The organism is Algoriphagus sp. UBA3586 (genome assembly GCF_002376385.1).
Taxonomy (GTDB): domain Bacteria; phylum Bacteroidota; class Bacteroidia; order Cytophagales; family Cyclobacteriaceae; genus Algoriphagus; species Algoriphagus ornithinivorans.
Map to the genome: position 1 here is coordinate 57,362 of NZ_DFMT01000012.1, position 57,671 is coordinate 115,032.

51 protein-coding genes (2 of these 51 running past the window's edge) are annotated in these 57,671 nt (G+C 38.9%); 21 read left to right on the plus strand and 30 right to left on the minus strand.

Annotated elements, in window-relative coordinates; genetic code table 11:
* A protein-coding gene (gene egtB, locus B2906_RS02750) for an ergothioneine biosynthesis protein EgtB (RefSeq protein ID WP_219958762.1) crosses the window boundary here: on the plus strand, positions 1 to 208 show its end. Its footprint begins 938 nt before the window's first position; only the last 208 of its 1,146 coding nucleotides appear in the window; the start codon falls outside the window, past its left edge; its stop codon occupies positions 206 to 208.
* 5 nt (positions 209 to 213) lie between these two features.
* Positions 214 to 1,182, plus strand: a complete 969-nt coding sequence (gene egtD, locus B2906_RS02755; RefSeq protein WP_219958763.1) for an L-histidine N(alpha)-methyltransferase — start codon at positions 214 to 216, stop codon at positions 1,180 to 1,182.
* 163 nt (positions 1,183 to 1,345) lie between these two features.
* Here egtD and B2906_RS02760 read toward each other — a convergent pair whose 3' ends face one another.
* On the minus strand, positions 1,346 to 3,076 hold the full coding sequence (locus tag B2906_RS02760) for a phospho-sugar mutase (RefSeq protein WP_286935490.1): 1,731 nt from the start codon (positions 3,074 to 3,076) through the stop codon (positions 1,346 to 1,348).
* Between the two features lie 180 nt (positions 3,077 to 3,256).
* On the opposite strand from B2906_RS02760, the gene B2906_RS02765 reads away from it, so the two are divergent.
* On the plus strand, positions 3,257 to 4,054 hold the full coding sequence (locus tag B2906_RS02765) for a hypothetical protein (RefSeq protein WP_219958765.1): 798 nt from the start codon (positions 3,257 to 3,259) through the stop codon (positions 4,052 to 4,054).
* 11 nt (positions 4,055 to 4,065) lie between these two features.
* The gene (locus B2906_RS02770; protein WP_286935492.1) at positions 4,066 to 5,889 is read left to right on the plus strand and encodes a glycoside hydrolase family 2 protein; all 1,824 of its coding nucleotides are present in this window, start codon (positions 4,066 to 4,068) and stop codon (positions 5,887 to 5,889) included.
* Positions 5,890 to 5,918: 29 nt separating this feature from the next.
* On the opposite strand, the gene hppD is transcribed toward B2906_RS02770, so the two are convergent.
* From hppD to B2906_RS02790, 4 genes are all read right to left on the minus strand, one after another.
* The gene (hppD, locus tag B2906_RS02775; RefSeq protein ID WP_286935493.1) at positions 5,919 to 7,013 is read right to left on the minus strand and encodes a 4-hydroxyphenylpyruvate dioxygenase; all 1,095 of its coding nucleotides are present in this window, start codon (positions 7,011 to 7,013) and stop codon (positions 5,919 to 5,921) included.
* A 78-nt stretch (positions 7,014 to 7,091) separates the two neighbouring features.
* Positions 7,092 to 8,093 carry a 1-acyl-sn-glycerol-3-phosphate acyltransferase gene (locus B2906_RS02780; RefSeq protein ID WP_286935494.1) on the minus strand — a complete coding sequence of 334 codons (1,002 nt, stop codon included), beginning with the start codon at positions 8,091 to 8,093 and terminating at the stop codon, positions 7,092 to 7,094.
* Positions 8,090 to 8,992, minus strand: coding sequence for a bile acid:sodium symporter family protein (locus B2906_RS02785; RefSeq protein WP_219958769.1), 903 nt, complete (start codon positions 8,990 to 8,992; stop codon positions 8,090 to 8,092). Before B2906_RS02785 ends, B2906_RS02780 begins: the two co-directional genes overlap by 4 nt.
* A gap of 69 nt (positions 8,993 to 9,061) precedes the next feature.
* Entirely contained in the window at positions 9,062 to 9,490 is a 429-nt protein-coding gene (locus B2906_RS02790) for a response regulator (protein WP_219958770.1), read from the minus strand.
* 61 nt (positions 9,491 to 9,551) lie between these two features.
* Between B2906_RS02790 and B2906_RS02795 the strand changes: the two genes are divergently transcribed.
* On the plus strand, positions 9,552 to 10,016 hold the full coding sequence (locus B2906_RS02795; RefSeq protein WP_219958771.1) for a hypothetical protein: 465 nt from the start codon (positions 9,552 to 9,554) through the stop codon (positions 10,014 to 10,016).
* Positions 10,017 to 10,202: 186 nt separating this feature from the next.
* A complete protein-coding gene (locus B2906_RS02800; RefSeq protein ID WP_219958772.1) occupies positions 10,203 to 11,456 on the plus strand; it encodes a dicarboxylate/amino acid:cation symporter in 1,254 nt (417 codons plus the stop codon).
* Between the two features lie 87 nt (positions 11,457 to 11,543).
* Here the strand turns inward: B2906_RS02800 and B2906_RS02805 are convergent, their stop codons facing one another.
* Together B2906_RS02805 and B2906_RS02810 are read right to left on the minus strand one after the other, a co-directional pair.
* Positions 11,544 to 11,744 carry a dodecin family protein gene (locus B2906_RS02805; protein ID WP_091653902.1) on the minus strand — a complete coding sequence of 67 codons (201 nt, stop codon included), beginning with the start codon at positions 11,742 to 11,744 and terminating at the stop codon, positions 11,544 to 11,546.
* A gap of 192 nt (positions 11,745 to 11,936) precedes the next feature.
* On the minus strand, positions 11,937 to 15,179 hold the full coding sequence (locus B2906_RS02810) for a DUF5689 domain-containing protein (RefSeq protein WP_219958773.1): 3,243 nt from the start codon (positions 15,177 to 15,179) through the stop codon (positions 11,937 to 11,939).
* Between the two features lie 289 nt (positions 15,180 to 15,468).
* On the opposite strand from B2906_RS02810, the gene B2906_RS02815 reads away from it, so the two are divergent.
* The gene (locus B2906_RS02815) at positions 15,469 to 15,891 is read left to right on the plus strand and encodes a hypothetical protein (protein ID WP_219958774.1); all 423 of its coding nucleotides are present in this window, start codon (positions 15,469 to 15,471) and stop codon (positions 15,889 to 15,891) included.
* Here the strand turns inward: B2906_RS02815 and B2906_RS02820 are convergent.
* Both B2906_RS02820 and B2906_RS02825 read right to left on the minus strand, forming a co-directional pair.
* A complete protein-coding gene (locus B2906_RS02820; RefSeq protein ID WP_219958775.1) occupies positions 15,888 to 16,763 on the minus strand; it encodes an aldose 1-epimerase family protein in 876 nt (291 codons plus the stop codon). The two genes, B2906_RS02815 and B2906_RS02820, sit on opposite strands and share 4 nt — an antisense overlap.
* 396 nt (positions 16,764 to 17,159) lie before the next feature.
* Positions 17,160 to 18,464, minus strand: coding sequence for an APC family permease (locus B2906_RS02825; RefSeq protein ID WP_286935495.1), 1,305 nt, complete (start codon positions 18,462 to 18,464; stop codon positions 17,160 to 17,162).
* A gap of 61 nt (positions 18,465 to 18,525) precedes the next feature.
* Here B2906_RS02825 and B2906_RS02830 point away from each other — a divergent pair, with 61 nt between their 5' ends.
* Entirely contained in the window at positions 18,526 to 19,608 is a 1,083-nt protein-coding gene (locus tag B2906_RS02830; RefSeq protein ID WP_286935496.1) for an aromatic ring-hydroxylating oxygenase subunit alpha, read from the plus strand.
* Between the two features lie 158 nt (positions 19,609 to 19,766).
* Here B2906_RS02830 and B2906_RS02835 read toward each other — a convergent pair whose 3' ends face one another.
* The 5 genes from B2906_RS02835 to B2906_RS02855 form a co-directional block, all read right to left on the minus strand.
* Positions 19,767 to 20,066: an EthD family reductase gene (locus B2906_RS02835; RefSeq protein WP_286935497.1), complete on the minus strand. Its 300-nt coding sequence runs from the start codon at positions 20,064 to 20,066 to the stop codon at positions 19,767 to 19,769.
* Positions 20,067 to 20,250: 184 nt separating this feature from the next.
* A complete protein-coding gene (locus B2906_RS02840) occupies positions 20,251 to 21,576 on the minus strand; it encodes an aminotransferase class I/II-fold pyridoxal phosphate-dependent enzyme (protein ID WP_286935499.1) in 1,326 nt (441 codons plus the stop codon).
* Entirely contained in the window at positions 21,576 to 22,823 is a 1,248-nt protein-coding gene (locus B2906_RS02845; RefSeq protein ID WP_286935500.1) for a cation:proton antiporter, read from the minus strand. The genes B2906_RS02840 and B2906_RS02845 overlap by 1 nt, the downstream gene beginning before the upstream one ends.
* A gap of 927 nt (positions 22,824 to 23,750) precedes the next feature.
* On the minus strand, positions 23,751 to 23,885 hold the full coding sequence (locus tag B2906_RS02850; RefSeq protein WP_286935501.1) for a hypothetical protein: 135 nt from the start codon (positions 23,883 to 23,885) through the stop codon (positions 23,751 to 23,753).
* A gap of 12 nt (positions 23,886 to 23,897) precedes the next feature.
* A complete protein-coding gene (locus B2906_RS02855) occupies positions 23,898 to 24,464 on the minus strand; it encodes a GIN domain-containing protein (RefSeq protein WP_286935503.1) in 567 nt (188 codons plus the stop codon).
* Between the two features lie 396 nt (positions 24,465 to 24,860).
* Between B2906_RS02855 and B2906_RS02860 the strand changes: the two genes are divergently transcribed.
* Positions 24,861 to 25,475 carry a DUF1684 domain-containing protein gene (locus tag B2906_RS02860; RefSeq protein ID WP_286935504.1) on the plus strand — a complete coding sequence of 205 codons (615 nt, stop codon included), beginning with the start codon at positions 24,861 to 24,863 and terminating at the stop codon, positions 25,473 to 25,475.
* 177 nt (positions 25,476 to 25,652) lie between these two features.
* Complete coding sequence (locus B2906_RS02865) at positions 25,653 to 27,098, plus strand: aminopeptidase P family protein (RefSeq protein ID WP_286935505.1); 1,446 nt, start codon at positions 25,653 to 25,655, stop codon at positions 27,096 to 27,098.
* A gap of 9 nt (positions 27,099 to 27,107) precedes the next feature.
* On the opposite strand, the gene B2906_RS02870 is transcribed toward B2906_RS02865, so the two are convergent.
* Positions 27,108 to 27,299: a hypothetical protein gene (locus tag B2906_RS02870; RefSeq protein ID WP_286935506.1), complete on the minus strand. Its 192-nt coding sequence runs from the start codon at positions 27,297 to 27,299 to the stop codon at positions 27,108 to 27,110.
* Positions 27,300 to 27,344: 45 nt separating this feature from the next.
* Positions 27,345 to 27,575, minus strand: coding sequence for a hypothetical protein (locus tag B2906_RS02875; protein WP_286935507.1), 231 nt, complete (start codon positions 27,573 to 27,575; stop codon positions 27,345 to 27,347).
* A 219-nt stretch (positions 27,576 to 27,794) separates the two neighbouring features.
* Between B2906_RS02875 and B2906_RS02880 the strand changes: the two genes are divergently transcribed.
* Positions 27,795 to 28,250: a GNAT family N-acetyltransferase gene (locus B2906_RS02880; protein ID WP_286935508.1), complete on the plus strand. Its 456-nt coding sequence runs from the start codon at positions 27,795 to 27,797 to the stop codon at positions 28,248 to 28,250.
* 88 nt (positions 28,251 to 28,338) lie between these two features.
* Here the strand turns inward: B2906_RS02880 and B2906_RS02885 are convergent, their stop codons facing one another.
* The 3 genes from B2906_RS02885 to B2906_RS02895 all read right to left on the minus strand — a co-directional run bounded on the left by B2906_RS02885 (position 28,339) and on the right by B2906_RS02895 (position 33,125).
* On the minus strand, positions 28,339 to 30,183 hold the full coding sequence (locus B2906_RS02885; RefSeq protein ID WP_286935510.1) for a PLP-dependent transferase: 1,845 nt from the start codon (positions 30,181 to 30,183) through the stop codon (positions 28,339 to 28,341).
* Between the two features lie 454 nt (positions 30,184 to 30,637).
* Positions 30,638 to 31,276 carry a response regulator gene (locus tag B2906_RS02890; RefSeq protein ID WP_286935511.1) on the minus strand — a complete coding sequence of 213 codons (639 nt, stop codon included), beginning with the start codon at positions 31,274 to 31,276 and terminating at the stop codon, positions 30,638 to 30,640.
* Positions 31,269 to 33,125: a sensor histidine kinase gene (locus B2906_RS02895; RefSeq protein ID WP_286935513.1), complete on the minus strand. Its 1,857-nt coding sequence runs from the start codon at positions 33,123 to 33,125 to the stop codon at positions 31,269 to 31,271. Before B2906_RS02895 ends, B2906_RS02890 begins: the two co-directional genes overlap by 8 nt.
* A 280-nt stretch (positions 33,126 to 33,405) precedes the next feature.
* Between B2906_RS02895 and B2906_RS02900 the strand changes: the two genes are divergently transcribed.
* Complete coding sequence (locus tag B2906_RS02900) at positions 33,406 to 34,245, plus strand: hypothetical protein (protein WP_286935514.1); 840 nt, start codon at positions 33,406 to 33,408, stop codon at positions 34,243 to 34,245.
* A 507-nt stretch (positions 34,246 to 34,752) separates the two neighbouring features.
* The gene (locus B2906_RS02905) at positions 34,753 to 35,031 is read left to right on the plus strand and encodes a hypothetical protein (RefSeq protein ID WP_286935515.1); all 279 of its coding nucleotides are present in this window, start codon (positions 34,753 to 34,755) and stop codon (positions 35,029 to 35,031) included.
* A gap of 44 nt (positions 35,032 to 35,075) precedes the next feature.
* Here B2906_RS02905 and B2906_RS02910 read toward each other — a convergent pair whose 3' ends face one another.
* Both B2906_RS02910 and B2906_RS02915 read right to left on the minus strand, forming a co-directional pair.
* Positions 35,076 to 35,555: a hypothetical protein gene (locus tag B2906_RS02910; protein WP_286935516.1), complete on the minus strand. Its 480-nt coding sequence runs from the start codon at positions 35,553 to 35,555 to the stop codon at positions 35,076 to 35,078.
* A 255-nt stretch (positions 35,556 to 35,810) separates the two neighbouring features.
* Positions 35,811 to 35,945 carry a hypothetical protein gene (locus B2906_RS02915; protein ID WP_286935517.1) on the minus strand — a complete coding sequence of 45 codons (135 nt, stop codon included), beginning with the start codon at positions 35,943 to 35,945 and terminating at the stop codon, positions 35,811 to 35,813.
* Between the two features lie 95 nt (positions 35,946 to 36,040).
* Between B2906_RS02915 and B2906_RS02920 the strand changes: the two genes are divergently transcribed.
* Positions 36,041 to 36,964 (plus strand): HNH endonuclease, encoded by a 924-nt coding sequence (locus B2906_RS02920; protein WP_286935519.1) that lies wholly within the window; start codon positions 36,041 to 36,043, stop codon positions 36,962 to 36,964.
* A 40-nt stretch (positions 36,965 to 37,004) separates the two neighbouring features.
* Here the strand turns inward: B2906_RS02920 and B2906_RS02925 are convergent, their stop codons facing one another.
* Both B2906_RS02925 and smc read right to left on the minus strand, forming a co-directional pair.
* Complete coding sequence (locus B2906_RS02925; protein WP_286935520.1) at positions 37,005 to 38,987, minus strand: DUF2075 domain-containing protein; 1,983 nt, start codon at positions 38,985 to 38,987, stop codon at positions 37,005 to 37,007.
* 40 nt (positions 38,988 to 39,027) lie between these two features.
* Positions 39,028 to 42,567, minus strand: coding sequence for a chromosome segregation protein SMC (gene smc / locus B2906_RS02930; protein ID WP_219958815.1), 3,540 nt, complete (start codon positions 42,565 to 42,567; stop codon positions 39,028 to 39,030).
* 865 nt (positions 42,568 to 43,432) lie between these two features.
* On the opposite strand from smc, the gene B2906_RS02935 reads away from it, so the two are divergent.
* From B2906_RS02935 to B2906_RS02950, 4 genes are all read left to right on the plus strand, one after another.
* Positions 43,433 to 43,939 (plus strand): hypothetical protein, encoded by a 507-nt coding sequence (locus tag B2906_RS02935; protein ID WP_219958816.1) that lies wholly within the window; start codon positions 43,433 to 43,435, stop codon positions 43,937 to 43,939.
* 73 nt (positions 43,940 to 44,012) lie between these two features.
* Positions 44,013 to 44,516 (plus strand): ubiquinol-cytochrome c reductase iron-sulfur subunit, encoded by a 504-nt coding sequence (locus B2906_RS02940; RefSeq protein WP_091653856.1) that lies wholly within the window; start codon positions 44,013 to 44,015, stop codon positions 44,514 to 44,516.
* Entirely contained in the window at positions 44,516 to 45,058 is a 543-nt protein-coding gene (locus B2906_RS02945) for a YceI family protein (RefSeq protein WP_286935522.1), read from the plus strand. The genes B2906_RS02940 and B2906_RS02945 overlap by 1 nt, the downstream gene beginning before the upstream one ends.
* Positions 45,055 to 45,927, plus strand: a complete 873-nt coding sequence (locus tag B2906_RS02950) for a DUF5777 family beta-barrel protein (protein ID WP_286935523.1) — start codon at positions 45,055 to 45,057, stop codon at positions 45,925 to 45,927. Before B2906_RS02945 ends, B2906_RS02950 begins: the two co-directional genes overlap by 4 nt.
* On the opposite strand, the gene B2906_RS02955 is transcribed toward B2906_RS02950, so the two are convergent.
* The gene (locus tag B2906_RS02955) at positions 45,924 to 47,495 is read right to left on the minus strand and encodes a hypothetical protein (RefSeq protein WP_219958818.1); all 1,572 of its coding nucleotides are present in this window, start codon (positions 47,493 to 47,495) and stop codon (positions 45,924 to 45,926) included. The genes B2906_RS02950 and B2906_RS02955 overlap by 4 nt on opposite strands.
* A gap of 817 nt (positions 47,496 to 48,312) precedes the next feature.
* On the opposite strand from B2906_RS02955, the gene B2906_RS02960 reads away from it, so the two are divergent.
* Complete coding sequence (locus B2906_RS02960; RefSeq protein WP_219958819.1) at positions 48,313 to 49,224, plus strand: helix-turn-helix transcriptional regulator; 912 nt, start codon at positions 48,313 to 48,315, stop codon at positions 49,222 to 49,224.
* A 34-nt stretch (positions 49,225 to 49,258) separates the two neighbouring features.
* Here the strand turns inward: B2906_RS02960 and B2906_RS02965 are convergent, their stop codons facing one another.
* From B2906_RS02965 to B2906_RS02985, 6 genes are all read right to left on the minus strand, one after another.
* A complete protein-coding gene (locus tag B2906_RS02965) occupies positions 49,259 to 50,755 on the minus strand; it encodes a M28 family peptidase (protein ID WP_339816278.1) in 1,497 nt (498 codons plus the stop codon).
* A gap of 39 nt (positions 50,756 to 50,794) precedes the next feature.
* Positions 50,795 to 51,355, minus strand: a complete 561-nt coding sequence (locus B2906_RS18925) for a hypothetical protein (RefSeq protein WP_339816276.1) — start codon at positions 51,353 to 51,355, stop codon at positions 50,795 to 50,797.
* 1 nt (position 51,356) lies between these two features.
* The gene (locus B2906_RS02970) at positions 51,357 to 52,526 is read right to left on the minus strand and encodes a C40 family peptidase (protein ID WP_219958820.1); all 1,170 of its coding nucleotides are present in this window, start codon (positions 52,524 to 52,526) and stop codon (positions 51,357 to 51,359) included.
* 81 nt (positions 52,527 to 52,607) lie between these two features.
* Entirely contained in the window at positions 52,608 to 53,909 is a 1,302-nt protein-coding gene (locus tag B2906_RS02975; protein WP_219958821.1) for an amidohydrolase family protein, read from the minus strand.
* A gap of 21 nt (positions 53,910 to 53,930) precedes the next feature.
* Entirely contained in the window at positions 53,931 to 55,316 is a 1,386-nt protein-coding gene (locus tag B2906_RS02980) for an amidohydrolase family protein (protein ID WP_219958822.1), read from the minus strand.
* A 3-nt stretch (positions 55,317 to 55,319) separates the two neighbouring features.
* Positions 55,320 to 57,017, minus strand: a complete 1,698-nt coding sequence (locus B2906_RS02985) for an amidohydrolase family protein (protein ID WP_255590602.1) — start codon at positions 57,015 to 57,017, stop codon at positions 55,320 to 55,322.
* 228 nt (positions 57,018 to 57,245) lie between these two features.
* Here B2906_RS02985 and B2906_RS02990 point away from each other — a divergent pair, with 228 nt between their 5' ends.
* Both B2906_RS02990 and B2906_RS02995 read left to right on the plus strand, forming a co-directional pair.
* Positions 57,246 to 57,605: a response regulator transcription factor gene (locus B2906_RS02990; RefSeq protein ID WP_091653836.1), complete on the plus strand. Its 360-nt coding sequence runs from the start codon at positions 57,246 to 57,248 to the stop codon at positions 57,603 to 57,605.
* Between the two features lie 4 nt (positions 57,606 to 57,609).
* Positions 57,610 to 57,671, plus strand: the beginning of a protein-coding gene (locus B2906_RS02995; protein ID WP_219958823.1) for a hypothetical protein. Its footprint extends 1,507 nt past the window's final position; 62 of the gene's 1,569 nt are visible here — the first part of the coding sequence; its start codon is at positions 57,610 to 57,612; its stop codon lies beyond the right edge, outside the window.

Here is a 57,671-nt window from a genome sequence, read left to right on the forward strand (position 1 = left end):
CAACTCTGCCTACTTGCCTTATCCGGGATTTATCATAGCGCCAGGGGCATTAGGAGAGTATAATGGTAAATTTATGGTTAATCAAATGGTTTTAAAAGGTGCATCCGTGGCTACACCTGAAGGGCATTCAAGACCGACATATAGAAACTTTTTTCATCCTAAATACAGATGGCAGTTTATGGGCATTCGCCTAGCCAAATCACTTTAAAGCTTATGAATGAAATTAAAAATGCATCTGAAACTTTTCTTCAGGATGTAATCAATGGGTTAACACAAAATCCAAAATCTCTGTCCTCCAAATACTTTTATGATGCAGCAGGAGATAAGCTCTTTCAAAAAATCATGGGGCTTTCGGAATACTATTTGACCAGGAAAGAATTTGAAATCTTTGAAAATCAGCATGCTGCCATATTTGGAAAGATCTTGAGATACTCCCAGGATTTCAACTTGGTAGAACTAGGGGCCGGAGATGGAATGAAAACCAAAATCCTGCTTAGATATCTACGATCTAAGCCGGAAATCAACTTTACGTATTTCCCTGTTGATATTTCCGGTTCAGTTTTACAGGAATTAAAGGATAATTTGGAAAGAGAATTACCCGAAATAGATGTTCATCCCATTCAAAATACCTACAGAAATGCTATGAAGGAAAGAGTTTGGGAAAATGGAAAGCCTACGCTAATCTTTTTTTTGGGGTCTAATATTGGCAATTTCTCTTTGAATGAATCCAAAGATGTCCTTCTTCATGTAGCACAAGGTACCCAAACGCATGATTGGCTATTATTGGGAGTGGATCTAAAGAAAGATCCATCCATCATTTTGCAGGCTTACAATGATAAACAGGGCGTTACTAGAGATTTTAACCTCAATTTATTAAAAAGAATCAATAGAGAGTTGGATGCCAATTTTGATTTGGAGCAATTTACACATTGGCCGATGTATGATCCACTTACAGGGGAATGCAGAAGTTATTTGATTTCCCAAAAAGAACAATTGGTAACTATTGGTGCTGCCAATAAACTCATTCGATTTGAGGCTTTTGAACCTATTTTCACTGAAATAAGCAGAAAATTCAGTGAGTCCGAAATCAGTCAATTGGCTTCAGAATGTGGATTTAAAGTCGTGGACTTTTTTACTGATTCTGAAAATTACTTCACGGATGTCCTGTGGCAAAGGATATAAAAAAGAGGTTGTCTAAAAAGTGCAATTTGTCACATTGAGCGAAGTCGAAATGTAGGCCACAACGATAGGAATGGCCTTCGACTCCCTGCCTGCGACAGGCAGGCGCTCAGGCTGACATTAGAACTATTTATGAGACAGTCTCTTTTTTATAATCAATGGCTTATTAAGAAAAATAGCGCTTTAATCCTTCCAGTTTATCTTCTAACTGAGACTCTACCTTTCGGTAATCTGATGTACTTGCCAAAGGGGAATGAACAGAGAAGTAATATTTGATTTTGGGCTCCGTCCCTGAAGGCCTAGCTGATATCTTACTTCCGTCTTCTAAGTAAAACTGCATTACATTGGAGGAATCCATATCCAACTTTTCTGTCTTACCAGATTTGACATGTTTGATTATGCCTTCCTTTACATCAATGATTTTTTCTACGGACACTCCATTCATTTCTTTCGGAGGGTTGAGTCTGAAATCCATCATCAAAGCCTGGATTTGTTCTGCTCCATCTTTTCCCTTTTTGGTTACAGAAATCAAAGCTTCTTTATAGAATTCGAATTGCTGGTAAACTTCTGCAAGCACATCAAAAACTGATTTTCCTTGAGTTTTGTAATAGGCAATCGCTTCAGCAACCATCGCGCAGGCACTTACTCCATCTTTATCTCTCACGAAGTCTCCTACCAAATAGCCATAGGACTCTTCCCCACCACCAACGAAGGTTTCTTTTCCTTCCAACTCACGGATAATAGCTGCAATATTTTTAAAACCTGTTAAAACATTAAAGCATTTCACACCGAAGCCCTCTGCTAAGCGATTGATTAGCTCTGTGGTTACAATGGTATTCACCATAAATTGATTTCCATCCAGCTTTCCAGCATCTTTCCATTTGCTGAGGAGATAGTAGGTAAGTAGAGTACCGGTTTGATTACCATTGAGCAATTCAAACTCGCCTTTTTCATTAGGTACTACAGCCGCATATCTATCTCCGTCTGGATCACATGCCAAAATCAGATCAGCATTGACCTTCTTTCCTAACTCCACAGACAATGTCAAAGCTTCAGCTTCCTCAGGGTTAGGATAGATTACAGTTGGGAAAGTCCCATCTGGCTCAGCTTGCTCTTTGACTATATTTACATTCGAGAACCCAAAGGTTTTTAGGGCTGCTGGCACCATTTTTCCTGAAGCCCCATGAATAGGAGAAAACACGATAGATAAATCCTTCTGAGCTTGAATCGCCTTTGGAGATAAACTCAATCCTTTGACTTTATCCAGATAAATTTGATCAAAACCCTCTTCTATGTATTCAAATAGATCATCATTCTTATCCCAGTTTACCAAATCAAAAGAGGTGATTTTCTGAACTTCCTTGATGATATTTTTATCATGGGGTGCTACGACTTGTGCTCCATCTTCCCAATATGCCTTATAGCCATTGTACTCCTTTGGATTATGGGAAGCTGTAATCATCACGCCACTTTTGCATGAAAAATGCCTCACAGCGAAAGAAAGCATTGGGGTCGGTCGCATTTCCCGGAAGTAATACACCTTGATGCCGTTGGCTGTTAAAACATCGGCAGTGGTTTTAGCGAAAAGAGTATTATTGATCCTGCTGTCATGGGTGATCGCAACAGCTATATCTTCATTGGGAAAGCATTTTATTAAATAATTGGCCAAGCCTTGGGTAGCCATCCCAACGGTGTAGACATTCATTCGGTTGGTTCCAACTCCCATTAACCCCCGAAGTCCCCCTGTACCAAACTCTAGGTCTTGGTAAAAGGAATCAATAAGTTCAGTTGGATTCTCTGTCTGAAGCTTTTTAATAGCATCTTTTGATTTCTGGTCTATGTTACCATCGAGCCATGCCTGTGCCCGCACTAAGATTGAAGGGTCTATAGAAGTCATTTTTTTTAAAAATTATAGCTTGATTCTAAGATATGGAAAATGTGAAAAAATGCCATTTAATTTTTGAAATTGATCGAAACATAGCCTGTCTATAAGAATGAAAAACGCCTCCTAATTTTTAAATGGATAGATAAAGTTTAATTTAGAGTCTGAAATAGCTTCACCCAAATGAATTACTTAATGGCAAAAGCCTCAAAACTTTATTTCGTTTTATTTTTAATCATGTTTGCTTCTTTTACTGCAAAGGATTTAAAAGAAGAGGAAACTATTGTTGTTAGGGAATCTACAGTGGATCTTCAGATTCGTGTAGGAGAAAAAATATTTGTCTTCGGAAAAGCGAATGGGAATTTGGAAAAAGTCAAGGTGGGTATGAATGTGCTCACATTTGTTCAAGTTCCAAAAATCGAAGGAGTCAGTAGTACCTATCAGAATTTTACCTGGAAGAGAAATTCCAACGGTAGTATACAAATCCAATCTAATTATAAACCAGGACCTGTTACTTTAACTTGGACTATATTTTCCAATGGTCAATTGAAAATGGAAGCCAATGGATATATAGACCAAACTCAAGATCTTATCGGGCTTAGTTTTGATTACCAAGTTTCTCAATTGAAAGAGGTAAGTTGGCTAAATTCGAAAAATTTGAGCGGAAGCTTTTTTCTAGAAAATGAGGCTAATGATGCTGCTATGGACGGTAAAAATATTTTGGAACTTCCTGAATTCCATAAAGTTAAATTGAATTTCGAATATGTTGGGGTGGAGATAAAATCGGAAAACCCAAGTATTGAACTCAATATGGGGCCGGTTTCTAAAGATGATCTAATGGGTTGGCAATCTGATATTAGCTTTCTGTCGATAGGTAAAAGAGAGCTGGCAAAAGAAAATATTTTGAGTGCTCCAGGTAAAGATTCTGAAAATTTAAAAACAAATACAGACAGAAAAATTGGACCTATGATACTATGGTTTGATTTTCACTAAACAATCCACCTATGCGTTCTAGTCTTTTTTTGATTTTATTGTTTTGTTATACATATGCCTTTGGGCAGGCTAATTTTTTAAAGACTCCCTGGACGGATCAAGTGAGTTCCGAGGCACCTCTACAGGATTATCCAAGGCCTCAATTAGTCCGTTCAGAATGGCAAAATCTTAATGGACCTTGGGATTATAGCATTCTTCCAAAAGGAAGTCTGCCGGAGATTGGGTTTGCTGGAAAAATCACAGTGCCTTTTCCTGTAGAATCTTACTTGTCTGGAGTGCAGGAGCCCGTTGGCCCAGATAATGAAATTTGGTATCAAAAAGATTTCGAATTGGCTCTTAAACCCAATAAGAAAAGGATACTGCTTCATTTTGGAGCTGTTGACTGGGAGTCAGAAGTTTGGGTAAATGGCAAATCTCTTGGGATACATAGAGGAGGATTTGACTCATTTTCCTATGATATTACAGATCATTTGGAGCCAGGAAAAAAACAGCAAATCAGAGTTAGAGTGTGGGATCCAAGTGATTCCGGTCCACAGCCAAGAGGAAAGCAAGTTAAAAACCCAAGAGGAATTTGGTATACACCGGTCACTGGAATTTGGCAAACCGTATGGTTAGAGTCCGTTCCAAGATCTTATATCTCCGAGACTTTCTCTGTTTCTAATTTGGAGCAAAAAACACAAGTTTTTCATACCAGTGTAAAGGAATCTAAACCCGGGCAGAAGGTTGAAATTCAATTGACCAATCAAGGCGTGCTAATTGCCTCTGGGTCCAATTCTGTTGGCGAACCTATCCAACTGAAATTGGAAAATCCAATTCCATGGTCTCCTGAGCAACCACACTTGTATGACGTTAAAATCAAATTACTTGAGGGGAGCAAGGTCATTGATGAAGTCAGTTCATATGCCGCTTTTAGAGAGGTCAAAATGGCTAAAGCTCAAGACGGGCATCAGCGAATTTTCTTAAATGGAGAAGCCTTATTTCACTATGGACCTTTAGACCAAGGCTGGTGGCCGGATGGATTGTATACCGCGCCAACCGATGAGGCTTTAGCTTTCGATATAGAGAAAACCAAAGAAATGGGCTTCAACATGATTAGGAAACATGTGAAGGTGGAGCCTGCCAGATGGTATTACCATGCCGACAAATTAGGAATGCTAGTTTGGCAGGATATGCCATCTGGAGACATGGGAAATAAATGGGAAATAAGGCCTGGAGTGATTCGGGAAGGTACTTCCAAAGAAAGAAATGAGGAGTCTGAATCAATTTTTAAAACTGAGTGGGCTGAAATCATTCAAGAGTTTAAATTCTTCCCTTCTATTGTGGTTTGGGTTCCTTTTAATGAAGCATGGGGCCAGTTTAAAACCGCTGAAATCGTAGATTTAACTAGAAAATTGGATCCAACCCGCTTGATAAATTCTGCCAGTGGGGGAAATTTTGAATGGGAGAATCCTAAGGAGGCCGACTTGCTGGGAGATATTCTGGACTTACACAATTACCCAGATCCTGTTATGCCAGATCCAGCCTTATTCGGTGAGAAAAATATATTGGTTCTGGGGGAATTTGGAGGTTTGGGATTGCCGCTTGATGGTCATACTTGGCAAAATCGGGATAATTGGGGCTATCAGAGCTTTTCTGATCAAGCAGAGCTTTTTGCCCGGTACAGTCTTTTGATGGAGGATCTTAAAAAATTAATTCCAAAAGGATTAGCTGCGGCCATTTATACCCAAACAACAGACGTTGAAGTAGAAGTAAATGGGTTAATGACTTATGATAGACAGGTATTCAAATTTGACCTGAATGCTCTAAAGAAATTACACAGTGAACTGTATCGATAAAAAAAGCCAGCTAAAATGCTGGCTTTTTTTTAAAGATTTCCTCTAAGTTCTTGCTCTCGTTCTATTGCTTCAAACAAAGCTTTGAAATTACCTTTCCCGAAAGAAGTTGCTCCTTTTCTTTGGATAATTTCAATGAAAAGAGTTGGTCTGTCTTGAAGTGGTTTGGTAAAGATTTGAAGTAAATATCCTTCATCGTCTCCGTCTACCAAAATATTGAGTTTTTTCAAGGGTTTGATATCTTCATCAATAGCTCCAACTCTATCTAATAAGTCATCGTAGTAGGTTGCCGGAACCTCCAAGAATTCAACTCCTCTTTTTCTCAATTCACCTACTGTGTGAATAATATCATCGGTAGCAATAGCCATATGCTGTACTCCCGGTCCATTGTAGAAATCCAGATACTCTTCGATTTGGGACTTCTTCTTTCCTTCGGCAGGTTCGTTGATTGGAAACTTGATATAGCCATTTCCATTAGAAACTACTTTCGACATCAAAGCTGAATACTCTGTAGAAATGTCTTTATCATCAAATGTAACCAAGAGCTTAAAGCCCATCACATTTTCATAGAATTCTACCCAATGGTTCATTTCTCCCAGCTCCACATTTCCCACGCAGTGGTCAATATGAAGTAGGCCTATGGATTCTGACTGATAGGTGCTTTTCCTCGGGATAAAGCCTGGCATGAAGATGCCTTTATAATTTTTTCGCTCTACGAAAGTGTGAACAGTATCCCCATAAGTTTTTATTGAGGCTACTTTAACTTCCCCATGTTCGTCTGTAAAAGTTCTCGGCTCATCAGCTGAAACAGCACCTCTGGAGGTAGTTTCGTACCATGCTTTCTCTGCATCATCCACCCATAAGGCCAATACTTTAACTCCATCACCATGCTTTTTGATGTGCTCGGCAATGTAATGGTCAGATTTGAGAGGAGAAGTCAAAACCAATCTGATTTTTCCCTGCTTCAATACATAGGAAGCTCTATCTCTGTAGCCTGTTTCCGGACCGGAATAAGCTATTAATTCGAAGCCAAAAGCATATTGATAAAATAAAGCAGCTTGCTTGGCATTGCCTACATATAATTCGACATAATCAGTCCCATTAATGGGCAAGAAGTCTTCACTCATGATAAGTTATGTTTGGGTTTTACAAAGAGTTGCTCAAAGTTAATGATTCCTCCAAATACTATTTGGTATCATTTCAACTTATTCTTGCGGGTTCTTGTTCCATAGGAGACTTATCCAGGCCATGATCAGAAAGGAAAGGGCCCAGCTTCCCAAAGGGCTCTCCAGTGCAAGAATAAGAAGCAAAAGGTAATAAATAGGGGCTAAGAAGAAACCTATCAAAAACTTAAAGGTGGATTCAAAAACCCGATCTTCAATTTTAGGACTGATAGAAAGCCAAATCCAATAGAGAGGAAAATGGAAAACTTTCATCAGTTTATTTTTGATAGGAGAGGGGCTGTCTACGGACTCGATAACTTTCCCCTTATCCAAAAACTCATTCACGGCATTTTTGGAAGTGACATCTACTCCTGCGTCAAGGATCTTTTGTAAATTTTCATCATACCCTTCGTCAGGTATTTCTACCACCATGGATTGGAGAGTTTCTTGCACTTTCTTAGTCAGTAAGCCTGATTTGGAAGGAGGCATATCCACAGGAATTGGCTTTCCAAAATCGATTCTTACTAAACTTCCTGATTTTTTATGGGCACTAAACTCCAATGCAACAGGCAAAATCAATGGCTCTAATTGAGGGTATTTTTCCTTGAGCCCAAAAGCCATCCGGGTAAAGCCCTTACTCAAAGTCCTGACATTTCGCACAATGCTATGGCTACCTTCAGCAAAGATTACCACAGTTCCATTTTTTTTCAACACTTCAAAAGTGGCTTCAAAAGTTTGTTGATTTTGCTGAATAGTAGAAAAGCCATCTCTGACTCTATATACAGGCAGCATTCTGATATAGTGAAGGATTTTGGATACCATGGGGTTTTTAAACACGGCAGCCCTAGTCAAAAACCAAGGTTTCAAATTGGTATGAGTAGCTAATAAAAGTGGATCTATGAGTGCATTTTGGTGATTAGCAACTAGGATCACTGGTCTGTTTTTAGGGATGTGCTCCTTACCTGAAACTCTAATCTTATTGAAGTATAGGCGTAGGGCGATTTTTACCAATAACCTTAAAATCGCATTAAAAAGATTTTTCATTTTCTAGATTTCCATAAACTGGCAACAAGCATTCCTGAAATCAAATGCCAAATTCCCCATAAGGCCGTGATGATAGCCATTCCTCCAAGGCCTTCAAAGTACGTAAAAATTAAAACTAGCCCCAAGCCGGAATTTTGAATTCCTGTTTCGATGGTTAGTGTTTTGACATCGGGCAAAGGAAGTTTTCCCAATTTTGCTGTAAGGAATCCTGTAGTCAAGGCAAGCAAATTATGAGCAAAAACCCAAAGGAAGATGATTGAAATATATTGAAGGAATATTTCAAAATTACCCGCAAAAGCCAAAACTATAAAAGCTCCAAATATCACAATACTTAAAGGCTTGAGAATTTTTTCTGCTTTTCTAGCAAACTCAGGGAAGTAGCTTCGGGTTAGAATCCCTAATACCAGTGGGAGACCTAGAATCAATGAAATGGTGATGAAAACATCAGTGACATCCAAGCTAATTGCTTTTAAAAGAGTAGAGGTTGGTTCGTAAAAACCTGCCCATAGCGAAAAATTCAGAGGGGTGATCAGAATTGAGGCTAGTGTTGAAAAACCAGTCAAACTAACAGATAATGCTGTATTTCCCTTTGCCAAACTGCTTAGAAAATTAGACACATTTCCACCGGGACAGGCTGCAACTAGAAACATACCCAAGGCCACACTTGGAGGAGGTTGAATGGCTAGTATAAGAAGCCATGTCATGAAAGGAAGTAGAAGAAATTGAGAAAGAAGTCCTAGGAAAAATGGCTTGGGATTCTTCATTAGATATTTGAAGTCCTCAAACCTTAAATCCAAGGCTACTCCATACATAATCAAGGCTAAAGCAAGATTTAAGGCGAGTAAATCCTTGGGAGAAAAATTTAAACGGATGGCGTCAAGAATCTCGGGTGAATTCATTAGCCCTAAAATTCATCCAATCTCGAGAAAAAGCAAACAATTATTTTGAAAGGGACTTATGCTTGGTGATTATTCTTCCTTTACAAATTCATGTTTTTTCAAAAAATCCATAAAGAGGCTTACTGACATGGGTTTTTGAATGTAATCTTTTACGACAGGGTAAGAAAAGGCTTTTTCCTTGTCAGAACGGTCTATGGAGCTGGTGATAATGGATATGTAAAACTGATTTTTGATACTCTCCGGTAGTGCTGAAAATTCATCCAAAAAATCCCACCCGTCCATGACAGGCATATTTATATCCAGTAATATCAAAGTAGGTTTTTCGCTTTGGTCGATTTCATTTTGAGAAACCCGCTTCTGAATTTCTTGCATAGCGGTCTGGCCGTTTTCAAATTGAGTGATTTCTCTGTCAAACTTGAGATTAGCTAAGATCCTCTTTCCGAGCATTCTAACGATCGCATCATCGTCTACAAATATGATTTCGTTTAATTGAAACATCCTAACATTTGAATAATACTTCGAATGTATTGCATTATTTTCATTAAATGTATTCAAAAACGTGAGAAAATCTTTCTTTTTTGATGACTTACAAAAAAATCTGTATCAACTGATGCTTAGTGTACGTATCAGGAAATATCAAAACAATTTTAATTTTAGATTTATGAAACATGTAACCATGATCTTCCTTTTAGGAATGATATTTTTCTCTTGTCAAAAAGATGAATTGCCAGTTTTGGTTTGCGGTGTTGAGGACCCAGTTGAAGACTTAGACTGGTTGAATGAGCAAATACGTGAGTTAGAGGGTTCAGATTTTGGAGCATTCCAATACTTCACACAAGCAAAATCGGGTAATCAAGATATTTTTATTTTAAAGAATTGCTGCTCAAACTGCAATTCTGTTTTCCCAATTTATGATTGCCAGGGAAATGAACTGGGTAGTGTAGGTGATAGTAGATTTCCAATGAGTGCAATTTCCGATGAAAAGGTAATTTGGAAATCTTCAAACTCACTCTGTAATGTTTAGATTAATTTGAATTATTCATAGAGATAAGCTAAGAATCCCTGGTTTTTAAATGGCTTTAGATCAGATGTTTATATTATTATTTTCTGGTTTAAAAAAATATTTTTCTTGGTTTGGAATGGGGCATGAAAAAGCATCAAATTATTTGCTTTCATTTGCGATTTGAATAGACAATTGCCCCATCCTTTCATGAAAAAAAACCTTCTTACTTATTCGATTATTGGGGCAATGGTGCTCGGAATGATCGTTGGATTTTCAATTTTCAAAAGTGAAGATCCTGAATTAATCAGTGCCTATAGTGGTAATATCAAACTGCTAGCCACCATCTTCATCCGTCTGGTTCAGATGATTATTGCCCCTTTAGTTTTCTGTACCCTAGTAGTGGGCATAGCTAAGTTAGGAAATGTCAGGACAGTCAGTAGAATAGGAGGTAAGGCGATGATTTGGTTCTTTTCTGCCTCATTAGTTTCATTATTAATTGGCTTAGTGATGGTCAATTTTTATGAGCCAGGGATGGGAATGAATCTAAGTTCTGAAGATGCTGCTGGAGTAGCTGATGTGACAGCAAAGACAAAGCAGTTTTCCCTTTTAAATTTTGTGGAGCATATAGTTCCCAAAAGTGTTTTTGAAGCCATGGCTACCAATGAGATTCTTCAATTGGTTGTGTTTTCCATATTCTTTGGAATTGCTTTGGCCGGTTTAGGTCCTACAGCTTTGCCTTTGATCAATGCTTTGGAAATAGTAGCTCATGTAGTTTTAAAAATGGTTGGCTATGTGATGATGACCGCTCCGTTAGGCGTGTTTGGAGCTATTTCTGCCGTGATCGCCACCAGAGGCTTGGATATATTATTGACCTATGCCAAGTATTTCGGGGCATTTATTGCCGGTATCTTGGTTCTATGGATGGTCTTGCTCTTGGTAGGCTATTTGGTTATTGGAAAAAGATTACCAGACTTAATACGAGGACTATTTGGTTCTATGGTGATTGCTTTCAGTACAACCAGTTCAGAGGCAGTTTTTCCAAAGCTAACTGAAGATTTAAAAAAGTTTGGATGCAATGACAGAATCGTGTCTTTCACTTTGCCATTGGGGTATTCTTTCAATCTGGATGGAAGTATGATGTATATGACTTTCGCCAGTATTTTTATTGCTCAGGTTTATGGAATCGAATTGGATTTGGGTACTCAACTCACTATGTTGTTGGTGCTTATGCTGAGCAGTAAAGGCGTAGCTGGTGTCCCTAGAGCGAGCTTGGTGGTAGTGGCGGCTACCTGCGGAATGTTTGGAATTCCTGTAGAGGGAATTGCTTTAATATTGCCAATAGATCACTTCTGTGATATGTTCCGGAGTGCGACAAATGTACTGGGAAATGGATTAGCTACTGCAGCTGTCAGTAAGTGGGAAGGTGAACTTCAAACAGTTGAGGAAAAAGTTTTGATTTAAAAGTTGAGGTTGAAATTTGACCTAATAATCGGTGATTAGTAAAATGAAAAGGCGCAGTGCTCAGCTGCGCCTTTATTTATTTAAATTTTAATCAACTCTGAAGGATACTTTACAGATTACTCCGTAAGAAATGACTTTGCCATCTTTTACATGAACCTTGGTGTCTTTCAGCCATACAGAATCAATATTCCGGACTGTTTTAGAAACCTCTGCAACAGCATTTTCTATTGCAGATTCAATTCCTTTTTCTGATGAAGCTATTACTTCAATTACTTTCACTAGTGCCATGTTATTAGGGTTTAATGTTGAAAATTATGCTATCAACCAATCTTAAATATCAATAGATCAGTTTTTTATAGTATCTATAATTTACCAATAAATACATGGGTAAAAAAGTCTTCGAGGCTTTTATCCTCAAAATCCGAATTCAAAAAAAAGCCTGGTCTAATTGGGACCAGGCTTAATGTATTTTGAATCAAATTACTTTTTCATCAATCGAATCATTTTAGTCTCCTGACCATGATTCAAATGAAGATAATAGAATCCTTTTTTCAATTGTTTAGATCCAATGATCAGCTGGAGCTTACCAGAATTGAAGCTTGAAGTTCCGCTTTGAACTAACTCACCTTTTTCATCAAATAGGATATAAGCAACTTCAATATCCAAGTTGGAATCCAAAGTAATGTTTACTTCATCTTCTAATGGGTTTGGATAAGCCTTTTGAACCTTCGCATTTCTGAAACTAGCCTCTTTGCTAATAGATTCAGAATTGCTTTCACAAGGAATCAAACCGCAATCTCCAAGAGTTGCTCCTTTTCTCAAGAAGGCCGGAACTGCCTCAGGTGCCACACAAATGGTTTGAGTTTTTCCAGAATTGCCATTGGAAGTGCAAACCAATACTTTATCATCCTTGGATCCGCATCTCACATCGACCACGCAAACAGTGACTTCGTCTTGAAAGATATTCCCTGCATCATCTCTCACAGTAAGTGTGTAAGTAGTGGTTTCGGATGGTGAAACAGTTATTTCTTGTCCCGTTTGACCATTACTCCAAGAATAGGTGTAATTGCCACTGCCACCACTTGCATCGGCGGCTTTTAGTGTGGTAGAAGCTAAAGGTTCATATCCCAAATAAACAATTGCTCCCTCTCCTGCATCTGAGCTAATGCCTTCACCTGCAATAAACCTGACAGATACAGGTAAATGGTCGGAAGTGGTATTGGCATAATTAGCAACAAGATTGAAAGGAATAAACAACTGCTCAGATCCCTCTAAATAATTGTCATAAAGCTCATTGGAAATTGTGATGTGATCAATGACATTATCATTAAAGATAAAGGATCTCAAACCTGCTTCGCTCAAGGAAAGGGTTACCCCGTTGAAATCAGGATCGCTGATAATAACTTCATAGGTGCTAGGACCTCCGCCAATGGAAATGTCCAAATCATCATTGTAATCCCCTAATAGGATGATATTGGCATCTGAATAGTAGGCATCTAAAGTATCCTTCAATGCAAGGTTATCAAATCGTTTTCTGGCCAAATCATCTCTGCTTGAACCGGATTTCGCGTGAATGTTGATAAAGTTGATTCGCTCTTTGACTCCGTTTATATCTGCAACAGCTTCCACCAACCAAGGCAATCTGCCACTTGACCAGAATGAAGATGGAGTTCCTGTTGGATATTCATCCAATAGGTTATTCAATCCCAATCTAGCTTCATCATAAATCTGTTCGAATAGAACTTTAGAAGACTGGATTTCTAATACAGCCGTATTATAGATTAAACATAGCTTTTGTGGTGGGAAAGTAGGATCGGGAGCCTCAAAAGATCTTGAGAATCTATCCGAACATATGACTTCGTATCCTGGTAGCTGTGAAACCACGAAAGCCAATAAATCTTCATCTGAAACTTCTTGTACTGCGATTACATCCGGCAAAGTAGCTTGAAGCACTTTTATAGCATTTTCTGCTTGCAAGCTTACATTGCTTGGACCAAAGTTCGCGATGGTGGCACCAAAGAACTCCATATTCCAAGTCATCACATCTAAGGTCTCTGCATTTGGAATATCAGAGCCGGCTGCTTCGTATGGGCTTGTACCCGGTAAGTCCTCTATAAATCTAGGAAGTAATTGGAGACTTCCTCTGAAGCTTCCTAACACTCCCGTGATGGTTTGTGCCTCAGCTGGTATCACTCTTCCAACCAAACTGCTGACATCTCCATCGATTCTCAATTCAAGACTTCCGCTACCATCTGTGATGGTATAATTACTTTCTGGGAAAAAGAGACCTTTGGAAATAGCAAAGGCAGCATTTGGAATGCTAATCAATTGTCCTTCTACTCCTGAATTAATCTGGCTGATGGAAAGTGCTGCAGGCACAACTTCATTTCCAGAACTTATAAGTTCTAATTCAGAAATATTGACAATTTGAATTTGTTGGTTGAAGGCTCCAATAGATCCTAAAATCCTGATTTCGTCTCCTATTTGATAATTGCCAAGACCATGAACTTGGGAGTCAAAAACCGGGATTCCACCAGTAGCATCTTGTATGAATGCAGGTCCACCTAATTGATCACTAACAGTCAATACGCCTTGTACTAATACTTCTGAACCAATTCCTTTATTTCTTGCCTCTGCTATGGAAATTAAAACTGGTTCTGGGTCTACGATTACACCTCCAAAACTCTGTCCAGTATTGACTTGATTATAGGTATTGGTAATTGAGGTGGAAGACCATGTAAAGTCTGTGTATTTGGTTCCAGTACCTTGTAGCTGTAAAGAAGTACCAACAGGAGTAGATGAAATTTGAACGACGCCTATATCCTCGCTTAGTAAGCCATCTGCTGGACCACCAACTGCTGTGAAAACTCCCTCATAACTTAAAAACTGAATCACTTCATTAGAAGGATTCACCAAAGCGAATCCATCAGGAGCACCATTTTGCAATCCATTGATAGCAAAAAATTTAGTCCCAAAGCCATTGTCCTGGTCAGGAAGCACTCCAGTAAGATTCACAGTGCCATAAACAGCTCCACCATTTCCATTATAAAGAATCAATTTATACCCTTCTAGGTCTAGACCAGCTGAGCCCGCTACTTCAATGCCTTCATCCACATCGCTACCTACATTGTCATAGTGTAATTCATTTACAAACAGCACAACTTCTGAAGAAAAGGTCTGATTTGTATTGATTGAACCAAATGTTTCAGCGCTTTCGGTTTGCCAGGTAAAATCTGTGTAAGTACTGCCTGTACCCCCTAATTGTAAAGAAAATCCTATTGGGGTAGAGGAGGTTTCTTCAACTCCAATATTGGTGCTGGTTAGGCCGTCAGCAGGACCACCAACAGCGAGGAAAGTTCCTTCATAACTAAGGAACTGAACAACAACTCCGTTATTAACTAAGGCAACTCCATCTGGAGCTCCATTTTGAATTCCATTGGTAGGATAAGTTAGGGTTACAAACCCAAAGCCATTTCCAGAATCAGCGATTGTACCTGAAAGAGCTCGGGTATTGTAGGATGCACCATTTGCCCCATTGTATAAAACCAATGACCATCCTGTCAAGTCAGTACCAGCAGGTCCAGCTATTTCTATAGCCTCACCTACATCTGTTCCCACATTATCATAATGAATTTCGTTGATAAAAACTTCTTGAGCCTGCAGTCGGAAGCCCGTAAAAAGCAGTAGAAAAATCCCCGCTAATCGTAGTAAATTTTTTTGCATAGAATGAATTTTAAAATTGTCTTTAAAGATGAGTTTTAATTCCAAAAAACTGTAATTATTCAAGGTTATTATTTTGTTATTCTTTGATAAAATGAAGGGAATAACAATTTTAGAAAAAGGATTATGGCTTTCTTCTAAATCACTACTTTAAAATCTAAAATTCTGTTTTAAAAAATAGTTTGAAAAATAATGCTAAATAGCTTTTTATGAGTTTGTTACGCATTTAAATGTATTCCAAATCCCTTATTTTTTTTCTAAATTTTCAGAGCCTGATTTTAATAATACTTTCATGGAATTTAATGCGATTTACATTGTAGATCCAGACACTGCTTTTCATTCAGCCATTCAAAAATTCACAGATAAAATCGGTGTCAATACCCCTATTTTTTACTTCACCAATGGAGATGATTTTTTAAACGAAAATCCAAAATCAAACTATAATCCAAGAAGCAACAGGGAAAATTTAATACTTCTCGACTTAAATGCTCAAAATGGACTAGGTTGGGAATTCTTGAAAAAGTTTGATGGGCTTGATTACCAGTTTAAGTCCTCTTTTCAAATCGTTGCACTCTCGGAAGAACTCAGCCTTTCTGAAAGAAATCAAGCATTGGCTTATCAATCTGTTTCCTTTTACTTTCACAAGCCATTTACTTACCGGGGTTTTATTACTATGGTGGAAACCATCGTCAATGATCTTCCTTCCTCGATTTAATGAATAGTGATAGTGTAGCTTTTTTGGGTTTTCTTTTTTGATTCTAGCAGAATGATTCCTTCTTTATGGATCAATTTTCCATCCGAATCAATTGAATCAGCAATACCCAACCATGGTTCTATGCACACATATGGAGCTTTGGACTTTGCCCATATTCCCAAATAGTCAAAATCCTGAAAGCTCATACTCAGAACTGGACCGTTTTTTTCTGAAACCAAGCTAACTTCCCTTGACTTTAGATTTTTAAATATCAAAGCATCCTTATCAAACAGGTTTGCGTGCAATTTTAACTTATCAGTAGCCTTCAACATAGGAAGCGGCTCTTTGCCAATCAGACCATTTTCCAGCACTGGCCAGGTGGAATCGGTCTCTTTCTCTTCAAATTTTACGAAATAATCCTCGTACACCTCCCCTTGATGAATCGGACAATTGAATGCAGGATGTCCTCCTAATGAAAAATACATGGTTTCAGAGCCATGATTCGTTACCTCGTGTAGGACCTCCAAAGTTCTTCCTTTAAGGGAAAAGATTATTTTTAATTCAAATTTAAATGGATATGCAAGAAGAGTTTCTTCATCCCATTGCATTGAAAATGTAAGTGATTCAGCAGTTTGATCAAATAAAACCGGTTTGCTCGAATTTCTTACTATTCCGTGTTTTGGAATCTTGTAGAATTTCCCATCATATTCAGTTTTTCCATCTTTTAATGCGCCTATAATTGGAAAAAGAATAGGAGCCTGACCATTCCAAAAACTTGGATCTCCTTGCCATAGGTGTTCTATTGCAGTTGACTTGGAAATAATGGAGGTTAGCTCCATGCCAATTGCGTTGACTTTAACAGCTAATTCTGAATTTTCTATTCGATAAATCATATTAGATAAACAATTTATTTATTATCTGATTTTCGGCAATCTTGCTATTTAACATATTTTCTTTATTTGAGCGATTTGAAGACCGATGACCGAAGACCCAGCCACGGCTGACAGGCGAAGCTTTCGGATTCTGATCCTTTCAGCAGACAATAAGCCCTATTTTTGTCAATACTGGTAATAAAGCGGGGATCCATTTAATTTGTTTTATAGAGGTCAGATAGAATGCCCAAGATAATCATCCCCCTCCCGATCCGCCGCGGCGGATCGGGACAAGTTGTTTGAGATTTTTCCTCAGGGGCATTTCATCTGTTTATAATTTGTTATTCAGTGGTCAGATGGAATCTCGCACCACTTAATAATCATGCCTGAGTGTGAGGTTTTTCCACATGCTCGATTTCATCTGTCATTTTTTCTGTTGAAAAGATAAATAGGAATCCCTAGTAAAACCCCAATTCCACCCCAAATCAAGGCCTCTTTTCCTGAACCCAATAAAATCCAAATCCCAAAACCCAAACCAATAAAGGAAAGACTGATATTTCTAAATGAAGGCTTAAAACCTAATTCTGATTTTATTGAAAATTTCAAAAAGGAGAATGCTGCTGCAATGTAAAAGAGTAGGGAAGTAGCCGAAGTCAATAATACCATAAAAGAATATAAGTCTCCGAAGCCCTTGTTGGAGTTGAATAAAAGCAGAACTGAAATAACTGAACTTGAGAGAATTATTCCTGTACTGGGTGAGCCATGTTTGTTGACAAATGCCAGGGATTTCGGTAATAATCCATCCCTTGCCATGGAGTTAGAAATTTGACCCTGAACCAAAATCCAAACGTTCAGAGCACCTAATGTGGATATACATGCTCCAATGGCTATAAAAAATCCTGTGTTTGTTCCAAATAGTTGGTTCGCAGCATCTGTGAAGGGGGCAGTGCTTTGAGCTACTTCGGAGGGAGGAAGAATTCCAAATAGAGAAATAGAACTGAACAAGTACAGAAAAACGACCAATCCAACTCCTATGAGTGTGCCCTTTGAAATATTTTTCTCTGGGTTTTTAATATTCTCAGCCGGTATAGTGGCAGCCTCTATTCCCATAAAGGCAAAAAAACAAAGTACAGAGGCCGTGGTGATGGCCTGAATAGAAGAAACCTCAGAAATATTTAATGGAATAAAGTGATTGATGTCAAATACAAAAAGACCCCCAATAGCAATTATCAGGATAGGAATAATTTTAAGTAGGGTAGTGACAACTTGAAGATTCCCCGATCCTCGGATACTCAAGCTATTTAAGATAGTTAAGCCCCAAATAACCAATAAAGCAATTGAGGTGGTAAACCAAGGTTGACCTTGAAGCCCGGGGAAAAACACAGAAAAATAACCAGCAAAGGATAGTGCTATGGCCGAATTCGTGCTCCAGAGCGACAACCAAAACCCCCAGGCCACAATAAAGGCGGGAAATTTACCAAAGGCTCTTTTTGTGTAGGCATAAGAGCCGCCTTGCTCGGGTATGACTTTGCTGAGTTTCCCCATCATGGCTGCCAGGGAAGTAGCCCCAACTGCAGCTATAACCCAACCCAATAAGCTAATCCCCCCAAATTGGGCTAAAGCAGCTGGAAGCGTGAAAATTCCTGAACCTATCATGCCCCCGGCCACTAAAGAAATTACCGTAATTAATCCTAGTTGACGTTGAGGCGAAGTTTTTTTCAAAAGAAAAAATGAATTGAATGGAATTAAGTAATTTGGGTAGTAATCAAGATAATAAGAAATATTGAAACCTTTTTACATAGACCCTGATATCACGAAGGCCGAAACTTTGCCTTCCTATTTTTACACTTCTCAGGAAGTATATGATGCTTTGATTGAAAAGGTCTTCGCCAAAACCTGGCAATTCATTGGAGATCAAAGTTTGGTGAGTTTGGATTCTCAGGTTTATCCATTCAAGTTTTTGGAGTTTGGATTAGAGGAGCCTATGCTGCTGAGTAATGATCAAGGTGATATTAACTGTCTTTCAAATGTGTGTACGCATAGAGGAAACATCCTTTGCCATCAAGCAGGGAGTACAAAAGGTATTACTTGTGCCTATCACGGGAGAAGATTTAATCTGAAGGGAGAATTTCAGCATATGCCCCAATTCAAGGAGGCAGAAGATTTTCCGAGAAAGGAAGATCATCTTCATTCATTTCCAATAAAAAAATGGGGACCTTGGTTATTTACAGCCTTAGAGCGCGGGATGGACTTTCAGGCTGTCTTAGATGTGATGGATAAAAAGGTAGGTTTTCTTCCTTTGGATGAATTTAAACTAGATAAAAGCAGAAATAAGGATTATCTGGTCAATGCTCATTGGGCGCTTTATTGTGATAATTACTTAGAGGGCTTTCACATTCCTTTTGTTCACAGTGGTTTGAATGAAGTCTTGGATTATGGGAAATATGAAACTGAGATTCATGGGTTGCTCAACTTGCAAATAGGCCATTCTTCAGGTGGAGAACATGTTTTTGATTTACCTGAAAACCATGAAGACTTTGGTAAACAAATCAGCGCATATTATTTCTGGATATTCCCCAATATGATGTTTAACTTTTATCCATGGGGTTGTTCAATCAACGTAGTAAAGCCAATAGCTCTCAATAGAACCAAAGTCAGTTTTATCACCTACGTATGGGATGAAAGCAAATTAGATACTGGAGCAGGAGCTGCCTTGGATAAAGTAGAAAGAGAAGATGAGTTTGTGGTTGAAGGAGTCTTCAAAGGGATGCATTCAAGAATCTATCAGACAGGAAGGTTTTCACCTAAAATGGAGAAAGGCGTACATCATTTCCATGGTCTTTTAGCGGAATTTTTGAGAGGGTAAAGTATGAAATGCACAAGAGGAGAAGTCCCATACAAGGGGATAATAATCCTGAGCATTTCATCTGTCCTCTAAAAAACAGATTAAATAGCCCTAAAAAATGTGGCATTTGAAAATTGACAAAAGTTTTTTGATAATCTTAAAAATTTCGGGCTAAGTAATTAACTTATCTCTGCAATACTTACTTCAACTCCTCCGGTAGCAAAATTCGGTATATCTTGAACAGCTTCCTTTCCTTCATCAGAAGCCATGGCAGTTTGAAGGTCCTCCATAGTACTGAAGTACAATTCAGCCATTCTATAATTACTTGGCTTTTTCCCATCTGGAGTACCTATAAATTTACAGGTCTCGAGTCTCTGACATGATATTTTTCTGGCAAGATGCATGTGAGTGTCTGAATAATACTTTTCAAATTCTTCAGCATCTTTTGGGTGTCCATATACAACAACTATTTTAACCATAAATAAATATTTTTGATTTAATAGAAGATACGAAAAAATAATCCTGTATCAAATTAAAAGTGGATTTAAAATACTGATAATCTGAAACTTAAAATATCCGATCCCAATTAAAAATCGAATTAGTTTACGGAGGAGGACTTTTTTGAAATAAACAATAATATATCACTAAATAGCCTTAAGGGCATTATTTTCCTGCTCTTTGCTGAAGTACAAACTTTGAGAATCGCTCCATAGCAACTCGTAAATCGGCATGTTTAAAACTAGAGATCACCAAGCGATACAATCCTTTTTGCTCATGTCCAAAGCCATTGCTCGGTGTCAGTAATATTTTAGTCTCTTCATAGACTTTAAGCCATAGATCATTTTCACCTTGCTGTGTTTTTTCCTGTAAGAACTCTGATAAATCCATCCAGACAAAAAGGCTTCCATGAGAAGGGCTATACCTCAAAGCTAATTTTTGTAAAGTAGTTCTCACGATTTTGTAGGATTGATTCAGCGCTTTTTGATAGGAATTAATATAAGTGTTCATGAAAGCTTTATCATTCAAAACTTCCTGCAACAACCATTGTGTATGATTGGAAATCCCGTGGGAAAGGCCCACGTTTTTGTAAGCTTGAATGAAATCTTCATTATAGGTGTGAACTACACCAATACGAAATCCTGAGATCCCTAAATCCTTGGAAAAAGAATACCAATGATGTAGGTATGCACTCTTTTTCTGGTTCATCAAATTGCCAAAAGAATAAAACTTCAATTGCTTTCCATAATCCCCCGAAACTTCCGGGTCTTCAGTATCGATCAAGGAAAGCCCATATATCTCATTTACTATCAAGTGGATATGATTAGCGATGCACCAATCGGCAATTTCTTCCTGCTGTTCTTTAGAATAAATCCCTCCTGTAGGATTATCTGGGCTTGTCAAAATGAGCATTCTAAACCTGCTTCCACCTTCCTCTATTTCTTTTTTTGCTTTTTCTAATTGTGAAATCTGCAAAGGAATTCCATCTTTTAATTCTCCAATATCAGAGTGAGTATGGAGGTCGTATCGTTTGACACTGGGGAAAACTCCAATATCCCCAGTATAAACAGGATAGCTTGGGGCAGGAATTACCGCCGTATCTCCCGGTTCAGCCAATAAAAAGGCTGTCATTTCAATCACAGAAGTGGCTCCAACAGAAAGGGCCAATGTTTCCGGATCAACTGTAAGATTCATCAAAAAGTCAGAATAGTAGCTGGCTATAGCCTCTCTAAAACTCAAAACTCCCGACGGATCTCCATAGCTGGTCACCCAATCAGGAATTTCCTGTTTGGCTGATATTTCCTGCATTTTTTCTTTCAGCATTTCCCAACAGAGCTGGTTTTCTGCAATATTCATAGGAAAAGTACCCGTAGGATTATCCTTGGCATGGTAGATATTATCCATAGCATCAAAATAGACTTCCAGGTCAATCCTCATAGGATTTTCAGATGCAGCTTTTCCCTTTTGAGAAAGGGAATTTGAATCGCTCATTATTGTGAGTTTTTGCTTAAGATTTTTTTAACTAATGGCCCGATGCTCAAGCCTTGGATGATAATGGAGAAAACTACTATCACATAAGTAACAGTCAGGAACAGTTCCCTTTCCATGATAGGTTCTAAAGATAAGGCCAATGCAATGGAAATCCCACCTCTGATTCCTCCCCAAGTCATCAAAAGACCTGTCTTAGGAATAAAATCCAATTTTTTCCTGAATAATATGATAGGACCGGAAAGTGCCAAATAACGTGAAACCAAAGCAATAGGAATGGCTAAAACCCCTAGTAAAATATATTCTGCATTAATGGTGATGATCAATAATTCAAGTCCGATCAAAACAAATAAAATGGCATTTAAGAAAACATCGATCAACTCCCAGAATTTGTCTACATAGTTTTGGGTAACCGATGACCAGGCAGTTTCGGGCGATTTATTTCCAATCAAAATCCCGGCGACTACAACTGCAAGAGGACCTGAAAAATGCAGATAGGAAGCCAATGCATATAAGCCCATTACCAATGCCAAGGTGAGTAATACCTCGGTTTCATAATGATCTATGCTTTTCATCAGTTTGAAAGCAATCCAGCCCAAAACCAAACCTAAAGCTAAGCCCCCAAATACCTCCTCAAAGAAAAGTAAACCAACTTCCTCAGCCTCAACAGATGCAATTCCTCTTTGAGCTATAGATAAAAGAACCAAAAATACAACGACACCCACACCATCATTGAAAAGGGATTCTCCAACAATTTTGATTTCAAGTTTTTTGGGTGCATTCGCTTCTTTGAGGATACCCAATACTGCGATGGGATCAGTAGGAGAGATCAATGCCCCGAAAAGGAGACAATAGATGTAGGCAATCGGATGTGCGATTAATTCAGCCAAGAAATAAAAAAGCGTTCCGATCAAAAAGGTGGAAAGCAAGACCCCAAAAGTTGCGAAAAGCATGATAGGTCCTCTTTGCTTAGCCAGCTCATCTAATTTGGTGTGCAAAGCTCCGGCAAAGAGCAGAAAACTCAGCATGATTTCGAGCAGTACTGTTTTAAAATCTATGGATTGAATTAAGGTTTTGGACTGCTCCAAAACAGCACTTTCAAAATAGCCTAGAATTAAGATCACCAAGGTGAATAGCATAGCTATGATCATCAAACCAATGGTAAAAGGTAGTTTCAGGAATTTGGTATTGATGTAAGCAAAAAGTGCAGAAAGTATGGTCAGTATAGTAATGATGGTGAATATTTCCATAGAATTTTAAAGAATGATTTTTTGAAAATAGGAAAGATATTATTCCTCAAAAGAACTTCAGGTTTTCAAATTAAAAATTTACTGCTAATGAGGAGTTATAAAATTGAATTTGCAATCATTGATTAAGACTTTCTTTGGTAAGAAAATGAGACTGTCGCATGAGTGGGGGCGCATTGAGCGTCTTAACAATTATACGGAATGAAAAGTAGGCCAAAAAGATAGTTATGGCCATCGACTCTCAGCCTTATGTCCAGTGCGTGTTGCCAATGACAGACTAAATCAAATTCAGAAATTTCAATTTTACCAGAATTTATTTCTTTGTAATTAAAAATTTGTCTCATCTAAATTAAGAACTTGTTGCTTCAATTAGGCTTTATGCTTTTTTCTCATTGTTCTTTTGCCTTGAAGCAAAAGAACCAAAAATTCAAGACGCAGTAAAGCTCCAACCCTGCCGTTGGCAGGTAGGCGCACGGAGCCAGACGCTGGCTCGCTGCTGCGTCAGCCCACCGCGCCCACACTAAACAAGTTTTCGTTAAAAATTAAGTTTCTAAAGAAAATAATAACAGACTAATCCATTTTACATAAACCTGACATATCATTTTTTTGAATTTTCAATGAATATTTAAGACTCAGGCTGACATCAAAACTATTAAATAGACCGCCCAATAAAATTGAAGATATTTCAGGCTATAAAATTCCACTTGCAATCTTCCTGGAGGATATATTTGAAAACGACATATGGATATCCGCTTTCTTACCAGTATTGACAAAAATATGGCTTATTGTCTGCTGAAAGGATCAGAATCCGGAAGCTTCGCCTGTCAGCCGTGGCTGGGTCTTCGGTCATCGGTCTTCCACCAGTCAAGCATGGAAAATAAGACAACTGGCATGATTGCGGAAAATTAGAAACCGAAATAAAGTTTAGGGTTAATTTCTACTGACATTACCCAGTCCTTTAATTTCCTCCTTGATTACAGTAGGATTACCGGTATATGTCACGGAACCCATTCCCTGAGCATTAATAGATAATTCACCTTCACAATGAACTTCCACATTGCCCATCCCTCTTGATTGTCAATCCATCGTTTGGGTAATCAAATTAGATGCTTCGAGATTTCCCATTCCTTCAAAGCTGATTTTAGCATAGGTCGCACTTCCAGATAAGTCCACATTTCCCATCATATTAAATTGTGCGTCCAAACTTTCTGCCTGAATTTCCATTTCTACATTTCCAACTCCATCTCCCCGTATCATCAATTGACCTACTTCAAAGGTGTTTTTTGTCTCGATATTCCCTACGCCATCAAAAACCAGTCTTTGTAAATCCGCTATAGTTAAATGTATTTCTGGAGTTTTATTTTTGAAAAACTCAGATCCATCAGGATCAAAATCAATAATTAATTCAGAACCATTTTCTGATATTTTTAAATACTCCATGGCTTTTTCGAAGCCTTTGATCTCCATGGATTCTAGGTCTCCCTGGCTTAAGTAAAGGTTGATAGCGCCATCTAGTTTGATTTGATTGATCCCGCTAATGTCTCGAGTATCTGTCATCATGGAACCCCAGTCTTTTTCAGATCCGGACCCACAGGCAAAACCTACCCAAATCATCAAAATGTAAATAATGTTTAGCTTCTTCATAGTGTGTTAGTGTTGGATGCTTCAATTTAAAAAATAAATTCTTGGAAGTGATAGATCGTGTTGAGGTTATTTTTGATCCAAACTCGAAAGGCTTTTTTCTTTTTTATGGATATCCACTTTCTTACCAGTATTGACAAAAATACGGCTTATTGTCTGCTAAAAAGGATCAGAATCCGGAAGCTTCGCCTGTCAGCCGTGGCTGGGTCTTCCCTGTCTGCCGGTAGGCAGAGGTCATCGGTCGCCTGTACTGAGCGAAGTCGAAGTATCCAACCAGTCAAGCAAAGAAAATAAGGCAACTGGCATGATTGCGGATAATCAGATTCTTTTTTTTATAAAAATTGATATCCAAAGATTTATAATCTATATTTTATAATAAATCCTTAATCCAACAGCGCTGTGTTTCTATCTAATAAACGTTTTGTCCTTAGTATTTCACTCTGCTTCCTGCTTTCTGGAGCTTTTGCTCAGTCTCATGCTTCTGATGTTCTGGCATTTCAGGAAAAGTTGAATAAAAGCTATGCTGATCCAATCAAATCACCTTTGAGTAAAGAAAAGCTGCAAGAGTTTGAAGGTTTACCTTTCTTTCCAATTGACGAAAGCTATCGGGTGGTGGCTACTTTCCAAAAATTACCAAAAGTCGATCTTCATACATTTAAAACCAGCGACAACCGCCTCAGAGATTACGAGAAATACGGCATAGCAACTTTTACTTTGGATGGCAAAGAAATGCAGCTGACACTTTTTAAAAGTATCAGCAAAGTGATTACTCCCGGTTATGAAAATAGTCTTTTTGTTCCTTTTACCGATCTAACAAATGGAAAGGAGACCTATGGAGGTGGGAGATACATGGATGTTGAGATTCCTGAAGGAGATAGCATAGTATTAGACTTTAATAAGGCTTATAATCCATATTGTGCCTATAGTACTAATTATTCCTGTCCTATTCCTCCAAAAGAGAATGACTTGCCTATTTCAATTAATGCTGGCCTCAAAATCAAAGAAAAGAAATAGGGTTGCTCTAACTTTATCAAATGTGTAGCAGGGACTCTTCATTATTTTAATGGAGTATGGCTCAGATGGTAATTTGAATAATTCCCTATTTGTAAAAAAGGTTCTTTAATGCAAATGGGGAGTAATTTAAATTAGGATGTCTTCTTAATTTTATTTCCAGCTTGTATCTAAAAACCTATGAAAAAATTCTATTCTGTTAGCCTATTCTTTTTGACTCTAATCTTTTCGCTTCAAGCTCAAGAAAAATATTATTTCCAATCAGAATTTTCTAAAGAAGAATTTGCCAAAAGAAGATCCCAGATCTTTGATCAAATTGGGAATAATGCAATCGCAGTAATTCAGGGAGCCAGTGGAATTCCTGGATTTAGTGTTTTCCGACAATCCAATAGCTTTTATTACCTCACCGGAATAGAAACTCCCAGGGCCTATTTATTGCTCAATGGAAGGAATAAAAGAGCAACGCTTTATCTCCCTCATAGAGATGAGGGCATGGAGAATAACCAAGGAAAAGTATTATCGGCGGAAGATGCTGAACTGGTTAAAAAATTGATGGGCGTAGAGCAGGTAAAAGGCATAGAATTCTTATCGGCAGATTTGGTGGGAACTGGATTGATCAAGCCTCCCGCACCGGTTCTCTATACAGAATTTAGTCCGGCTGAAATCGGAAATGACAGCAGAGATGAGATACTTTTTGGCCTTGCAAGAAATGCCTCAGATCCATGGGACGGATCTTCCACCAGAGAAGCCAGATTTATCCAAACATTGAACAGCCGATTCCCACAATTTGAAATTAAAGACCTGACTCCGATTTTGGATCAGATGCGCTTGATCAAAAGTGAAGAGGAAATTGCTGTCATACGAAAAGCCACTCAAATTGCAGGATTGGGAATCATAGAAGCCATGAAGTCCACACAACCCGGAGTTTATGAATACCAATTGGATGCTGTGGCAAAATATATTTTTTACCTATACGGATCTCAGGGGGATGCCTATCCAGCTATCATCGGAGGAGGAACCAATGCCTACATGGGCCATTATTTTCATAAAAAAGATATGCTTCAGGATGGTGATTTGGTCTTGATGGATTATGCTCCGGATTATAGGTATTATACCAGCGATGTAACCCGAATTTGGCCAGTGAATGGCAAGTTTACTGAAGAGCAAAAGCAATTGTATAATTTCATTGTAGCCTATAGAGATGCCTTATTCAGATACATCAAACCCGGAGTGACTTCTGATGAAGTGCTCGATAAAGCAGCGGCGGAGATGAAAGAATATTTGAAAGATAAAAGCTTTGTAAAGGAAAGTCATAGAAAAGCTGTTGAGGATGGTTTGAAGTTTAGAGGGCACTTCCAGCATCCAGTAGGGATGGCGGTACATGATGTAGGAGTTGTAAGAGGAGTTCCTTTGAAAGAGGGCATGGTATTTACCATAGATCCCATGATATGGCTTCATGATGAGCGATTGTACATTAGAATCGAGGATGTGGCTCTTGTGACCAAAGATGGAATAGAAAATCTCAGCGACTTTGTTCCTTCCAAATTAGAAGATGTTGAGGCTACGATTCAGAAAAAAGGATTAATGAATTTCAGACCCCCAGTTGATCTATCAAACATGAAATAGACTTTGCTCTTAAAAAGACCAGCCTAAGCCCAGATAAAGTGTTTCTGGAAAGGCCACTCCAGTTCTTAGCATAAATCCTTTTCCGGGTTTTTGCAGACGATATCCAATATTAAATGCTACTGGAAGCATATCCTCTGCATTGTTCAGATTAAAATTCGGACCTGCGCTGACTTCTAAATGGTTGGTATTTTTTCCAGTCAAAAATCCATATTGCAAATACAGGTAACTTCCAGAATCTACCCAACCTCAGTAAGTCCCAAGGCCTACCTTCGCAAAGGTCGCTGTTATTCCTTTGTCCAAAGACTGAGTGAGGATTCGCTCATAATTAGACGTTGCAGTGGCCACAATTCCTGCAAAGCCTAAACTGCCTGAAAGTCCATTTTTTCTAAATGAAGGACTTGAATTTTCTTGTGCTAATGCTGTATTGAGGGTCAGTACCAAGCAAAAAAGCAGGCACACTTTGGGCGAAGTTTTCATTTCAGGCTGGGTGAGTAATTCCTCTCTAGAAAGATTGAGGAATATAGGTATAAATTATTGATTTTCAGATCATAATATTGAAGTTGATTTTCCTTTGATTGATGTGTTCTATTTAAAATTTTTATGGTCCAATGAGAAAACCATTAATTTCCGTGATTGCAGGATGAATGGGTTATATTAGCCTTTTGAAAAAATGAAGAAAAATCAATTGTAAGCCATATGAATCTAAGCCATACTGTAAAAGCCTTTCATGAGTTAAGTGTAACCGAACTGTATGATCTTTTACGCTTGAGAAGCGAGGTGTTTGTGGTAGAACAAAACTGCGTTTTCCTTGACTTGGATAATAAAGATCAAAAATGCTATCACTTGCTTCTATATCAAGAGAATGAAATGGTGGCCTATACTAGGATAGTTCCGGCAGGATTATCCTATCAAGAAGTAGCCATAGGCCGTGTAGTCTCTTCACCTGCTCACAGAGGAAAAGGATTGGGAAGAAAGGTGATGGTGCTTTCTATAGAGTACTGCTATCAACTTTTTGGGCCATGCAATATCAGACTAGGTGCACAAACCTACGCCTTGGGATTCTATGAATCTTTAGGATTCAGGGCGGAAGGAGATACCTATGATGAAGATGGGATCGAACATATTGAGATGGTAAGAAAAGCGAAAGTTTGATCCTGCCAATTTGCTTGAATTAATATTTAGGACTTCAAAGATTACTTAACCACTCGTAAATCAAAATTCGTAAATCTGAATTTCGCGACTATAGTTTTTCCGCAAAGTCTTGGAATACCTCCTTATGACGCTCTAAGTCAATATTGTGAGAAACAGATGCTCTGACAATATAATCCTTATCACCTTCTTTGGTGGTTCCCTGAGTGGATGTAGCAGGAACAGTCCAATAGCAACCCTTTAATTGTCCATAGCTCACGCAAAACTTACTCTCATCAGGGATTTCAGTGATCATTTTATTGATCAGCTTAAGGTTTAAGGCCCTTTTGTATACTTCTCTTTCTTCCTCTGTATCTCCTTTTGTAGGTAAATCCAGAGAGAAAACGGAAGGAGTAAATCCTCTTTCAGCTAATTCCTCAGAAACAAAATTGATTTTGGCGCTTGGGAGTTGGTCTTGTATAAAGTTGACAAAGTCTCTAGTATTCACATAGGCATCCTGAATTCGCTGGTTCATGGATGGGAGTTGTCTGGCCAAAATCTCATACTGCTGGGCTGTGGCTTCATTATCACACAAAGCTAGGTGAAGCGCTATTTTATCCATCAAGTTCTCTGCCTTTAAATTGGCCACACAGTAACCAGCGGTACATTCACCGCCGCTTGGGAATTTGGAGCCACTGGCGTAAGAAATAGCTGGGATTACTGAGAGCGTTTCTCCCTCAGGCAAAAATTGTACATTGGGGCAAAATGTCTGATCTAGGATAAAAACAGGTTCAATAGCTGTTTCCCCATTTTCTGTTTGACGGCTGGCACTGAGTACTTCCTTTAATCTTTGTAAGTCCGGAACTTCAACACGAGGGTTGGTAGGTATTTCGGCGATGATGTATGGAATGGCATCTTTTTGAGCGAGCTCTCCTAAAATTCTTTCCAGACTTTGGTTCATGTCATTTCCGGCATCGACTGGTAAATCCACGATTTCTACCTGATCCAAACAAGCGGCAACCCTTCTTGCCTGATCATTGGTCCCACCATAGCAGTTAGGCGGAACAATAAACTTAATTTCCTTTCCAGGATGCTTTTCCATGGCATCATGGACCAATCCCATCATGATAGCATATTGGATAGATAAGCCACTGGATGCTACTAAGGGCTTACTATCTGTGCCTGTAATATTAGCGATGTTTTCCAAAACCGAATCCTTGATTTTTAGATCTCGGGAAGGGGATGCAAGTGAACTTGACTTACCGGCTAAATATTCCAAAGCGGTATAGCAATTGGCGGGAGTCATGGCGATTGTCTCCCTTCTTCGCACATGTTGTATTTCAGAAATGTAGGAAGCATTTTTTGCTCCAATAACCTGAATTACACTTCCCAAATCCCCATGAATGCTGACAGCAAAATCAATGGAAAATGAAAGTTCCGGCTGATCAAATGAGTTTGCTGAGGAAATAAAAATCCTGGTGCCTTCAAAATCTGGAAGAGACTCATTAGAGCTTGCCTTTAGGAGTTCAAACTCATATCCATAAACTTCCCGAATGAGTTCAGCTCCGAAGAAATCTGAAATATCTTCTGAGTAAACGATTTGAGTTTTTTTATGAAGAAAAAGGTTTTTTCTCAGCACAGCTAAAATGGGAGCTGTTTTAGAAGAAAAGCTGATTACCTGATCAAAAGGTAAGTTATTCAATTCAGCAATTGCCCATTCCAAGACACTGGATAGGGGATGCCCCAAGCGAATATAATCGTAAGCCGTTGGCAATTGCTTGAGACCTTCCGAATTGATTTTTCCAGATTCAACAAGGTTTTTGAAATGCTCTAAAAATTGAGTTTTTGCGAGACTTTCCTCATAAATATCCAACCGATGTGTGGTTAAGTTAAGCCAATCGGCAGGCATATTTTTTAAAATTGCTTGTAAGTTTTGTTGGATTTGGGCTCTATTCATTGGGTATTTTCAATTGGGCTGCAATATAGCCTTAAATGATATTTTTAATCTCCAGAAATATCCTGTTTCAGATTTCGAGCATATAACAAGTAGGAATACTAGGAGTTCCGGAATTAGGATATTTTCAAGATAAGAGAAGATAAGCCTTCGGCGAGATAGATTAGAAATACAGTAGAAATAAATAGAAATATGCCTTCGGCGAAATACTATCCGACAGATATGCTTCGCAAGATAGACTCTCCTTAGTCGAGCCAGATATGCCTTCGGCGAAATAAACCTTAAATTGCATTTGTGTCAAAAGCTCCAAAGGAGCGTAATTTCTTAGCCCCGCCTGGAAGTCGGGGTATAAATGTTAACGAGAATCACCCCAGCGCTGGCTCGGGATCTCCATTTGGAAACGATAACTCAATGCCAGCAAGATGTCCGAGAATTACAAATTAAGTCGAGATAAACCTCAGGACTCCATAAATTTCTGATTCTCCACAAATGCCACCAATTGAGCTGAATTTTTCAATCCTAACTTTTGAATCAAATTCCTCCTATGGGTATTGACTGTCAAATCACTCAAAAAAAGCTTCTCGGCAATTTCCGCTGATGTCAAACCCTCCGCTATTAAATATGCAATCTCTTTCTCCCGCTTACTGAGAATATTTAGTTTAGAATAAGTTTCTAATCCCTGGGTATTTTCCCCTGTAGACTCAGGAAAAGTAGGGATCCCCTCGATAGCATTATTCAAAGCCTGAATCAATGCCTTTTTACTGATCGATTTCGGCAAATACCCTATAGCTCCTTCCATTCTGCATTTATCCACGATGTTGGGATTATTTTCCATAGTAAGCAGGATAATTTTACTGGAAACAGATACTTTTTTCAATTCCCTGATAGAAGCTATACCGTCAGAATCAGGTAAAAAATAATCCAATAAAATAATGTCAGGCTGGATTCTTTTAACCTCCTCCAAACCCTTTTTAAAAGACTGTGCATGCGAAAGTTCTTGAATAAACGACTCTGTACCAATCAAAGAATAAACTCCTTGCGCAAATAGCAAGTGATCGTCTATATGCACAATTTTAATTTCACTGAAGTTAAGCATGTAGCGGTATAATTATGATATGGCTGGTTCCGCTTGCGCTGGATTCCAATTCCATTTTCCCCTTAAGATAAGCAACTCTTTCTTGAATATTTTTTAGGCCAATTCCCTTTAAACCAAGATCAGGATCAATTCCTTTTCCATCATCTTCTGCAATGACTTCTAGCTCACCCTCCCTTTCCGAAATACTGATCAGCGCTTTTTTAGCTTCCGAATGCTTAACCATATTTTGAAGTAGCTCATTGATAATTCGATAGAGAATCAATTCCGTGGATTTCCCCAAATCTGTACTTACTTGATAATAGAAATGGATTTTCAGTGGGTATTTTTTCTCCAAGAGCTCAATCTGCACTTTCAATACATTTTCCAAACCATTCTCTTCCAGATAGTGAGGAGTTAGATTGTGGCTAAGCGAGCGGGCTTCCTGTATGCTTTGCTCTATCATTTGCCTCAATTCATTTAAGGATTGCTTAGAATAATTTTCTTCTATTGTCTCAGTCTTGATATAAAGGCTTGCCAGCATGCCGCCTATGCTATCATGAAGATCCCTGCCCAATCGCTTACGCTCATCTTCCTGAACTTGTATCAAATGTTCAGCAGCCTGCTTTTCCCTTTCCAAAATCTCAATGGAGAGCTTTTCTTTTTCCTTTTTGAAAAGTGAGGCTCTTCTTGCAAAAGCTGCGGTAATTACTCCCGTTTCACCCATCAACGCAAAAGCACTTCCGTAATCCACCAAATAATGAGGCAAACCCATAGGTAATATTTTTTGATTGAGTTGCAGCACAATCCCAAACAGAGCCAAAATAGCTATTCCGAGCAGGTAATATCCAGCAAGAGGCACCTTGGCTTTCCATTGAAGAAAAGGATATAATAGAATCAAAATGCTGGTAAGTAAGGAAACAAACAGCGTGATCTGGAGAAAAAGTGATTTGCTCGAAATACCATCCATTATTCCCAAAGGTAAAAGCAAGGCCAAAGCCATCAAAGCTTGGAAAATTGCAGTAGCCCAAATCCACTTGGCTGTTTTTTTTCCAGTAACAGCGGGAGGGAAGAAGTTGACCACCAAAAGCAAAATCAGCACATTGGTCATCAAATTGAAAAAAGGTCTGGCAATTCCAGTCCAGGTAGTCTGAGTAGGCCAGAGAAATTGAAATGTCAAGCCCCAGTGGGTGGCCAACCAAAGAGAAATTGCTAAAACATAGGCCGCATATATTGCTCCACTCCAAGACTTCAATTCTGCAGCAAAGAAAACTGCGAAAATGAAAATGATACACATCCAGCCCAGAATACCCCCTATGATCAAAGTATCATTGGTCTTTTTTTGATAGAAAGTCTGGAAATCCAGAATCTCAGGCTCTATGTGAAATGTTTCCCCAGATTTATCCATCTGCAAAAGGACTTGAAGCTTGCTATTCGCAGGAATAGTAAATGGGATAATTAAATCCCTGTCAAGGAATGGTCTTTTTTCGAAAGGATATAAGTCCCCCAGATCCATTGATGAGGAATTAGCTCCATTTTCAAAAACCTGGATACGGTTGATATGAGGATTGTTGGAAACAAATAATAATGACTGTAAACTATCCGCATCATTTACTATAGTAAATCCCAGCCACCACTGACTTTTGGTTATACCCTGATTAAACAAACTTTTATTCTGCTTTAAAGTGTCAAACCTTTGCCAAGCCTCTGAAGGAGTGTAATTCTGATCTGGAAAGATTCCAAAGTTCAATTGGTCCTCCTTTTCATTGCAGGAAAGCAAATTGATCAATAGAATAGAGCCAAGGATGTAACGGAAGTTCCACCGGCAGTACCAGATGAATACAAAGAAGCTATTCTTTAAACACTTACCCATTTAGAGGATAAACTAGAGTGAATGTGTAGGGTGATGGTTGAATCCGGAAGCAAGATAAAGATTGAACTGAATTCAAAACAATCCTCTATAAAAATACCAATTTTTAGGTATAGGAAGGCTTCATATTTAGGCTGAAACTTGTGAAATAAATAGAAAGACCGAGGAGGAGTATTTCCAAATTGATCAGGTAAATATGAAATGCCCATGAGGAAAAATCTCATAAAGGGGAATGATTATCCGGGGCATTCCATCTGGCCTTTTAAAAACAAAATATTTACAGATGAAACACGTGCAGAGCGTATTTAGAATAATACTCATATTGATGGTTTTCTGTATGATGCCTAGCTGTGATTTGATTGAGGGTTTGAAAGGTGATAGCCTTGACTCATATTATATCTCCAGCATAGGTTCTTTAAGTACTCCAGAATTATCAGGCACCTTAAAAAATGCTGATAAAACTGATTCTAATTTGAGAATTTATGGATTCAATGCCAGTGAATCGAAAGTGAATTTAATATTGGGAAACAATATCATGGTGAATCTCACCTTTTCCATTCCTGCTAAAAAAGGGACCTTTACCATAGTTCCAGATACTTTTAGCAATGATGAAGTAGATATTTATGCAGATGGTTTTTCTTTAAAGTTTAAATCAGGCACAGCTACTGTGAGTGAGTTTTCCAAAGACATAAAAGATGAAACCAGAGGAAAAATTTCCTTTAGACTTCAAGGAAATGGAGAATTTGGTGGATCTGACCCTAGATTTCCGCCTACTCCAATCAGTTTTGATTTTAGAGTAAGTTTTGATAATAGAGATGATCCTCCTTATGTCCCACCAGTTTCCAGTGATGACTCTGGAGGATCAGGAGGAGGTTCTGGAGGCTCCGGTGGTGGCTCAGGAGGCTCAGGAGGATCTGGTGGTTCTTCAGTGTCTTATTGTACGACTACCTACCAAGGGCCAACAGGAGCGCCTCAGCGAGATGGATTTTGTCAGGCAGCATGGGTTTACTTATGTAAAAATGGATTAAGTCCTGATTCTAGGGAAGTGAAAGAGTATTGCCGATTGTATGCTCAAATGAATCAGATAACTACACCTATGCAAAACTGTCCTTACTGCAGATAGATATCAATCGGAGGGGATTTTACATATTAGTTTAGGGGTGATTTTTGGAACTTTTTGATTGATATATTTTTCGAATGACCTTTCGATTTGGCTTGTGTGATCCACAGGCCATTTTTTTTTTTTATAAAACTTAAATTATCCAAGAAGCAAATCCCCCTTTGTACCTTTATTTTTTGTAAGAAAACACAGACCCTGAAGGGGTCGAAGTTTATAATAGCTACGCCTGAGGCGCACAGGCCCGAGTGCAACTCGGGGTATAAATGGAAACGAGATTCACCCCAGCGCTGGCCCGTGATCTACATTTGGAAACGATATCTCAATGCCAGTAAGACAGGGAAGGGGCTTGTTTTTATCGGATTGAAAATCCTACGATAGGTGCTCGAGATTACAAATCTCGAGCAGCCGAAACCCAATAACCTTCTGATAATCAATGTTAAAATATCAATTACCGAATATTTTTTTGTATATTCTTTTTGATAAATCACTAAAAACCCAAAATAAACGCACATGGATAAGCTAGAAAAACTGGATATGATGGATAAAATTCTTCGGGAATTTGAAGATTTAAGAAACTCCCAAACTTCCGTTTTAAAGAAAATATCCAAGATAGAAGCCGACAATATCAATTTGGGAGTAAAGCTGCTGGAAGAAAAACTAACCGATATTTTCTTTGCGGTAGATACTAACTTAAACCTTGTCTCAGAGCTCGAAGAGCAATTCCAAGAATACCGGGATAAGTTCTACAAAGACAATAATATTGCTGCAATGCAGGCGGAGAGGGAATGATTTAAAACCCCCAACCACAAATTGGGGGTTTAAGCATTTTAAAATTACTTTTTATTCCATTTCATAATAAATCCACCACTTTTATCCTCACTTGGTTTAGTATACCGACTTCTTCGTAGATCTTCATGAAACTTTTCTCCTGGACTCTTTCCGCCTTCGTCAATTTCCAAATGGCTGATCGATGCCAAAGCTAATTTTGGATCAAATGGAATGATCAAAGCAAATTTAGACTGAACTATCAATGAGAACGGGCCTGAACTCAAGCCAAGGCTCAAGCTAGCCCCTTTAAATTTTCCTGTCTCTCCAAATTGTAAAATCATATAGGGCACTATGCCTGTTAGATCTAATTGGGAAGTCTGATGATTGTGAGTAAAAGAAAATAAGAGAGATGAGTTGTCAGAACTCAAATAATTCCCCACCTGAATGGTACTGGCTGAGGTCATAATTTCAAGAGCTGAAACTTCCTTTTTCTGACCTTGATGAAAATGGATAAAAAGTGCCTGGGTAATTTTGTAATCGGACATGATAACGTGTTTTTAAAGGTTGAACATTCGTTACCATCAAGAAAAGGAGAGGAGTGCAGGTAAACATTTTTGGTCTGCAATGACCCTCATCGATTGACCACCGTGGTGTTTGACTCGGTTGGTATCAGACATGCTGATTCTTGATGATGCATACAAGAAAATAATATTTGACATCAAACAAAAACAGTCTGATTATTTCGACATTAAGTGTCATTTAAAAGATTATAAAACTGCTGAAAAAGATTAAAAAGAATCCTACAGTTTGATCTCCACCTGTTCTTTATTTCTGATGGTATTCATTAAAAACTCTCGGATCTCAGTTTCACTGATTCGGTAGGCATTCAGGATTTTAGCAACTTTTCGGATATCATCTTCCATTGACTTTTGCAAATGGGCAATTTTGAGAGAAAATTTATTAAACTATAATTCCCTTTTTAAGAATAAATATTCGATTTTTAAATGTTTTAGAATTTATAAATTTTTAAATGAAGCTCGAAGTTGTTTTAAGAGATATCAATAGGCTAAGAAGAGCAGGGACTAGATACGGAAAGGCTCCTCATAAGCCTATTTTGTTTTTGACTTTCCTCGACCTTTTTGATTCAGGAATTGTCACTGAAAATAAGATTTATGTCAATTCAGATCTTGTAGGAATATTCCATGAAAATTGGTCTTTATTGGTCTATACAGGCCATCAGGAAGATTTTACTCAACCATTTTATTATCTCCAAAACGACAAAATTGATAAGAAAAACTTCTGGTTTCTATTGGCTAAACCGGGCTATTCTATTCAATCACACATTAAAAACATCTACACACTTTCTGAAGTCTTGAATTTTGCCCATTTCTCAGATGATTTATTTTTACTTCTAACTGATTATGAAAACAGACAAATAATACGAAATCATATTTTAGAAACCTTTTTCCCTGGATTAAGACACGGGTTTTTAAAAGAGAAAAAATCAGATTCTACTTATTTAAAAAGTATAGATTCATATGTCCTTAATGAAATTCCGGCGGTAAAGAGATTGAAGGTTGCAGAGGAAGAAATGGTTTATGTCAGAAATGGGACTTTTAAGAAGTGGGTTCCAAAAATATATCAGAATACCTGTGCGATTTCTAAAATGAAGCTGGTGTCCACCTATGGCTATAACTTAATTGATGCTTGTCACATACGACCATTTGCCGATAATCAAGATGATCGTGTGACCAATGGTATTGCACTTTGCCCCAATCTTCACCGGGCCTTTGATCGGGGATTGATATCTATTGATTCAAATTATAAAGTATTGGTTTCGGATCAAATAATTGAAGATAAATCCCATCCCTATGGACTGGAAAGCCTTAAAGGAACTCAAATTTTACTTCCTTCTGAAAAACACCTTCGGCCTGATCAAGATAACTTGGAGTAGCATAGGAAATATAGGTTTTCAAAATAATTAGAAGAGAATCTTAACTAATTGAAGGAATACCAATTGATCTAAAATACTCAAATGTATTGTCGTAGAATTGAGGATTTCTAGTATGGTCACTTTCATTTCCCTCTGGAATTAAAATAACCATTCCTTTTCTGGCTCTAGTTAATAGAACCCTATAGGCATTTATTAAATACCTTTGTCTTTCTTCTTTATTGATTTTTTGCCAATTATTCCCTTTAAAGGAAAAAGACCTCCAACCAGAATTGGAATATCTTAAATCTCCATCCCAAGTAACACATGCCCAATCAAGTTCTAAACCTTGTACTTGAAACTCTGTCGCAACATCTTCTAGAAAGTATGATGATCGAATATCATCTTTACCGTTTAGAAACCAATGAACCGGGTTGATTGGAGATTTAACATCAATTGCCAAAGGTTTTAACCTATAAGCCTGAGAAGAGACTACGATCCCATATCTTTCTGAGCCTCTTGCTTTTTCCTTTAACCATTTTTTTGCTTTATTGATTGACCTTGTAATTACTATTGGATACTGGTCTTGAAAACTTTGTAAAGTTTGTTTCGATTCTTTCTTATTTAGATCCAATAATTGTTTAACAAATAAGGAAAGCTTTTCGGCCCTTATGGAGCGCATAGAAACACCCAAATGTAAATCTGGGTTAAATACGACTTTGCATTCATTTTTTAAATCAAGAATAGAGTCCATTGCATCATATTCTGAATCAAAAAGGTAAGGGGAAATATGTGTTTCCCAATCCTTAAATTTGGTTCTTATCGCTTTAATCCATTCTGAAATTCCTGCTTCTCCTGTATTTATCTCTTGCCCTCCGCCTACTAAACAGACGATAACAGCCCAGTCTTTATGCCTATCTAAGCAAGAGATTAAAAACTCTGGCTCTGAAGAATCAAACCCGATAATTCCTTTTTTTCTAGCCATAAAACTGACTGTTTGTTCTTTATTCCATGCCCTTTGTGCTTCATCAAATATTGCTACATGATCATAAGGAGGTATTTCAATGTTGCTTAAGTAAGCATCTCGATAATGGTGGATATTTTGAATAAATAGTTTAACATTTCTTCTGATGTCTTGCATTCGGGGCTTCTTTCCAAGTACCTTTTCTGATTTATATTTGTCTCTCGAAAGTGCTTCTTGAAGAACCATAACTAAAGGCCCATTTCCAGATAAATAAACGCTGGAATCACCAAGCTCTTTATCTAAATGATCTGTTGCTACTTTTAATCCGACAAGAGTTTTTCCTGCACCGGGAACACCGGTTACAAAACAAATGACTTTTTTCCCAAGAGTTTTAGCATTTCTTATTTGATCTGAAATGTATGTAGTAGTCTGATTGAGATTTTTAGCATCAGAATCACTTTTTGTTATTTCTTCAACAGTATGATTTTTATACAAACTAACTGCTGCTTCAATTATTGTTGGAATTGGCTGATAACTGCCTTTTGCAAACGAATTATCAATTGACTTCTCATTATCCCCAAATAATTCCAAAGCCTTTTCGATTGTAATTTTAAGGTCCTTTGAATTTGTTCTTACTGGTTTAAATAGGAAATCATTATGGGAGGTGGTATTAAACTCTATGAATGAATTTGAGGCATAGGTTGCAATAAGGATTGGAATTAAGATGGAATCATGACTAGGCTGGTGGAAACTTTTTAAATCTAGTGCGTAATCCCAGACTTGTTCAATATTGTGATTTAGGTAATTATATTCACCAACTTTGAATTCAAGGACGAAAACAATGTTTTGTATGAGAAGCAGGCAATCAATTCTTTTTCCCATTCTGGGAACAGAAAATTCAAAAAATAGGTAGCCCTCTTTTCCTTGTAGAGCTTCTTTCAGGATTTTAATCTGATTTTCCCAAGCAAAAACTTCATTCTGGTTATTTCCAAATTGATTTGTTAGGGCAATTTCTCCAATAATTGATTCTTCACTTTTTTCTAAAAAAAGCTTGATAGAATCACTGTAATAAAAATTTAGCATTCATTAAAAGTTGAATTCAAAAATTAAAGTAATTTTTTTTCTAAGCCAACTCCCTTAAATCCACCGGCACAACTCTACTTACTCCCGCCTCAATCATGGTAATCCCATAGATGATATCTGTGCTGGCCATGGTGCGCTTGTTGTGGGTAACGATGATAAACTGGGACTCTCCGCTGAACTGCTGGATAATCTGGTTGAACTTGTCAATATTGGCATCGTCCAAAGGTGCATCCACCTCATCAAAAATACAGAATGGGGCTGGCTTGAGCAGATAGATAGAGAAGAGTAGGGAAGTGGCTGTCAAAGTCTTTTCTCCCCCAGAAAGCTGATTGATAGTCAATGGTCTCTTACCCTTTGGCTTGGCCATAATCTCTATGCTGGACTCCAGAGGATTGTCCGGATCGGTCAGCTTTAAGTCGCAATCATCCTGCTCTGTAAAGAGGGAACGGAAGACCTTGATAAAGTTCTCCTTGATCTTATCAAATGCCTCCAAAAAGGTCTCCTTGGCCACATCATCGATTTCTTGAATGGTGGTCAATAAGGATTCCTTAGCCTTCACCAAGTCATCTTTTTGCGTAATGATAAAGTCATGACGCTCCTTGATCTCATCGTAGGCCTCCATGGCCATTGGGTTGATAGGGCCGATTTTCTCCAACTTCTCTTTATGCTTCTGAACCAAGCTTCTCAAGTCTTCTTCGGAGAAGTCTGCAAATTCTTCATCCAACTCTGGATTTTCCTCCATCAGCTGATCCAGATCCAACTCGAATTCCACACTCAGACGCTCTTTCATGGAGGTCATTTTCAGCTTGATCTCATTGATGCTATTCTGTAATTCATGCAACAATTGATCATGACTTTCCTTGGCTTTCTGTAGACTGCGGATTTTCTGATCTGTTTCATCAATCAAGCCCCGACTACCGTAATAATCCTTTTCCGCTTCAGTAACCCCAGCTTCTATTCCTTCTTTTTCTGAATACAATTCAATCAATTCATCATCCTTGATCTCATTGTTTTCCAATAGACCTTTGATTTCTGAATCCAAAGAGGCCAATTCAGCTTGGGACTTTTCTATACGCTCCTTGGAACTCTCATAAGCATTTTGCTTGAACTCAATCTCCTGCTCCAGGCTATTCACTCGGTTTAGCTGCTGATGATAGAGGATATTTTCCTGGTTGAAAGCCTGAGATTTTTCGGAAAGCAAAGAAGATTCTTTCTCCAAGTCCTCCGTCAGCATTTCCAGATCCTGAGCCGCAGATTCATATTCACCTCTCTGCTCTAATAAATCCGGTTGGATAGTGGATAGACTTTCCTCCAGTTCAGCAATTCTATCTAGGATATCCTCTCGCTTGTTGGCATTGGAAGAAAGTAATTCTGCCAGTTGTTCTTTTTTGGTTCGAACCGAGACATAAGACTGATTGATCTCATTGATCGCTGCCTGCTTTTCCTCCAATTGCTTTTTGTAGGAAATCTCCTTCAGCTTCATCAAGTCAGAAAGCTTTTGATCCAGATTGGATCGGGTAGCAGAAACTTTCTTATTGAGTTCTTTGATCTCCTTGTCTAGCTTTTCCAGGTTCTTGGCTCTACCGATTCTTTTTCCTTCGAAAAGGCCTACAGAACCACCGGAAAGGGAGAATTTACGTTTGGTGTATTTGCCGCTTTCGGAGATAAACACAGCCTCGGTGTCCTGAGGAAAATCCTTGTAATCTCCCTGCACGATGTAGACATTGTCCAGAATGAAGTTGATCAAACGACTGTATTTGACATCAAATTCTATGATTTCGGTGGCAGCGATGGCATTCGTGAACAACTTGCTTTGGCTGGATTTGAAGCGCTCAAAATGCTCCAAAACAAAGAAATTGGCTTTTCCACGGGAAGCATCAGAAAGCAATTGGATCGCTGCAATTGCCTGTGCTTCGGTGTCCACCACATAGTAGTTCATGTATCCCTCCAGGTAATTCTCTATGGTAACCCGGTATTTTTCATCCGTAGTCAAGAGATCGGAGAGGAGGGGTATATCTTTTCCCCAAGAACTGTTCTTTTTAAGAAATTTGATAGCCTCTGGAAAACCTTCCAGATTCTCTACCAAGGATTTGGTGAGGTTATATTCGTTTTGCTTGGAGTCTAATTTTCTGGATGAGGTGGTCAATTCCTCGCGGATCATCTCAATGACCCGATTGGATTCCTCGATCTTCTGGTCCAGGTCTTCCTGCTTGTTTTTCAAGCTGGTGAATTCCGCTGTTGCCTGATCCAGCTCTTCTTTCAAGTCTACTATTTTGGCTTCAAAATCCACCAAAGAAGCTTCCTGGTGGGAATCATCTGAGGAAGTTCTCTCAAGTTCCTGCTTTAAAGTAGATAATTGAATTTGCTTGATTTCTAGGTCTTTGCTGAGTTGGTAAACTCTTTCCTTCAATCCTTCAAATGCCTGTTGCTGAGATTTCTGTTGCAATTGTTTTTCAGCCTGAATCTCCTTTTGGGATTCGTAGGCAGCTCTGAGTTCAGAGACAACAGCTTCTTTTTCGGCCAGCATTTTTCCCGCAGATTCCATTTCCTGTTGAAGGGATCGGATGGAGAAGCCTGCTCTATCATTGGATTTTCTATCAGCATCTATTTGCTCCCGTAATTTTTGGGATCTGTCTTCCAAAAAGCGGAGACGCTCATTTTTGATTTTCTTTTCAGACTCAAAAGAGCGGATCTTATTGACATGCTCATTGAGTGTCTTTTGACGAGAAGCCAAGAGTTTTTCCTTAGAAATCAAATCTGCTTTCAACTGGCTTAACATAGCCTCTTGGTCTGCGATTTGAGTTTGGAAGGAAAGTTTGCGGTCAGATTCCGCCTGGATTTTTTGATTCGTTTCAATCAAAGACTTAGAGTACTTCTCTATACTCTTTTTAGCCAGATTGATGGAAGCTGACTTGTATTCAGCTTTGATTTCAAAGTATTTAGCTGCCTGTTTTGCCTGCTTTTCTAAGGATTTGAGGTTTTTCTCAATCTCATAAAGCAAATCTTCCACCCGCGCTAAGTCAGCATCTGTGTCTTCTAGTTTGCGAAGGGTTTCTTTTTTTCGGGTTTTGAACTTGGAGATTCCTGCAGCTTCTTCGAAGAGTTCCCTACGGGAATTGTTCTTATCATTGAGCAACTCATCAATCATTTTTAGCTCGATGATGGCATAGGAATTCGAGTTGATTCCCGTGTCCATGAAGAGATTCGTAATGTCCTTCAATCGACAGGTCACCCCATTGATCTGATATTCACTTTCCCCCGAGCGATAATAGCGACGGGTAATTGTGACATGGGTATACTCAGTAGGGAGGAGGTTTTTGGTGTTTTCAAAAGTTAGGGAAACTTCGGCCAAGTTGGAAGGCTTACGGTTTTTGGTCCCATTGAAAATCACATTTTCCATTTTATCCGAGCGGAGCATTCGGGTTTTTTGTTCACCTAATACCCAGCGAATGGCATCGACTACATTAGATTTTCCACAACCATTAGGCCCTACGACACCGGTAATACCTTTGTCAAAATTGATGACCATTCGGTCGCCAAAACTCTTAAAGCCCTTGATCTCCAGTTTACTAAGTAGCATGTGATTTTATCCTCTTTCTAAAAGCAAGTAAAATAGTATCATTTGAAGGAATTGGCAAAAATTAAAAGACTTTAGAGGAAATAAATGGTGTAAGAAATATAGTTGAAATAGATAGAAATGTGCCTAAGGGGAGATAGAATAGAAATACAGTGGAAATAAATAGAAATACGCCTACGGCGAAATATTTTAAATAATACTCTTCAAGATTAAAAAAGATATGCCTTCGGCGAGATACGGATCAATTCTCCTTTTGAACCTTTATTTTTTGTTAGATAACTCAGACCCTGAAGGGGTCGAAATTTATAATAGCCCCGAGTGGAACTCGGGGTATAAATGATAACGAGAATCACCCCAGCGCTGGCCCGAGATCTACGTTTGGAAACCATATCTCAATGCCAGCAAGATGTCCGAGAAATACAATTGAAATAAATAGAAATACGCCTTCGGCAAGAAAAGGAGTAATTGAGTAATTGAGTAATCCAAGCCCAAAGCTTTTGGATATTATCGATGGATTTATTAGTTCAAATGTTCATGGTTCAATGTTCATTTTACTCCGTTTTGACCCATAAACCAGAAGCCTGAAGGGCTTAAACTCATGAATAACCCCGCCTGAGGCGGACAGGCCCGAGTGGAACTCGGGGTATAAATAATGACGAAATTCACCCCAGCACTGGCCCGAGATCATGCTGAGAAGCAGCAACGGAAAGCCTAACAAAATCCCAGAGGGATTAAAGCTCGGTAACAAATTGGAATCGAATTCATCACCATGCCGTAGGTATGGAAGGCCTATAATAAATTTTATCATTCCAATCTAAATTTTAGACCTACTCTCAACAATCCACCCAAATTCTATTATCTTCAAGCTATGGACTTGGGAAATATCCTTTACATTTTGGCCGTTTTGGCTTATTTCATTTACACTGCTACTCGGAAAAAGAAATCTGAGGAAGGTGTAGACCCTTCTGATACTCCAACCAATCAACCCGAGCAAGGAACTAGTTTCGAGGACCTACTCCGTGAAATCCGGGATCAACAGAAAAAACCAAGAACGCAGGAAGCTCCCAAACCCATCAAAAAAGAACCTGCCCCTGTTCAAATGCCGGAGACAGTAGAGGAGTTGCCATGGAAGACCAAATACAAGTCCTTGGAGGAGCAGGATGATGAAATTCAGTATTACGAAGGAGCATTCAATAAAACCAAATCGGATCTTAGCAAGACTTCGAAAGGGGTTCCAGAAATCCCATCAGTGGTAGAAAGAGAAGAATCCAGAAAGTCTATTAGGTCCAACCCTTATGCTAGGCTTCTGAAAAACTCCTCTTCCATGAAAGATGCCATCGTCCTAAAGGAGATTCTTGATAGAAAGCACTTTTAATCTTTTCTTAAACATTTTTAATCCACAATTGCTTTTTATCTCGTTAGTAAAAATGTAACGACATAGAAAGGAAATGAAAAAAATTGAAACAAAATCAGGAAACCTGAGCTCCTCAAGAAGAGAGTTCTTAGAGAAATCAGGATCAATAGCTGTAATGTCCATTTTCGGACTTGGATTTTTCACTGCATGCTCGAGTTCTGAGGACATGGACCCTCAACAACCCCCTCAAAACCCACCTACATCAGGAGGAGGATCAAATGGTATCACCATTTCTGGTAATACTGTTAGAATTGACCTGGATGTTCAGACTGGATTGAAAACAGCAGGCGGCTGGTTGTTGGTAGTTGATGCTCAAACTTTAATCGTTAATGTTGGTGGATCTTACAGCGCGATGACTTCAGTTTGTACGCACTCAGGTTGTGATAGAAACTGGACATTTGGAAGCAATAAATTCACTTGTACCTGTCATGGTTCTGAGTTTGATACCAACGGAAATGTCTTAAAAGGACCTGCCAATCAGGCTTTGAGATCATTTTCAACAAGTATCAACAACAATATTTTAACCATTACTAAGTAATGAGAAATCTGATAATTGCATTTTTATTTTTTTTACCTTCTCTCGCTTTCAGTCAGAGTTTTAAAACTGAAAGTGGAGAGGCTATATTCCTTTCTAAAGCTCCATTAAATGAGTTTACAGGAGAATCTGAAAAGCTCAAAGGGCTGATTGATCTGGAGAAAAATTTGGTGGACTTTTATTTGGATTTAAATACTTTAAAAACTGGAATAGGCCTACGAGATAGGCATATGAGGGAAAACTACCTGGAAACGGATAAATTTCCCTTTGCAGAGTTTACTGGAAAAATGAAATCTATCCCTGCTCTGAATACCGGTACAACATACCCAGTGGCTGTGGTTGGTAAGTTTAAAATCCATGGGATAGAAAGAAACGTGGAAATTACCGGAAATCTCCAGAAGACCTCTAGTGGAAACCTAGAGTTGAAAGCCAAATTTGATATCCTTCTGGGAGATTATGAAATTCCACTTCCCAAATTAGTTTTTTATGAACTGGCCGAAAAGCAAGAGGTCAGTATCAATGCCACTCTCAAACCCGTAAAATGATGAAAAAACTAGCTGTATTTGCCTTTTTGATGATTTCCTTTTCTTCTTTCGCTCAACTGGAAAGGAAACTGGAAAATGAAAATCAACCGGTTGATCTAATTTTTCATGCACCTCGTCACATCAATATTTTGACTGTGGAGCCATTGGATAAAAAGTCCATGCACTTTGCGATTATGCACACCTTTGGCACATTGAACGGTGGAATTGAGAACCTTTTTGGTTTGGACAATGGAGCAAATATTCAATTTAGCTTTGAGTTTGCCTTGACCGACAAATTATCAGCAGGTATTTCCCGTAGCAGTAGAGACAAGGTCTATAATTTGTATGGGCGTTATTTGCTCCTTGAGCAAACTCAAAATGACAAAATGCCTTTCAGTTTAAGTTTGGCTGGTGGAGCAGGTGTAAATACTTCCCGTTATGATTTCCTTCCTGAGCCTGCACCGAATTTCTCTGAGCGTAGCAGTTATTTTGGACAGGTAATGTTGGCTAGAAAGTTTTCAGAGAAAATCTCTCTACAGCTAACTCCTATGATGGCATATTTTGTTGATCCAAGATCAGTTTACCAGATTGAAGGTGATCAAAATTTTTACCTCGCCCTTGGCTTGAGCGGAAAATTCAAGGTAACAGACAGATCTTCTTTGACTCTGCAGTACATCCCAAATCTTAATTCAGATTTAAGAAGTAATGTTGGTATAGGCTGGGATGTGGAAGCAGGCGGACACGTGTTCCAAATGTATTTCGTGACCTCTCAGGCTTTAAATGAGCAATATTTATTGGCAGGTGGCAATGGCGTACCGGGAGAGGAGTTTAGATTAGGATTTAATGTGAACCGGATTTTTGCGATCGGCCAAAAGAAAAGAAAGTATTAATCCTTTCTTGTATAGGTTCTGGTTTCAATAAGTCCCTCGGTTTTGCTTGATTCCAAGGAATAATTGATAGGTATGGCATTTTCAAAATTACTCACATCCACCTCCTCTTTAGGATAGGCATGTTGGTAATATTGATAGAGAAAAAGTCTGATTTTTTCTGGCTTTAAAGCGATGATAGAGTCAGCTTTTTCAATCGGAATCAACTTTTCCATTTCTTCAGAATCTCCTTCCAAAAGTATTTTTTTACTGAAATCCAGAAAGTTATTTATCAGGATAGGTGATTCTGCTGTTTCCTCTACTTCTGAATCCAGTTGATTTAGAAGACTTTGATATTGCTTGATTTGATGCTGATAGTAAAAGGAATAAATGGCAGGGAAAAGCAATAAAATCGCTATTCCAATCAGGCGGAAATTTTTATACTGAATCCACAAACAAATACCCAAAGCCAATTGGAAAAATGCCATTTTCCAATCCGAAGTAATTGCGGAATAAGTCAAGCCTAATAGGAGTAAATTAGCGAGCAATTGCTTCCATTTGAAGGAATTGATCCAAGTATCCCACCCTTTTGCGATAAAAAAGGAAAGAAAGGGTATTAGAATAATCAGATGTCTAGGATTGAGGTAAATAGGGTTATAAAATTCCAGCGTAGAGCTCATAAACCAAAATCCAAGAATCAGGCAAATGAAAGCAAGGGTGAACTCAGGATGAGACCTTTCTTTCCATAATTTCCAAAATCCAGGAATAGCAAGAACTATCCAAGGCCAATAAGCCCGTTCAATGAATGTTAGAAAAGGAGAATATGTGATCCTTTTGATTATGCTGGAAATTCCCTTGTCGGCATAGGTGAATTCGGATACATAATGTCCTGCATTGATAGAGGTAACTCTGTAGAAAGGATCTCCAAATTTAGCCCAGAAATACCCCAGATAGAGCAGGGCTGCTGTAATCCCACATGCTACCAAGGTAATATAAAATGACTTCTGGACAGGCTTTGAATTAAAGTCAAAAAGAAATAAAAGGATAGGAAAAGGAGCCAGAAAAACGATGGTTTCTTTCGTGATGAAGCCCATGAACAAAGCGAAAACCATGGTAATACCAGAGATAAAGGGTTTTTCGAAGCGCAAGCTTGCAGCTGCTACAAATAAAGTGCACCAAAGAACCAAAAGGCTGTCCGGGTAGATTTTTGTTAGAAAATGCAAGAAATAGACATGCGTTAAAAACCAGAGTGTGAGGATGAGTCTTTCATTTTTTGAGGAAAAAAATTGCAGGAGCAAATAATAGGTAGCCCAGTAGCTTAAGAAAGATACCAAAGAGATCCAATGTATATCCCAGTCAAATAAAAGGCTGAAAAAACCGGCAGGTACAAAAGCTCCCCAGCGACTGGAAAAGTGATAGGAGCCCACTTCCATGGTTCCATTCCAAAACTCTTTTCCTGCAAGGATATAATAGACATCATCACTGAATGTGATTCCATCGTAGCCAAAGAGCCAGAATAGAAAAAGCATAAGACTTCCAATAGAACTGATTTGCCATTTGGAAGGATATACATTGGCTAAAAAAGATTTCATGATAGAATCAAAATTAGGAAAAATATGTACTTGAAAGGTAGACTATTATTTTTTGATTTTGGATTAAGAGAAAGATTTAGAGGAAATACAATTGAAATAAATGGAAATACGCCTGCGGTAAGAAAAGGAGTAATTGTGTAATTGGTTAATTGAGTAATTGAAGCCCAAAGCTTTTGGATATTATTGATCGGTTTTATTAGTTCAAATGTTCAAGGTTCAAGGTTCAAATAGCCCTTAGTCAAATTTTAGGGTTAGTACCATTTTGATTTCAACTATCAGGAGGTTGAGATTTGACTAATGAAATCCTACTTTCAAAAGCTCCAAAGGAGCGTGATTTTTTAGCCCCGCCACGGCGGACAGGCAGGGGTTTTAACCACTGGTCCAAGAGTCTTAGACCCTGAAGGGGTCGAAATTTATAATAGCCCCGAGTGCAACTCGGGGTTTAAAATGTAGTTTCATTTCCCCAGCGCTGGCCCGAGATCTCCATTTGGAAACGACTACATCGTGCCAGCAAGATATGATGGAAATAAAGTTGAAATAATTAGAAATACTCCTTCGGCGAAATAAATAGAAAAGGCCGATTAGATCAGAAGATATTCTTCAAGATTTTATCGAGATATGCCTGCGACGAGATATTTATCCCGTAGGGATTTAAGCTAGGTAGAATAAAGATTTAATGAACCCTCTCCGTGCCGGAGGTATGGAACTTTCTCTCTCCCCACCTTAAATACCCCTAATTCATTCTTTGACAAATTGTGTCATAAATCCAAAATTATCCAAGGAATACTCTAATTTTGATAACCTAATTTTGGAATCAATGGCTCAAGCAGGAAAAGTAGAACAGCAAAAAATCCTTCGTGTATTTAAGTTAATCAACCTCTTGCAGGGGAATATTGGGAAACCTGTGCACAGATTGGCTGAACTTCTGGAAACAGATGAGAGAACCATTTACCGCTATTTCAAATTATTGGAGGCTTTGGGTTTCGAGGTCATCAAAGAGTTTAGCAAATACAAACTCAAAGAACCAGCGGGGCAGGATGCAACTTTACATTACGGAAGTTTTTCTCCTGAAGAGAGCCAATGGCTTAAAAGCCTTATAGAGTCACAGGGGAAGAAAAACCTCTTGAAAGACTCCGTGCTTCAAAAGCTTCAGTTAAAGTCTGAGCTGAAACAGGGAACGGCAGAACTGTTTAAAGCCAATTTAGGTCGCTTGGTAGATGAAATTGGAAAAGCAATTCAAGACAGAAAGCAGATTTGGCTGAGAGAATACTATTCCTTGAGTTCTGATACAACGAGTGATAGATTAGTCGAACCAGTGGCTTTTTCCAGTAATTATGAATCTATTCATGCCCTGGAAGTGGAAAGCAAAGCCATGAAAATTTTTAAAATTGAGCGAATAGGAGAAGTGCTCATCACAAACGATTCATGGAAGTTTAGTGCTAAACATGAATTGCCTGAGGAATCCTTATTTGGGTTTACCGGTAAAAAGCAATTCAAAGTCAGACTAAAAATGAGTAAGAAGGCTTATCAACTCATGATGGAGGAGCATCCTAATGCAAGGCCTTTTATGAATATCAGAAATAGAAATCAATACTATTTTGAAGGCGAAGTTCCTCAACTCCCAGGTATTGCAAGATTTATTCTTGGGCTCCCAGGTGAGATCAAAGTAGAAGTAGGAGAGGAGTTAAAAACTTACTTACAAGATCAATTAGAAAAAGCAGTGTATTAAAAATCCCGGCCAAAATAATGGCCGGGATTTAATTTTACAGACTTGCTGAGATTCGATCGATTTTTTCTGCTAAGCTCAAAATGGCAGCAGCATATCTTTCATCCCATTCTTCTAATTTTTCTGTTCGCTCAATTGCTACTTCGTATTGAATTCCCGGAAGAATCCAAGAAGCATAGCCTGAGAAAGGATCATTGCAAACATATAGAGACTTATACCAATCCCCATAATACATACCCTGTGGATCTATCCAGCTTTTTTCCAAGCCAATTAATTCCTGATTGATACTTTTAATTTTTGATGCAGACAAATTCCCTTTATTCAACGCTGCGTTTAATTTGGTCTGATAGGCTGTAGAGCTACTTTCCAACTTATTCAGTGCAGCATTGACTAGATTAAATTCCTTGAAATCTGGAGCTATTCCCTGAACGTTTTTCACAGCTTGCGCAAAATGTCCTTTTAAATCCTGAGCATAGCGAGGGACATCGTAAGGAATTACTTCACCATTAGCCATCCTCAATGCTACCAAGCCAAATAGTTGAGCAACAGCTCCACCCATTTTGAAGGAAGGATCTACAAACTTGCTGTAGTAGTGAAAGTTATCATAGTTGCTATGATAGGCACTTATACCTCCTGCACCGCCACTTAAGCTAGGTACACCCACATGCATGTAAAATGCGATATGATCTGAACCTCCTCCTAAATTTCCAATCCCAGGTTCCTTTTTATCACCAGCCCAAACTTGAAATACCGTTTTTGCAGAATCCGGATACATCACTTCTTTAGATGCATCGATAATTAGTTTTTTGAGGGTTGGGGCAGCTGAAGCTCCAAAGTTTCTTCCTGAAACTCCTCCATCGAAATTCATATAAGTTACCGCCTTTGCTCCTAATTCATCTCTAAAGTGTTCTACCCATTCTGTAGATCCAATTACACCTTGTTCCTCTGCATCCCAATGGCCGATCATGATTGAGCGGGCAGGTCTTTCGCCGTTTTTCACCAACTCTCCCAGAGCTTCCGCCAAAGTAAGCAGCATGGCTGTTCCTGAATTAGGATCTGTGGCACCGAAGCTCCAAGCATCAAAATGGGAGCCTAGTATAATCCATTCGTCTGGATATTTGGCTCCTTCAAAAGTTCCAATCACATTATTTGCCCGGATAAAATTGATGGGCTGATCTACCATCACACGGACCTTCAGGTCAGAGCCACCTTCAATTTTATAGTCAAAAGGCAAACCACCTTGCCATTCTTTAGGAACTGCCTGACCAGTCATTCTAGAAAGGATTTCCTTTGCTGCACCATATCCAATAGGAGTGACAGGAATTTTATGCAATGCGACATCTTTAGGGTCCAGGCGATCTACTTTTACTGGTCCATCCAAAGGCAATGCGGGTTCATAAGGAGTCAATGGATCTCCTGTCCAATCCAATGTTAGCATAGAGCCTCTTTGAATGGTTGTTTCATTGTAATAGGGCCCATCAGGATACACATCGCCTTTGGTAAATCCATTGTCCTTAGGGTCAGTATAAACCACCAAACCAATAGCTCCAGCTTGTTCTGCAAACTTGGCTTTTTATCCTCTAAAATTCCCTCCATACCTAGCTATGGCAACTTTTCCAGTCAGGTCAATCCCCATTTCTTTCAGTTTCTGAAAATCTTCCCGAGTACCATAATTGACATAAACCACCTCTGCAGTCACATCACCGCTTCCAGAAAAGGCATTGAAGCCTAAATGTAGTCTTGGGTCTGAAGAAAAAGGATCTTCTTCGAGAACAGCTTCCTGTTGCGAAAGCTTCATCTGAACAGGGGATACTATCTCTAAATGAGATTCCCCCGGGTCATTAGGAAGATATACATCATAGGGGTAAAGCTTCACACTCATACCCGCATCCTCCATAATTTTAGCCATGTATTGCTGTACGAGTTCGTTTTCAGGAGTACCCGCGATATGTGGGTTTTTGGTTAATTCCTGAAGATGAACTTTGAAACGATCATAGTTGACCGATTTCAGATATGCAGCTTCAACAGATTTTTGCTTGGCTTGACTTTTTGTAAAGAAGCCATCTTGAGCCTGAAGCGAGATGCTGACGCTCAAAGCTCCAAAGAGGAGTAAGGTTGTTTTATTTAAGTTCATATTACTTGCTGGTCAATAATTCAGAAACAGAGATTACCCCGTCTGATTGTTGGTTAATAATTCTTTTTGTTCTTAAGTAACGATTGAGTTCGTACTCATCATAATTTGGGCTATTTGGATCAAAGCTGGAGATTCTCACTCTTCCTCTAGAATGAATAAACTCATTATTTCCAATCCACATTCCTACATGCACTACGCGTTCTTTCTTTTCTTCAGTAGCTTTTTCACCAAAAAATAAGAGGTCTCCCACTTCCAAATTATTCCAATTCTTATCAGTATCCACTTCTAAACCTTCGTTTACCTGCTGTGAGGCATCTCTTGGGATTACCTTTCCATTGAGGTAAAAAATGGTTTTGGTAAAGCCACTACAATCCACTCCTTTAATGGAAGTTCCTCCCCACAAATAGGGAATTCCCATCATAGACTTGGCAGTGCTAACCAAGTTGGTTGGGCTGGTTTCTCTAGACGCTATCCATTGTTCCCATGGCATTACTTCTGAAGCCTGAACCCATCCCTTTCGCCCATCTGGGAGAATAACTTCCAGCCATTCTGATTGCACTTCTTCGACTGCCAAAATATTTCCGGCTACCAAATCAGAAACCATCATTGATTGAGACGGGTCTTGCCAAACATGTCCAGATAAAGGGGTAAAAACTACCTTGGATTGTATAAACCAATTTGCTAATTCATCTTCAGTCATTAACTGGATTCCAGCCTGATCTACCCAGGATAAATAACCATCAGGAGTTTGCACCAAATACCAAGAGTCATCCTTTTTCAAAACTCGTAAAGGTGTGCCCAAAAGTGCTTGAGTAGCCAATTCTGCAGAATGCTTGGGCTGACTTCGGATGTTGGCAACAGAGATAGTAACCAATGCTCGGGTCTTATCTCCAAGTTCTGCCGAAGGTAGACGCATTACTTGATCCCTCACTTCTATTCCCTGTGATTCCAAGGATGCTAAAATTTGATTTAAGGCCTCAATCTGATCTGTTTCACCGCTAAGCGTTCCATTTTCATACTGAAGATCCCAGATTGCCACTCTCTTATCGGGCGCGACTTCTTTGCGCATTTCTTCAATTTGATTGAGAACTTGGTCTTTTTGATTGGAAGTATTGCAGGCTTGGAAGCCAATAATTAATAAAAAAGAGACTAAAATATTTACCTTCTTCATAGGGTTAGATTTGTAAAAGAAAACCACAAGCTATCCTTTGAGGAAAGGATTCACTTGTGGTTTAAAATTAAAGGTTCCTGATTAGTTTTTCTTCAATGCAGGAGATCTTTCCAAAAACTCTTGATACAATCTGATATGTCTATTGCTCAAAGGAATTCTATATCCGTTGATAAAGACATGCATGATTTGAGCTCTTGTTTCAAACGGATCTTCAGTGGATACGATTAGGTTAGCAACCTTTCCAACTTCCACAGAACCCAATTGATCAGCCAAGCCGAATATTTCAGCAGGATTGATAGTCACCGCTTTCCATGCTTCTTCCTTACCTAAACCATAAGCTGCGGCAAAAGCAGCGTGGAAAGGCAGATTTCTTACATTTTCAGAATCATTGGTTCTCAGAGCAACTTTTACTCCTGCTTTAGCCATTTTTCCTGCATTGGCATAAGCTGCATCATAGCGATCTGACTGACGGGTAGGTAGATCCTGAACAGGTCCTGTCAAAACTGGGATCCCAGCTTTGGCAATTTCATCGGCAACTCTCCATCCTTCATCAACACCAGAGAAAATTACCTTCGCTTTTTTATCAGCTACCCACTTGATGGCATTTTGAATATCTGCAGCGGCATTAACTTCAATCATTAGAGGAAGTTCACCAGCAACAACTTTTGCCAATTGGGCAATTTCAGGATAATACTCCAGAGTAGCACCCTTGGAAGTCAGTTCATGGTAGTTCTTAGCTTTTTCCCACAACTCATTTGCTTCCTTTTGAGCTTTCTCATTGTCTTTTTTGATATCCTCGTCTGATCTGCGATCAAATCTTCCCCTTCTTGCAGAACTAGGGAAGTTCATGACCACAGCCTTAAAACCAGCATACATTTGATCTGGAGTATAACCCACCAAATTGATCAAAGCGGCAGTTCCCGGAAATAAACCTCCCTGAGGAACAGACAATACCGTAGTGACTCCAGAAACTCGAGTAACAGGTACCGCTTCAGAGTTTGGATTCACTGCTGTCAAAGCTTGCATATTGGGAGTAAAATTACCTATCTCCTGATAGTCTACAGTTTCAGCCACTGAGTTGACTTCCACCAAACCCAGAGTAGTACCGCTATCGATCATCCCTGGATAGATCACCATTCCTCTGCAATCAATTATTTCTGCATCAGCAGCTTGGATTGAGCTACCAATCTGGGCGATTTTTCCATTCTCTATCAATACTGAGGTATTGGAAAGAACCCCCTTTGTGATCGTATGAACCGTTGCATTTTGCAACAAGAATTTGCCTGAACGAGGCTTTACGAATTCCCCATCAATCTGAGCCAGAGCCATAAAAGGCGTCAAGGCAATCAGGAAGGCGAAAAAGGTTTTATATATACTTTGCATAAATCTTTCTTTTCGGGGTGATTAATGATTGTGTAAGGAGAATAGTGCATTGGCAGTTTCGAACAAATGCTCAGTATCCTGCATACATCTATGGTTTTCCTCAGTCAGCATGATTGGTTCCACCATTTCTGTTGCACTAACCTGCTGTCTTTGATCATCCTTATCTTCTTTGATATCGAAGTATTTCACACCATCTACAAAGGTCATTTGTGGTACAGCGTAAGAGGATAGGGGGTGACCTTCAAAGATCACTATATCAGCCTGCTTGCCCTCTTCCAATGAACCGACCTTATCATCTATTCCCAGTTGTTTGGCTGGGTTGATAGTGATCATAGCCAAGGCCTCATCATCTGTCATGCCACCATATCTTTGAGTTTTTGCAGCCTCGTGGTACAGGTGTCTGATCAATTCAGCAGAATCGGAATTGATTGAGGTGATAGCTCCATTTTTCTGAAGAATTGCAGCATTGAAAGCAGTAGAATAATACACCTCAAATTTGTAAGCCCACCAGTCGGCAAAAACTGAAGCACCCATGGTGTATTCTGCAATTTCAGGAGCTACTTTGAAGCCTTCGTTGGTATGTTGGAATACTAATTTTTTGATCCCAAAATCCCTTGCAACGTTGATAAGCATGTAAATTTCATCCGCACGGTAAGAGTGGCAGTGGATGATAATTTTGCCATCCAAAATATCTACCAAGGTTTGAAGGCGCTCATCATACTCAGGAGCAACCATGGTATTTCCTTTTTGAGATTTTGCTGCATTGTAATCAGCCCATCTTTTTTTGTATTGCAAGGCCTCACTGAATCCGTTTCTTAGGATAGCTTCTACACCCATTCTACTTCTAGGCTGTATGCCATTACCTCTACCATGAACTCGGGTGGGGTTTTCTCCCAATGCAAATTTGATAGTTCTAGGAGCGTCCTCCATGATGATATCAGCAGGATTCGAAGAACCCCATCTATGCTTTAAAGTGGCATTTTGTCCGCCTACTACGTTGGCAGATCCGTGCATGGCGTGAGAAACTGTCACACCCCCAGCCAATGCTCTGTAGATTCCGATTTCATAAGGATTGACCACATCTTTCATTCTGACTTCCGCCACGATAGGTGCAGTAGCCTCATTGACCACATCCAATGCCACGTGAGAGTGCGCATCGATGATTCCAGGCATCACATATTTTCCACTAGCATCAATGGTTTGAACTCCACTTGGAGCACTGATATTTTGGTCTATTCTTCGGATGATACCATCCTGAACCAAAACGTCTGTATTTTCCAAAGTTCCTTTTGTCACGGTGATTACCGTGGCATTCTTAATTAGAATGCTGCCTTTGGGCGTTTGAGCAATCGCGAACTGCATACTCAGCCCTACCAAAGCAGCAAGAATATAGCTTAATTTTTTCATGGCTTACTTGTTAGCGATTAAGGTTGGATTGAGAGTAGCTGAAATCGGGAAAGATCCAAAATCTGTAATATTCATAGATCCATCCATTGAATTACCGGAAACATCTCCAGACACACTCACAGTAAGATTCATCCCTCCGGCATTCACATCAAATGAAAAGCTTAGAGTTGAGCCGCTCAATGAAATGTCTTTTAATGGAGAAGTAGCTTGACCGGAACCAGAAGGATCTTGGTAAGTGATAGTTCCAGAATAAGAGCTTCCGTCCTTACTGATGACAAATTTGCCACCTGATGATCCAGCTGGAGTTTGAGAATTGTAATCCCAAGTACCTACAATAGATATTGAGCCGTTGCCGTTGCCATTAGCTCCGTTCTTCTTTTTCTCTTTGATTTCGTAGTCAAAGATATTTCCATCAACCACTACGTGTTTGATTTGGCTCTCTTCCTGAAAAATTGGACCGGTGCTAATCACCAGATTCGCCATTTTCCCTGTTTCGATAGAACCCGCAAATCGTGATACACCCAAGATGGATGCTGGGTTTGTTGTAAGGGCAGCTAAGGCGGCTTTCTCACTTAAACCTGCTTCAATCATGGTTCTTAGAGATTTCATCAAATCATTAGTCTTAGCACCAGAAGTGGTGAAAGCAAAGGCTACCCCTGCTTTTTCCAACTTAGCCGCTTGAGCAATTGCCTTGTCATAGGCCTCCTTAACTCGGGCATATTGGGCTTTTACACTTTCATTTGCATCATCTTTTTGAGCTTTGATGGCTTTGTCATCCGGAACGCTCAATTGAATCAAAACTCTGGTGCCGCTGGACTTGATCAGGTCAATAACATTGTCATATTCCTTCAGTCCTGATAGGATTAATTGAAAGCCTAATTCTTTTTGGAGACTTAGGGCTCTTCTTACTTCCAGATCATTCTCAACATTAAAGATCACCGGTATTTTTCCATCTATTACGTCCATCATTCCCATGTAAGTAGGAGTCAATTCCGGACGGGAAATACCAGTATTAGAAGCAAATGTTGCTTGTCTTTCTTTGGTCAGTTGTGTGTTTTTATACACATCTCTGAACTTAGCCATCACGCCTACTGTAGTGCCAGGATACATACCTCTGGCTCCATTGAGGCTCGCATTTAATGCAACATTTTCCTTAATCAAGTTGGTAGAATTTTTCTCTCCCAAAACCACTAGTGCTGTCTTGCCGGAAAGCATTCCGCCGTCAGGAATAATTTGAGTCAGAGTGAAACCCATTTTTCTCAAGTCATCCACTTGACTTGAACTGATATCAAATTGATCTATTGCTGATTTCCAAGGGGTGATACCTGCGATTTCATCAGGCGGATTAGAAGAAACAAAGTTGTCCGGTCTTTTCGGAGGCTCTTGCTTAATAATACCCGCATTGCTAGCTCCATCGATGAATCCTGGATAAATAAATAATGAATCGCCAGCAATGATTTTTGCTTCAGCAGGAAGGGTCAAATTATTGCCGACACCTTTAATAACTCCGTCCTTGATCAAAACTGTCGCTTTGCTGCCTTCACTGGAAGGATTGGCAAAGACCGTGGCATTGGTTATGGCATAAGTTGAGGTGATTGGTTTTTTACCACTTGGATCACTTTGGCCAAAAGTAGTTTGTAAACCAAAGAATCCTCCCATCATTATACTCATAACACTTGCCTTCAGAAGTGTTTTTCTCATATTGATTTGGTTGATTAGTTTTAATAAGCAAGCTAATAAAAGCTCATAGGGAATCCATCGAGAATTATTTTTAGGATATTTATTTTTGATCAGTGGCGATCCTTGGTGCTTAAAATGCGAATTTCACCCTGTAATCTGCAAAGCAAAAAAATCCAATTTCTTTGAATGGTCTTTCCTTGTGTGTTATTTCACATAAGCTGTTATATTTAGGTAATAGATCGCCCAACTATGAAAAAAATCCTGATTATTGAGGATGACTTATTAATATCGAGTTTAGTACAATTCAGACTAAAAAAAGATGGATATGAGACCATATTGGTCAAAGATGGTAATGAAGGAATTCATGCTATTGATACCATAGATCCGGATTTGATTATTACTGATGTGATGATGCCATTTCGAAGTGGTATAGAAATCATCCATCATGCAAAAAAGACTAAGCCAGAAATTCCAATTATTGTGTTAAGCTCCTTGGGCGAGGAGGAAGAGGTTGTGCTTGAGGCATTTAATTTAGGTGTAGTAGACTTTATACCTAAACCATTTAACCCCAACGAATTAGCAATTCGAGTCCGAAGAGTTTTAACCTAAGTCTATGAAGAGAAAACTTCTACCAGTCATCTTCTTTTTTGCTTCATTTTCTCTTTCCTTTGGTCA

Excerpts from the sequence above, each read along its gene's own strand:
- egtD (WP_219958763.1), top strand. The coding sequence starts at position 214 with ATGAATGAAATTAAAAATGCATCTGAAACTTTTCTTCAGGATGTAATC.
- B2906_RS02760 (WP_286935490.1), bottom strand. The coding sequence starts at position 3,076 with ATGACTTCTATAGACCCTTCAATCTTAGTGCGGGCACAGGCATGGCTC.
- B2906_RS02765 (WP_219958765.1), top strand. The coding sequence starts at position 3,257 with ATGGCAAAAGCCTCAAAACTTTATTTCGTTTTATTTTTAATCATGTTT.
- B2906_RS02770 (WP_286935492.1), top strand. The coding sequence starts at position 4,066 with ATGCGTTCTAGTCTTTTTTTGATTTTATTGTTTTGTTATACATATGCC.
- hppD (WP_286935493.1), bottom strand. The coding sequence starts at position 7,013 with ATGAGTGAAGACTTCTTGCCCATTAATGGGACTGATTATGTCGAATTA.
- B2906_RS02780 (WP_286935494.1), bottom strand. The coding sequence starts at position 8,093 with ATGAAAAATCTTTTTAATGCGATTTTAAGGTTATTGGTAAAAATCGCC.
- B2906_RS02785 (WP_219958769.1), bottom strand. The coding sequence starts at position 8,992 with ATGAATTCACCCGAGATTCTTGACGCCATCCGTTTAAATTTTTCTCCC.
- B2906_RS02790 (WP_219958770.1), bottom strand. The coding sequence starts at position 9,490 with ATGTTTCAATTAAACGAAATCATATTTGTAGACGATGATGCGATCGTT.
- B2906_RS02800 (WP_219958772.1), top strand. The coding sequence starts at position 10,203 with ATGAAAAAAAACCTTCTTACTTATTCGATTATTGGGGCAATGGTGCTC.
- B2906_RS02805 (WP_091653902.1), bottom strand. The coding sequence starts at position 11,744 with ATGGCACTAGTGAAAGTAATTGAAGTAATAGCTTCATCAGAAAAAGGA.
- B2906_RS02810 (WP_219958773.1), bottom strand. The coding sequence starts at position 15,179 with ATGCAAAAAAATTTACTACGATTAGCGGGGATTTTTCTACTGCTTTTT.
- B2906_RS02815 (WP_219958774.1), top strand. The coding sequence starts at position 15,469 with ATGGAATTTAATGCGATTTACATTGTAGATCCAGACACTGCTTTTCAT.
- B2906_RS02820 (WP_219958775.1), bottom strand. The coding sequence starts at position 16,763 with ATGATTTATCGAATAGAAAATTCAGAATTAGCTGTTAAAGTCAACGCA.
- B2906_RS02835 (WP_286935497.1), bottom strand. The coding sequence starts at position 20,066 with ATGGTTAAAATAGTTGTTGTATATGGACACCCAAAAGATGCTGAAGAA.
- B2906_RS02840 (WP_286935499.1), bottom strand. The coding sequence starts at position 21,576 with ATGAGCGATTCAAATTCCCTTTCTCAAAAGGGAAAAGCTGCATCTGAA.
- B2906_RS02845 (WP_286935500.1), bottom strand. The coding sequence starts at position 22,823 with ATGGAAATATTCACCATCATTACTATACTGACCATACTTTCTGCACTT.
- B2906_RS02850 (WP_286935501.1), bottom strand. The coding sequence starts at position 23,885 with ATGGGCAATGTGGAAGTTCATTGTGAAGGTGAATTATCTATTAATGCT.
- B2906_RS02855 (WP_286935503.1), bottom strand. The coding sequence starts at position 24,464 with ATGAAGAAGCTAAACATTATTTACATTTTGATGATTTGGGTAGGTTTT.
- B2906_RS02865 (WP_286935505.1), top strand. The coding sequence starts at position 25,653 with ATGAAAAAATTCTATTCTGTTAGCCTATTCTTTTTGACTCTAATCTTT.
- B2906_RS02875 (WP_286935507.1), bottom strand. The coding sequence starts at position 27,575 with ATGAAAACTTCGCCCAAAGTGTGCCTGCTTTTTTGCTTGGTACTGACC.
- B2906_RS02880 (WP_286935508.1), top strand. The coding sequence starts at position 27,795 with ATGAATCTAAGCCATACTGTAAAAGCCTTTCATGAGTTAAGTGTAACC.
- B2906_RS02885 (WP_286935510.1), bottom strand. The coding sequence starts at position 30,183 with ATGAATAGAGCCCAAATCCAACAAAACTTACAAGCAATTTTAAAAAAT.
- B2906_RS02890 (WP_286935511.1), bottom strand. The coding sequence starts at position 31,276 with ATGCTTAACTTCAGTGAAATTAAAATTGTGCATATAGACGATCACTTG.
- B2906_RS02895 (WP_286935513.1), bottom strand. The coding sequence starts at position 33,125 with ATGGGTAAGTGTTTAAAGAATAGCTTCTTTGTATTCATCTGGTACTGC.
- B2906_RS02900 (WP_286935514.1), top strand. The coding sequence starts at position 33,406 with ATGAAACACGTGCAGAGCGTATTTAGAATAATACTCATATTGATGGTT.
- B2906_RS02905 (WP_286935515.1), top strand. The coding sequence starts at position 34,753 with ATGGATAAGCTAGAAAAACTGGATATGATGGATAAAATTCTTCGGGAA.
- B2906_RS02910 (WP_286935516.1), bottom strand. The coding sequence starts at position 35,555 with ATGTCCGATTACAAAATTACCCAGGCACTTTTTATCCATTTTCATCAA.
- B2906_RS02920 (WP_286935519.1), top strand. The coding sequence starts at position 36,041 with ATGAAGCTCGAAGTTGTTTTAAGAGATATCAATAGGCTAAGAAGAGCA.
- B2906_RS02925 (WP_286935520.1), bottom strand. The coding sequence starts at position 38,987 with ATGCTAAATTTTTATTACAGTGATTCTATCAAGCTTTTTTTAGAAAAA.
- smc (WP_219958815.1), bottom strand. The coding sequence starts at position 42,567 with ATGCTACTTAGTAAACTGGAGATCAAGGGCTTTAAGAGTTTTGGCGAC.
- B2906_RS02935 (WP_219958816.1), top strand. The coding sequence starts at position 43,433 with ATGGACTTGGGAAATATCCTTTACATTTTGGCCGTTTTGGCTTATTTC.
- B2906_RS02940 (WP_091653856.1), top strand. The coding sequence starts at position 44,013 with ATGAAAAAAATTGAAACAAAATCAGGAAACCTGAGCTCCTCAAGAAGA.
- B2906_RS02945 (WP_286935522.1), top strand. The coding sequence starts at position 44,516 with ATGAGAAATCTGATAATTGCATTTTTATTTTTTTTACCTTCTCTCGCT.
- B2906_RS02950 (WP_286935523.1), top strand. The coding sequence starts at position 45,055 with ATGATGAAAAAACTAGCTGTATTTGCCTTTTTGATGATTTCCTTTTCT.
- B2906_RS02955 (WP_219958818.1), bottom strand. The coding sequence starts at position 47,495 with ATGAAATCTTTTTTAGCCAATGTATATCCTTCCAAATGGCAAATCAGT.
- B2906_RS02960 (WP_219958819.1), top strand. The coding sequence starts at position 48,313 with ATGGCTCAAGCAGGAAAAGTAGAACAGCAAAAAATCCTTCGTGTATTT.
- B2906_RS18925 (WP_339816276.1), bottom strand. The coding sequence starts at position 51,355 with ATGAACTTAAATAAAACAACCTTACTCCTCTTTGGAGCTTTGAGCGTC.
- B2906_RS02970 (WP_219958820.1), bottom strand. The coding sequence starts at position 52,526 with ATGAAGAAGGTAAATATTTTAGTCTCTTTTTTATTAATTATTGGCTTC.
- B2906_RS02975 (WP_219958821.1), bottom strand. The coding sequence starts at position 53,909 with ATGCAAAGTATATATAAAACCTTTTTCGCCTTCCTGATTGCCTTGACG.
- B2906_RS02980 (WP_219958822.1), bottom strand. The coding sequence starts at position 55,316 with ATGAAAAAATTAAGCTATATTCTTGCTGCTTTGGTAGGGCTGAGTATG.
- B2906_RS02985 (WP_255590602.1), bottom strand. The coding sequence starts at position 57,017 with ATGAGAAAAACACTTCTGAAGGCAAGTGTTATGAGTATAATGATGGGA.
- B2906_RS02990 (WP_091653836.1), top strand. The coding sequence starts at position 57,246 with ATGAAAAAAATCCTGATTATTGAGGATGACTTATTAATATCGAGTTTA.